The organism is Streptomyces sp. NPDC003011 (genome assembly GCF_053591515.1).
Map to the genome: position 1 here is coordinate 1 of NZ_JBSFTY010000046.1, position 55,836 is coordinate 55,836.

55 protein-coding genes and 1 tRNA gene (1 of these 56 only partly in view) are annotated in these 55,836 nt (G+C 72.3%); 22 read left to right on the forward strand and 34 right to left on the reverse strand.

The window, feature by feature from the left end:
* Positions 1–665 (forward strand): SCO2400 family protein (locus tag ACWD0J_RS23390; protein WP_451497753.1); only part of this gene is annotated, 665 nt, incomplete at its 5' end.
* A 115-nt stretch (positions 666–780) separates the two neighbouring features.
* Here ACWD0J_RS23390 and ACWD0J_RS23395 read toward each other — a convergent pair.
* Entirely contained in the window at positions 781–1,239 is a 459-nt protein-coding gene (locus ACWD0J_RS23395) for a MarR family winged helix-turn-helix transcriptional regulator (RefSeq protein WP_451497754.1), read from the reverse strand.
* 96 nt (positions 1,240–1,335) lie between these two features.
* Between ACWD0J_RS23395 and ACWD0J_RS23400 the strand changes: the two genes are divergently transcribed.
* A complete protein-coding gene (locus tag ACWD0J_RS23400) occupies positions 1,336–2,358 on the forward strand; it encodes an NADP-dependent oxidoreductase (protein WP_451497755.1) in 1,023 nt (340 codons plus the stop codon).
* A gap of 109 nt (positions 2,359–2,467) precedes the next feature.
* Here ACWD0J_RS23400 and ACWD0J_RS23405 read toward each other — a convergent pair whose 3' ends face one another.
* Together ACWD0J_RS23405 and ACWD0J_RS23410 are read right to left on the reverse strand one after the other, a co-directional pair.
* The gene (locus tag ACWD0J_RS23405) at positions 2,468–3,619 is read right to left on the reverse strand and encodes a serine hydrolase domain-containing protein (RefSeq protein ID WP_451497756.1); all 1,152 of its coding nucleotides are present in this window, start codon (positions 3,617–3,619) and stop codon (positions 2,468–2,470) included.
* The gene (locus ACWD0J_RS23410) at positions 3,616–6,198 is read right to left on the reverse strand and encodes a M14 family zinc carboxypeptidase (protein ID WP_451497757.1); all 2,583 of its coding nucleotides are present in this window, start codon (positions 6,196–6,198) and stop codon (positions 3,616–3,618) included. Before ACWD0J_RS23410 ends, ACWD0J_RS23405 begins: the two co-directional genes overlap by 4 nt.
* A 232-nt stretch (positions 6,199–6,430) precedes the next feature.
* On the opposite strand from ACWD0J_RS23410, the gene ACWD0J_RS23415 reads away from it, so the two are divergent.
* Positions 6,431–7,255: an EI24 domain-containing protein gene (locus ACWD0J_RS23415; protein WP_451497758.1), complete on the forward strand. Its 825-nt coding sequence runs from the start codon at positions 6,431–6,433 to the stop codon at positions 7,253–7,255.
* On the opposite strand, the gene ACWD0J_RS23420 is transcribed toward ACWD0J_RS23415, so the two are convergent.
* From ACWD0J_RS23420 to ACWD0J_RS23430, 3 genes are all read right to left on the reverse strand, one after another.
* Positions 7,209–8,450, reverse strand: a complete 1,242-nt coding sequence (locus ACWD0J_RS23420) for a pyroglutamyl peptidase (RefSeq protein WP_451497759.1) — start codon at positions 8,448–8,450, stop codon at positions 7,209–7,211. The genes ACWD0J_RS23415 and ACWD0J_RS23420 overlap by 47 nt on opposite strands.
* A gap of 140 nt (positions 8,451–8,590) precedes the next feature.
* On the reverse strand, positions 8,591–8,815 hold the full coding sequence (locus ACWD0J_RS23425) for a hypothetical protein (RefSeq protein ID WP_451497760.1): 225 nt from the start codon (positions 8,813–8,815) through the stop codon (positions 8,591–8,593).
* Between the two features lie 109 nt (positions 8,816–8,924).
* Complete coding sequence (locus ACWD0J_RS23430) at positions 8,925–9,500, reverse strand: TetR/AcrR family transcriptional regulator (protein ID WP_451497761.1); 576 nt, start codon at positions 9,498–9,500, stop codon at positions 8,925–8,927.
* A 102-nt stretch (positions 9,501–9,602) separates the two neighbouring features.
* On the opposite strand from ACWD0J_RS23430, the gene ACWD0J_RS23435 reads away from it, so the two are divergent.
* Positions 9,603–12,047: a glycoside hydrolase family 3 protein gene (locus tag ACWD0J_RS23435; RefSeq protein ID WP_451497762.1), complete on the forward strand. Its 2,445-nt coding sequence runs from the start codon at positions 9,603–9,605 to the stop codon at positions 12,045–12,047.
* 89 nt (positions 12,048–12,136) lie between these two features.
* On the opposite strand, the gene ACWD0J_RS23440 is transcribed toward ACWD0J_RS23435, so the two are convergent.
* Positions 12,137–13,108 carry an aldose epimerase family protein gene (locus ACWD0J_RS23440; protein ID WP_451497763.1) on the reverse strand — a complete coding sequence of 324 codons (972 nt, stop codon included), beginning with the start codon at positions 13,106–13,108 and terminating at the stop codon, positions 12,137–12,139.
* Between the two features lie 15 nt (positions 13,109–13,123).
* The gene (locus ACWD0J_RS23445) at positions 13,124–14,017 is read right to left on the reverse strand and encodes an SGNH/GDSL hydrolase family protein (protein ID WP_451497764.1); all 894 of its coding nucleotides are present in this window, start codon (positions 14,015–14,017) and stop codon (positions 13,124–13,126) included.
* Between the two features lie 320 nt (positions 14,018–14,337).
* Here ACWD0J_RS23445 and ACWD0J_RS23450 point away from each other — a divergent pair, with 320 nt between their 5' ends.
* Complete coding sequence (locus tag ACWD0J_RS23450; protein ID WP_451497765.1) at positions 14,338–14,832, forward strand: DUF3145 domain-containing protein; 495 nt, start codon at positions 14,338–14,340, stop codon at positions 14,830–14,832.
* 82 nt (positions 14,833–14,914) lie between these two features.
* Here ACWD0J_RS23450 and ACWD0J_RS23455 read toward each other — a convergent pair whose 3' ends face one another.
* The 5 genes from ACWD0J_RS23455 to ACWD0J_RS23475 form a co-directional block, all read right to left on the reverse strand.
* The gene (locus ACWD0J_RS23455; protein WP_451497766.1) at positions 14,915–16,195 is read right to left on the reverse strand and encodes a beta-ketoacyl-[acyl-carrier-protein] synthase family protein; all 1,281 of its coding nucleotides are present in this window, start codon (positions 16,193–16,195) and stop codon (positions 14,915–14,917) included.
* A 102-nt stretch (positions 16,196–16,297) separates the two neighbouring features.
* Positions 16,298–16,552: an acyl carrier protein gene (locus ACWD0J_RS23460; RefSeq protein WP_451497767.1), complete on the reverse strand. Its 255-nt coding sequence runs from the start codon at positions 16,550–16,552 to the stop codon at positions 16,298–16,300.
* A gap of 79 nt (positions 16,553–16,631) precedes the next feature.
* Positions 16,632–17,663 carry a beta-ketoacyl-ACP synthase 3 gene (locus tag ACWD0J_RS23465; RefSeq protein ID WP_451497768.1) on the reverse strand — a complete coding sequence of 344 codons (1,032 nt, stop codon included), beginning with the start codon at positions 17,661–17,663 and terminating at the stop codon, positions 16,632–16,634.
* Positions 17,664–17,679: 16 nt separating this feature from the next.
* The gene (locus ACWD0J_RS23470; RefSeq protein ID WP_451497769.1) at positions 17,680–18,636 is read right to left on the reverse strand and encodes an ACP S-malonyltransferase; all 957 of its coding nucleotides are present in this window, start codon (positions 18,634–18,636) and stop codon (positions 17,680–17,682) included.
* An 89-nt stretch (positions 18,637–18,725) separates the two neighbouring features.
* On the reverse strand, positions 18,726–19,931 hold the full coding sequence (locus ACWD0J_RS23475; protein ID WP_451497770.1) for a PucR family transcriptional regulator: 1,206 nt from the start codon (positions 19,929–19,931) through the stop codon (positions 18,726–18,728).
* A gap of 71 nt (positions 19,932–20,002) precedes the next feature.
* On the opposite strand from ACWD0J_RS23475, the gene ACWD0J_RS23480 reads away from it, so the two are divergent.
* Complete coding sequence (locus ACWD0J_RS23480) at positions 20,003–20,659, forward strand: pirin family protein (protein ID WP_451497771.1); 657 nt, start codon at positions 20,003–20,005, stop codon at positions 20,657–20,659.
* Positions 20,660–20,806: 147 nt separating this feature from the next.
* On the opposite strand, the gene ACWD0J_RS23485 is transcribed toward ACWD0J_RS23480, so the two are convergent.
* Complete coding sequence (locus ACWD0J_RS23485) at positions 20,807–21,628, reverse strand: serine hydrolase domain-containing protein (protein ID WP_451497772.1); 822 nt, start codon at positions 21,626–21,628, stop codon at positions 20,807–20,809.
* A 19-nt stretch (positions 21,629–21,647) separates the two neighbouring features.
* Positions 21,648–22,130: a GNAT family N-acetyltransferase gene (locus ACWD0J_RS23490; RefSeq protein ID WP_451497773.1), complete on the reverse strand. Its 483-nt coding sequence runs from the start codon at positions 22,128–22,130 to the stop codon at positions 21,648–21,650.
* Positions 22,131–22,228: 98 nt separating this feature from the next.
* Between ACWD0J_RS23490 and ACWD0J_RS23495 the strand changes: the two genes are divergently transcribed.
* Together ACWD0J_RS23495 and ACWD0J_RS23500 are read left to right on the forward strand one after the other, a co-directional pair.
* The gene (locus ACWD0J_RS23495) at positions 22,229–22,690 is read left to right on the forward strand and encodes a MerR family transcriptional regulator (RefSeq protein ID WP_451497774.1); all 462 of its coding nucleotides are present in this window, start codon (positions 22,229–22,231) and stop codon (positions 22,688–22,690) included.
* The gene (locus ACWD0J_RS23500; protein ID WP_451497775.1) at positions 22,690–23,715 is read left to right on the forward strand and encodes an aldo/keto reductase; all 1,026 of its coding nucleotides are present in this window, start codon (positions 22,690–22,692) and stop codon (positions 23,713–23,715) included. Before ACWD0J_RS23495 ends, ACWD0J_RS23500 begins: the two co-directional genes overlap by 1 nt.
* Here ACWD0J_RS23500 and ACWD0J_RS23505 read toward each other — a convergent pair whose 3' ends face one another.
* The 3 genes from ACWD0J_RS23505 to ACWD0J_RS23515 form a co-directional block, all read right to left on the reverse strand.
* Positions 23,716–24,579 (reverse strand): DUF4429 domain-containing protein, encoded by an 864-nt coding sequence (locus ACWD0J_RS23505; RefSeq protein WP_451497821.1) that lies wholly within the window; start codon positions 24,577–24,579, stop codon positions 23,716–23,718.
* 57 nt (positions 24,580–24,636) lie between these two features.
* Positions 24,637–25,854: an alpha/beta hydrolase gene (locus tag ACWD0J_RS23510; RefSeq protein ID WP_451497776.1), complete on the reverse strand. Its 1,218-nt coding sequence runs from the start codon at positions 25,852–25,854 to the stop codon at positions 24,637–24,639.
* A 92-nt stretch (positions 25,855–25,946) separates the two neighbouring features.
* Positions 25,947–26,588: a TetR family transcriptional regulator gene (locus ACWD0J_RS23515; RefSeq protein WP_451497777.1), complete on the reverse strand. Its 642-nt coding sequence runs from the start codon at positions 26,586–26,588 to the stop codon at positions 25,947–25,949.
* 113 nt (positions 26,589–26,701) lie between these two features.
* Between ACWD0J_RS23515 and ACWD0J_RS23520 the strand changes: the two genes are divergently transcribed.
* On the forward strand, positions 26,702–28,318 hold the full coding sequence (locus ACWD0J_RS23520; RefSeq protein ID WP_451497778.1) for an MFS transporter: 1,617 nt from the start codon (positions 26,702–26,704) through the stop codon (positions 28,316–28,318).
* 324 nt (positions 28,319–28,642) lie between these two features.
* Positions 28,643–28,954 (forward strand): small hydrophobic protein, encoded by a 312-nt coding sequence (locus ACWD0J_RS23525; RefSeq protein ID WP_451497822.1) that lies wholly within the window; start codon positions 28,643–28,645, stop codon positions 28,952–28,954.
* Between the two features lie 68 nt (positions 28,955–29,022).
* Here the strand turns inward: ACWD0J_RS23525 and ACWD0J_RS23530 are convergent, their stop codons facing one another.
* The gene (locus ACWD0J_RS23530; RefSeq protein WP_451497779.1) at positions 29,023–29,760 is read right to left on the reverse strand and encodes a potassium channel family protein; all 738 of its coding nucleotides are present in this window, start codon (positions 29,758–29,760) and stop codon (positions 29,023–29,025) included.
* Positions 29,761–29,835: 75 nt separating this feature from the next.
* Positions 29,836–32,583 (reverse strand): pyruvate dehydrogenase (acetyl-transferring), homodimeric type, encoded by a 2,748-nt coding sequence (gene aceE, locus ACWD0J_RS23535; RefSeq protein WP_451497780.1) that lies wholly within the window; start codon positions 32,581–32,583, stop codon positions 29,836–29,838.
* Positions 32,584–33,003: 420 nt separating this feature from the next.
* Between aceE and ACWD0J_RS23540 the strand changes: the two genes are divergently transcribed.
* The 6 genes from ACWD0J_RS23540 (at position 33,004) to ACWD0J_RS23565 (ending at position 37,405) form a co-directional block, all read left to right on the forward strand.
* A complete protein-coding gene (locus ACWD0J_RS23540) occupies positions 33,004–33,441 on the forward strand; it encodes a DUF3052 domain-containing protein (RefSeq protein WP_451497781.1) in 438 nt (145 codons plus the stop codon).
* Between the two features lie 110 nt (positions 33,442–33,551).
* On the forward strand, positions 33,552–34,010 hold the full coding sequence (locus tag ACWD0J_RS23545) for a peroxiredoxin (RefSeq protein ID WP_451497782.1): 459 nt from the start codon (positions 33,552–33,554) through the stop codon (positions 34,008–34,010).
* A gap of 113 nt (positions 34,011–34,123) precedes the next feature.
* Positions 34,124–34,699, forward strand: a complete 576-nt coding sequence (locus ACWD0J_RS23550; RefSeq protein WP_286062136.1) for a calcium homeostasis/redox stress adaptation protein — start codon at positions 34,124–34,126, stop codon at positions 34,697–34,699.
* Positions 34,700–34,796: 97 nt separating this feature from the next.
* Positions 34,797–35,372 carry a TerD family protein gene (locus tag ACWD0J_RS23555; protein WP_451497783.1) on the forward strand — a complete coding sequence of 192 codons (576 nt, stop codon included), beginning with the start codon at positions 34,797–34,799 and terminating at the stop codon, positions 35,370–35,372.
* Between the two features lie 49 nt (positions 35,373–35,421).
* Positions 35,422–36,570: a DUF475 domain-containing protein gene (locus tag ACWD0J_RS23560; protein WP_451497784.1), complete on the forward strand. Its 1,149-nt coding sequence runs from the start codon at positions 35,422–35,424 to the stop codon at positions 36,568–36,570.
* Between the two features lie 97 nt (positions 36,571–36,667).
* Complete coding sequence (locus ACWD0J_RS23565; protein ID WP_451497785.1) at positions 36,668–37,405, forward strand: TerD family protein; 738 nt, start codon at positions 36,668–36,670, stop codon at positions 37,403–37,405.
* Between the two features lie 12 nt (positions 37,406–37,417).
* On the opposite strand, the gene ACWD0J_RS23570 is transcribed toward ACWD0J_RS23565, so the two are convergent.
* Positions 37,418–38,284: a TerD family protein gene (locus ACWD0J_RS23570; RefSeq protein ID WP_451497786.1), complete on the reverse strand. Its 867-nt coding sequence runs from the start codon at positions 38,282–38,284 to the stop codon at positions 37,418–37,420.
* A gap of 207 nt (positions 38,285–38,491) precedes the next feature.
* Here ACWD0J_RS23570 and ACWD0J_RS23575 point away from each other — a divergent pair, with 207 nt between their 5' ends.
* The 3 genes from ACWD0J_RS23575 to ACWD0J_RS23585 are packed head-to-tail and all read left to right on the forward strand — an operon-like array spanning position 38,492 to position 43,019.
* Positions 38,492–39,658, forward strand: coding sequence for an HpcH/HpaI aldolase/citrate lyase family protein (locus ACWD0J_RS23575; protein WP_451497787.1), 1,167 nt, complete (start codon positions 38,492–38,494; stop codon positions 39,656–39,658).
* Between the two features lie 41 nt (positions 39,659–39,699).
* Positions 39,700–42,204, forward strand: a complete 2,505-nt coding sequence (locus ACWD0J_RS23580) for a phosphoribosyltransferase (RefSeq protein ID WP_451497788.1) — start codon at positions 39,700–39,702, stop codon at positions 42,202–42,204.
* Positions 42,204–43,019, forward strand: a complete 816-nt coding sequence (locus ACWD0J_RS23585; RefSeq protein WP_451497789.1) for an HAD family hydrolase — start codon at positions 42,204–42,206, stop codon at positions 43,017–43,019. Before ACWD0J_RS23580 ends, ACWD0J_RS23585 begins: the two co-directional genes overlap by 1 nt.
* Positions 43,020–43,112: 93 nt before the next feature.
* On the opposite strand, the gene ACWD0J_RS23590 is transcribed toward ACWD0J_RS23585, so the two are convergent.
* The 4 genes from ACWD0J_RS23590 to ACWD0J_RS23605 all read right to left on the reverse strand — a co-directional run bounded on the left by ACWD0J_RS23590 (position 43,113) and on the right by ACWD0J_RS23605 (position 46,393).
* A complete protein-coding gene (locus tag ACWD0J_RS23590; RefSeq protein WP_451497790.1) occupies positions 43,113–43,793 on the reverse strand; it encodes a DedA family protein in 681 nt (226 codons plus the stop codon).
* Between the two features lie 95 nt (positions 43,794–43,888).
* Entirely contained in the window at positions 43,889–44,122 is a 234-nt protein-coding gene (locus ACWD0J_RS23595) for an FmdB family zinc ribbon protein (protein WP_451497791.1), read from the reverse strand.
* A gap of 43 nt (positions 44,123–44,165) precedes the next feature.
* Entirely contained in the window at positions 44,166–45,548 is a 1,383-nt protein-coding gene (locus ACWD0J_RS23600; protein WP_451497792.1) for a hypothetical protein, read from the reverse strand.
* Between the two features lie 74 nt (positions 45,549–45,622).
* Complete coding sequence (locus tag ACWD0J_RS23605; protein ID WP_451497793.1) at positions 45,623–46,393, reverse strand: DUF4097 family beta strand repeat-containing protein; 771 nt, start codon at positions 46,391–46,393, stop codon at positions 45,623–45,625.
* 229 nt (positions 46,394–46,622) lie between these two features.
* On the opposite strand from ACWD0J_RS23605, the gene ACWD0J_RS23610 reads away from it, so the two are divergent.
* A tRNA-Val gene (locus ACWD0J_RS23610) sits at positions 46,623–46,694 on the forward strand.
* A 48-nt stretch (positions 46,695–46,742) separates the two neighbouring features.
* Here the strand turns inward: ACWD0J_RS23610 and ACWD0J_RS23615 are convergent.
* From ACWD0J_RS23615 to ACWD0J_RS23635, 5 genes are all read right to left on the reverse strand, one after another.
* Positions 46,743–47,096: a hypothetical protein gene (locus ACWD0J_RS23615; RefSeq protein WP_451497794.1), complete on the reverse strand. Its 354-nt coding sequence runs from the start codon at positions 47,094–47,096 to the stop codon at positions 46,743–46,745.
* Between the two features lie 328 nt (positions 47,097–47,424).
* Positions 47,425–48,054 (reverse strand): PAS and ANTAR domain-containing protein, encoded by a 630-nt coding sequence (locus ACWD0J_RS23620; RefSeq protein WP_451497795.1) that lies wholly within the window; start codon positions 48,052–48,054, stop codon positions 47,425–47,427.
* A 340-nt stretch (positions 48,055–48,394) separates the two neighbouring features.
* Positions 48,395–48,565, reverse strand: coding sequence for a hypothetical protein (locus tag ACWD0J_RS23625; RefSeq protein WP_451497796.1), 171 nt, complete (start codon positions 48,563–48,565; stop codon positions 48,395–48,397).
* 53 nt (positions 48,566–48,618) lie between these two features.
* Positions 48,619–49,044, reverse strand: a complete 426-nt coding sequence (locus tag ACWD0J_RS23630; RefSeq protein WP_451497797.1) for an Hsp20/alpha crystallin family protein — start codon at positions 49,042–49,044, stop codon at positions 48,619–48,621.
* A gap of 178 nt (positions 49,045–49,222) precedes the next feature.
* Positions 49,223–50,170, reverse strand: coding sequence for a ketopantoate reductase family protein (locus ACWD0J_RS23635; protein WP_451497798.1), 948 nt, complete (start codon positions 50,168–50,170; stop codon positions 49,223–49,225).
* 111 nt (positions 50,171–50,281) lie between these two features.
* Here ACWD0J_RS23635 and ACWD0J_RS23640 point away from each other — a divergent pair, with 111 nt between their 5' ends.
* Entirely contained in the window at positions 50,282–50,512 is a 231-nt protein-coding gene (locus ACWD0J_RS23640) for a DUF2277 domain-containing protein (protein WP_451497799.1), read from the forward strand.
* A gap of 315 nt (positions 50,513–50,827) precedes the next feature.
* Here the strand turns inward: ACWD0J_RS23640 and ACWD0J_RS23645 are convergent, their stop codons facing one another.
* Positions 50,828–51,439 (reverse strand): DedA family protein, encoded by a 612-nt coding sequence (locus ACWD0J_RS23645; RefSeq protein WP_451497800.1) that lies wholly within the window; start codon positions 51,437–51,439, stop codon positions 50,828–50,830.
* Positions 51,440–51,710: 271 nt separating this feature from the next.
* Between ACWD0J_RS23645 and ACWD0J_RS23650 the strand changes: the two genes are divergently transcribed.
* Complete coding sequence (locus tag ACWD0J_RS23650) at positions 51,711–52,268, forward strand: superoxide dismutase family protein (RefSeq protein ID WP_451497801.1); 558 nt, start codon at positions 51,711–51,713, stop codon at positions 52,266–52,268.
* A 105-nt stretch (positions 52,269–52,373) separates the two neighbouring features.
* Here ACWD0J_RS23650 and ACWD0J_RS23655 read toward each other — a convergent pair whose 3' ends face one another.
* The 3 genes from ACWD0J_RS23655 to ACWD0J_RS23665 all read right to left on the reverse strand — a co-directional run.
* Positions 52,374–52,826, reverse strand: a complete 453-nt coding sequence (locus tag ACWD0J_RS23655; protein ID WP_451497802.1) for a DoxX family protein — start codon at positions 52,824–52,826, stop codon at positions 52,374–52,376.
* An 86-nt stretch (positions 52,827–52,912) separates the two neighbouring features.
* The gene (locus ACWD0J_RS23660) at positions 52,913–54,856 is read right to left on the reverse strand and encodes an FAD/NAD(P)-binding protein (protein WP_451497803.1); all 1,944 of its coding nucleotides are present in this window, start codon (positions 54,854–54,856) and stop codon (positions 52,913–52,915) included.
* 187 nt (positions 54,857–55,043) lie between these two features.
* Positions 55,044–55,836, reverse strand: the end of a protein-coding gene (locus ACWD0J_RS23665) for an alkaline phosphatase D family protein (RefSeq protein ID WP_451497804.1). 845 nt of this gene lie beyond the right edge of the window; the window shows 793 of its 1,638 coding nt (coding positions 846–1,638); its start codon lies off the right edge, out of view; its stop codon occupies positions 55,044–55,046.

Below are 55,836 nucleotides of genomic sequence, written 5' to 3' on the forward strand. Positions count from 1 at the left end.
CGCCGATCGTCTCCGCCTGGGAGTTCCAGACGCTCAGGCCCAGGGTCAGCGGATACCAGGCCGAGGGTGACGCCGGGGAGGGCCCGGACGGCCCTTCGGACCGTGCGGGTCGCCGCGATCGCAAAGCCGCGGCGCACCGGCGCCGCCGCCGCCGGACCCTGCTGATCGCCGCGGGCTTCGTGCTGGCGGCCGGCGGGCTGAGCCTCGCCGAGCTGGGCATGGACGCCCCGGGCTCCGCCCCGCAGCCGGCGTCGGCCGGGGGAGCGTCGGCCGAGGGCGGGGCCTCCTCGGAGGCGGGCGAGGCGGCGGAGCCGCTGAAGGGCCCGGGCACCGGAACGGGAGGGTCGGACCCGTCCTCCCCGGACGCCTCCGCGTCCCCCTCGGCCTCCGAGTCCACGAAAGATGACAAAAAAGACAAGGACGACAAGGACGGCAAGGGAGACAAGGACGGTGAGGGCGGCGACGAGTCCGCCGCGGGCACCCCGTCGGCGACGAACGGCACCGCTCCGGACACCTCCCCCTCCACCCCCGACGGGTCGGCCCCCGCTCAGGCCCCGACCCCCACCGCCGACCCGACCACGGCGGACCCGGACCCGGATCCCGAGCCGGACCCCGAGCCGGAGCCGACACAGACCTGCGACCGCTTCCTGTGGTGGTGCTCGTAATCCGTTCGCTTCCGCTCGTAATCCGTTCGCTTCCGTGAATCAGGAAACGCGCGGCGAGGCGGTCCGGGCCACCCGCTGACCGGTCGGCCGGTGGTGCGGACCGCCCGGTGACCCGTCAGCCGAGGGTGTCCAGAGTCTCGGTGCCGAGCATCCGCCGCAGCAGATCCCGCAGGGCCTCGCGCTCCCGCGGGGACAGCTCGGCGAGCGGCTCCCGCGCGAACCGCAGGCCCTCCCGCAGCTCGCGGGCGACCCGGCGCCCCTCCTCCGTGGCCGCCGCCAGCTTCACCCGCCGGTCCGCCGGAGCCGCCCGCCGCTCCACCAGCCCCCGGGACTCCAGCCGGTCCACTATCCCGGTCACGTTCGACGGCTCGCACTTGAGCCGCTGGGCCAGTTTCCGCATGGGCAGCGGCTCCAGCGACAGCAGGCTGAGCAGCCGCGCCTGCGCCCCGGTCAGCGCGTGCCCGGCCGCGGCCTCCTCGTAGTCCTCGTGGAAACGGGCCACGACGTCACCGATGAGCTCGACGACCTCCATGGTCAGCGCATCAGGACGACGGGTCTTCTCGGGTGTGGCCATGGCATCCAGGGTACCCGTTTACTTGACAGTCTGAAATATTCAGGAGCATGGTTGTTTCAGGTACTGAAGCATTAGCGACGAAAGGCCCCCACCCTCATGTCCGACACCCCCACGCTCCCCTCCGTCAGCCGCGAATGGCGTCTGCTCAGCCGCCCCGTCGGCTGGCCGAAGCCCGAGGACTTCGAGCTGGCCGAGGCGGAGATCCGGCAGCCCGGCCCCGGGCAGGTCCTGGTGCGCAACGAGTACCTCTCGGTCGACCCCTACATGCGCGGCCGGATGAGCGCCGCCAAGTCGTACGTGGCCCCCTTCGAACTGGGCAAGGCCATGCAGGGCGGCGCGGTCGGCGAGGTCGTCGCCTCGAACGCCGAGGGTGTCTTGGCCGGTGACCGCGTGCTGCACTTCGGCGGCTGGCGCGAGTACGCGACCTTCGACGCCCAGCAGGCCGTCAAGGTCGACCCCGAGGCCGCCCCGCTCTCCACGTACCTCGGTGTCCTCGGCATGACCGGCCTCACCGCGTACGCCGGTCTCCTGCGCACCGCCTCCTTCAAGGAGGGCGACGCGGTGTTCGTCTCCGGCGCGGCGGGCGCGGTCGGCGGCCAGGTCGGCCAGATCGCCCGCCTGAAGGGCGCCTCCCGGGTGATCGGCTCGGCCGGCTCGGACGAGAAGGTCAAGCTCCTGGTCGAGGAGTACGGCTTCGACGCGGCCTTCAACTACAAGAGCGGCCCGGTCGCCGAGCAGCTGCGCGAGGCCGCCCCGGACGGGATCGACGTCTACTTCGACAACGTCGGCGGCGACCACCTGGAGGCCGCCATCGGCTCCCTCAACCGGGACGGCCGGATCGCCGTCTGCGGAATGATCTCGGTGTACAACAACACCGAGCCCGCCCCCGGCCCGAAGAACCTGGCCCGCCTCATCCAGACCCGCGGCCGCATCGAGGGCTTCCTGGTCGGCGACCACTACGACCTCCAGCCGCAGTTCGTCCAGGAGGTCGGTCCCTGGGTCGCCTCGGGCGAGCTGAAGTACCGCGAGACGGTCGTCGAGGGCATCGAGAACAACCTGGAGGCGTTCCTCGGCGTCCTGCGCGGCGACAACACCGGGAAGATGATCGTCAAGCTCTGAACCGGCCGGGCGGGTCCGGCAGGCGTGCCGCCGGCCGGCCGCGTTCGTCGCCCACGGCGGAGGCCGCACCCCTGGACGCGGGGTGCGGCCTTTGCCCGTCCGGCCGGCCTCAGCCGGCCAGTGCCGCCGTGTGCGCGGCCCGCACCAGCCGCTCGTTCTCCGGCGCCGCCCCGCCCGGGAAGGCCATCCGCCGGCGTGTGTACCCGTAGGCCAGCCCGCTGCGCGGATCCGCGAACCCCTGCGAGCCGCCCCCGCCGCTGTGCCCGAACGCCCCGGCGCCCAGGAACGGGTACCAGGTGTCCGCCGTCGCCTGGAACCCGAGGCCGTACGACTTGTGCGCCCGGGCCACCAGGTCGTACCCGGCGGAGTGGATCTGCCCGACCTCGGCGACGGTGTCCGGCTTCAGCAGCGGCCCGCGCCCGTCCACCTCGCTGATCGCCGCCGCGTACATCCCGGCGAGCCCGCGCGCGGCGGCGACCCCGCCCGCCGACGCCGGGCCCTTGGCCCGTACCGCACGGGAGTTGGGGTACCCCTCCGGGCTGCCGGGCTCGTCCACCTGCGTGTTGAACGCGATCGAGGCCAGCGTGTGCGGTCCCTTCGCCACGGAGTCGAGCGCGACCTGCTGCGCCGCCGCCGGAACCATCGGCTGCGCCGGGCGGTAGCGGGGCTCCAGCGCCTCGGGCAGCCCGAGGAAGAAGTCCAGCGCGTGCGGGGCGCGGATCCGTTCCTCGTACACCTCCTGGAGCGGGCGGCCGGTGGCACGGCGCACCACCTCACCGGTGAGCGCGCCGATGACCAGGGCGTGGTAGCCGAAGGCGGTGCCGGGCCGCCAGAACGGCCGCTGGTCCGCGAGGCGTTCGGCCATGGCCCGGTCGTCGGCCAGCTCCTGCTCCGAGAACCCGGAGTCGAGCCCGACCACCCCCGCCCGGTGCGCCAGCAGGTCACGCAGCGTCAGCCCGGCCTTGCCCTCCGCCCCGAACTCCGGCCAGTAGTAGGTGACCTTGCGGTCCAGTTCGAGCGTGCCCTCCTGCACGAGCAGCGCGGTCACCAGGTGGGCCGCCCCCTTGGTCGACGAGAACACGCCGTAGAGGGAGCCGGCGTCGACGCCGTCCCCGGCCCACAGGTCGACGACCTTGCGCCCGTGCACATACGCGCACACCTGCCCCTCGTAGTCCGGCCGTTCCCCCGCGACGAACGCGGCGAACTCCTCGCGTACCGCCTCGAAACCGTCCGCGACGGTGCCGTGGATCTCCTGCGTCATCCGCTCTCCTCACCTGTACCGCCACGCGCCTGTGCCACGGTGAACACAGCGCGTGCGACCTGCGCGAACTCCCCCTTCGGATGGTCCCGGAAGAGGGGTTCGGTGCCGAACAGGACGGCCCCGGGGCCGCTGACCACCGAGGCCTGTCCGGCCGCGTCCCCGGGACCGCCGGAGCCGTCCTCCCGGGCCCGCCAGTGCCCGGAGACGAGCGGGTTCCCCCGCGCGTACGACTGCTCCACCCGGACCTGCGGCCCGGGGTCGGTGAACCAGACGGGCGCGTACACGAACCCGTGGCCGGGTGCCCCGGCCGTCACCGGACCGGAATTCACCACCCGCACCACGCCGTTGGCGTCCTCGTTGCCCTCGACGGGCCGGACGGCGAGGGGCCCGGCGGCGGCGTTCAGGGCCGCTCCGGTGGCACCGCGTCCGACGAGACCGTGGCCGACGAGGAAGGCGTCGAGGGCCGAGCGGGCGGCCGGGTTCAGGGCGCCGTGGCTGAGCCCCGCCGACACGAACAGCACGTCCGCCGCCGACCAGTCGAAGCCCGCGTTCAGTACGGCCGTCGACACCGGCGTGACCTCGAAGCCCATCTCCCGCAGTGCGAACAGCTCACCGGGTGTGACGGCGGCGGCCACGCGCAGGCGCCGCAGCTCGGTGACGCCGGTCAGCTTCGTCGCGTCGAAGGCGACGTCGTACCTGCGGGCCAGTGCCGCCGCCTGCGCCCGGGCCGACGCCGGCACGACCGCGCTGCCGTCGGCGGCCTGACGTACCGGAACACCCTGCTGGAGGAGGGAGTTGAGGGCCGCGATCTCCCGCGGGTCGTCCAGCCGCAGCCGCAGGTCGCCGCGCGGGGCGACGTGAGCCACGTCCGCCGCCGCGCCGACCGGCCGCAGCGGCGCGCCCGTCAGACTGCCGGACGTCACCGGCTGCACGGTGGCGCCCCACAGCCGGCCCAGGCTCCAGCCCGAGATGTCGTACATCACCGAGACCTTGCCGCTGATGTCCCGCCCGTCGGCGAGCAGCACGTTCGCGAGTCCCCGCTTGGGCTGACGCATGTCGACGACGTACGAGCCCTTGGCGTACGTCCGTCCGCCGAGCCGGAGGTCGCGGGCGGCGCGGGTGACCCGGACGTCGTGGGCGACGAGGTGGTCGACCAGCCGGGCGGCGGCGGTGGCGGACCGCTGGGCGCCCGCGCCGGCCGGGATCACGTACGCGCGCGGGAAGGCGGCCGTGTAGACGTCCTCCGGCCCGATGCCCGGCACCCCGGGGACGGTCTCCTCGGACACCGGCACCTGCGCCGCGCCCGCCGCCCCGCGCCGGAAGACGTCGATCTGGTCGGCGACCAGTGACGTGCGGTGCGTGCGGACGAAGTCCAGGGTCGCGCGCAGGGCCGCGCCCGCCACGTCCACGTTGATCGCGGACCGGCGGCGCAGTTCGGCCTCCGGGAGGCCGGTGTAGGCCGCGTTGTTCACCGTGAGCGGGATCTCCACGGTGTGCGCGGCGACCGCGCCGTGGAAGGCCGCGTACTGCGGGGTGAAGATGGGCGGCCAGTCGTCCCAGCCCTCCTCCTGGTCCCGGAACGGGATCTGGGCGGGCTCGACGCCGTCCTTCGCGGGCGTGTACCCGAGAGCGTTGACGGCGGACTCCATGCCGAGCGCGTTGGCGTAGGTGTTCTTCAGGAACAGGTCGTACTCGTAGTTCTCGCCGTGCGGGGGAGTGGTGGGCTCGATGAGCGTGCCGTTGACGTAGCCGTGCAGGTCGAGCATGACGGCCGGCTGCTTGTCGATCTGGATCCGCCGCATCGCCCGCACCTCGGGCTGCGAGGCGGTGACGAAGTCCCGGTTCATGTCGAAGCCGTTGGCGTTGGCGCGGGTGCCGGCGATCCGGCCGTCCGGGTTGGCGGTGATGTTGAAGTAGAGGCGGCTGTGCGCGAGGAGGTCCTTCGTCTTCGCGTCGTTCGCGGTGGCGAGTCGCTCGATGAGCTTCAGGGAGGCGTCGGTGCCCTCCCACTCGTTGCCGTGGATGTTGTTGTTGACGAAGACGGGAGCCTTGTAACCCGCCGCGATCTCCCGGCTCTTGGCCGCCGTCGCGGGCGCGTTCCCGATGAGCTCGCGCATCCGCTCCTGGGCGCGGGCCTCGCGGGCGGTCTCCGGGGCGGTCACGGTGACGAGGTAGAGCCGGTGCCCGCCGGCCGAACGGCCCGCGACCTCGACGCTCACCCGGTCGCCGAGCTCCTGGAGCGCGTTCAGCTTCGGGGCGATGGCGTGGTACGGGGTGAGACCGAGCCTGACCGACGTGTCGGCGGGGTTCTCCGGGTCGGGGGTGAGGACCTGTTCGCGCGGATAACCCCGTTCCGGGGCCGTCGGGTCCGCGGCGGCGGGTGGGGCCGGGGCGGCCAGCGCCCGCTCGGCGGCGCTCGCGGGTGCCTGGGCGGCGCGCCGGTCGAGGGCGTCCTCCCGGGTGACGGGCCGGGGGTCGGCGCCGGCCGGGTGGGGGGTGAGCAGGAGCGAGCCCGCCGTGGTGACGGCGAGGGTGGCGATCAGAACGGGTCTCGCAGGAACGGTTCTCTTGGTGCGCACGCGTACCTCCTCCGGGCTTCCTGAGATCGGTACGGCGAGGTGTACCTGTTCGACTCAACCGCAACAAGAGGGAGTTCGCGGCGTGGGTGCCCCGGATGGCGCACCGGCGGGCGGGCGGACGGGGGCGGAACACGGTACGGACCGGGAATGCCGGGCGCACCGCCACCGGCCTCACCGGCCGGCTCCCGGACACCCCGGGGGACCTGCCGCCCGGCCCCGATAGAGTTTCCCCATGCGCGATCTCGGGGCGGGATTCAGGTATCTCCTGGCAGGCCAACGCTGGGTGGCCCGGCACGGCAGGCAGTACGGCTTCGGTCTGCTGCCGGGCCTGATCACCCTCGTCCTCTACGCGGCGGTGCTGGTCGCGCTGGCCCTGTGGGGCGAGGACTCCGTCGCCTGGGCGACCCCGTTCGCCGACGACTGGTCGAGCCCCTGGGCCGGCCTCTTGCGCGGGTTCCTCACCGTGCTGCTGTTCGCCCTCGCGCTGCTGCTGTCCGTCATCACCTTCACCGCGGTCACCCTCCTGATCGGGCAGCCCTTCTACGAGAACCTCTCCGAGAAGGTCGACCGGGACGTCTCCCCCGACGGCACCGCCCCCGAGTCGGGCCTGCCGCTCTGGCGCGAGCTGTGGATCTCGGCCCGCGACAGCCTGCGGATCCTGGTGCGCGCCGTCCTGTGGGGCATCCTGCTCTTCGCGCTCGGGTTCGTCCCGGTCGCCGGGCAGACGGTCGTGCCGGTGGTCGGCTTCTTCGTCACCGGCTTCTTCCTCACCGAGGAGCTCACCGGCGTCGCCCTCCAGCGCCGCCGCGTCGAACTCCGTGACCGCCTCGCCCTCCTGCGCTCCCGCAAAACCCTGATCTGGGGCTTCGGCACCCCGCTCGCGGTGTCCTTCCTGGTGCCGTTCGTCGCGGTGTTCCTGATGCCGGGCGCGGTGGCGGGCGCCACGCTCATGGCACGTGAACTGATGGGCGAGGAGAGCACCGGCGGTCACCAGGGCGGCGACGAGGACGTCACCCTTCCGCCGCCACCGCCAGAATGGCCCGAACCTGCGCGATGATGTCCAGCCGGTTGCGCACGAACCCCGGATCGGTCACCGCCCCGGTCGCCGGATCGGTGTTCCCGGCCCCGAACTCCAGCACCGGCGTGTGCACATGCCCGCCCGGCAGCGAGTCGTGCAGCCCGAGCCGGTCCCGCAACAGGGTGGCCCGGTAGGCGATCTCGTTGGAGAGGTAGTCCCCGCCGCCGCCCTGCCGGGCCGTCGACCCCGGCGTCGGCCCGTCCGGCCGGACGACCGGCGCGGTGCCGCCCGCCGGGATCTCGGTCACCTGCGTGTTGTCGTACACGGGGAACCGCCCGGTGCCGGCGGCCACGATCTTCGCGTACGGCAGGGTCGTCGTCGTCCACTGCGGCTGCGAGGCCGGGTCGGTGACCGGGACGGTCCCGGTCACGCCGACGTTGACGTTGTCCCCGAAACCGCCCCGCCAGGCCCCGTTGGTCCGCTCCACGTCGAAGCGGCCCACGCGCCCCTGGCTCACGGTGGTGAAGAGGTCCACCTTCTTCAGATACGGCCGCAGCGTCCGCTCGACCGTGCGGTCCGTGAAGTCCTGCCAGCGCACCGGGAAGACGACGGTCTCGATCCGCGCCGGCCCGTCCGCGGTCTCGATCACCGTGCCGTCGAGCGCGAGCGCGGTCGCCCCCGAGGGGTTGGAGATCCGGACGTCCCGGTCCAGCGTGAACGGGTCGAACCCGGTGACCAGGATCCGCTTGAGCTTCACACCCCCCGCGTAGCGGACGGTGGTCTGCCCGCGCGAGGTCCGTTCCAACGCGTCGATCAGCGACGCCCGTCGAGCCTCGGACAGGCCGAACTCCGGCTCCCAGGTGCGTAGGTCCCGGGTCATCGCCAGCCGCGCCCAGTACAGCGGCCGGTCGTCGTCCCGGCTCAGGTCCCCGCCGGCCGGCCCGCGCCCCTGCGCCCGCTCCACGGCCCGCCGCCACAGCGCCGACCCCTCCCGCACGACGGCCCGGCGGGCCTCGGGGTAGGAGCCGGCCGAGCCGAGCGTCCGCGCGAACTCCGCCGCCGGGGCGTCGAACCCGGAGCGCCGGAGTATCTCCTGCGGCACGGCCCGGTCCAGCCGCCTCTCCTCGACGGTGGGAGAGAGCGCGGTCCCGGCCGCCGCGGTGGTCGTGGGGGCCGCCAGCCCCGCCAGCAGGGTCAGCCCGAGGATTCCGATCCGAACACGTGGAGAAGCCACAGCAGTTCAGCCCTTCTGTCGCCGTGGGAAGCGGTGCTGCCGAACGGCCGCAGTATCCCGTGACGGAAGTGGTCCACGCCATACGGTGTGACGCCCGCGACAGCCGGGCCGCCCCCTTCCGCGGCGCCCCCACGAACGCCTCACCGGCAGGCGTCAGGGACCGCCCCCGTACCGTCGCCGCGTACACCGCCGGGCCGGGGCGCCCTCGCCGCCACCGGCGGCAGGACCACGTCCGGGCGCACCGCCCCGGCGGCGAGCGCCGGCACCAGGGCCACGCCGAGGTCCGCGGAGCCGTGGCCCTGCTCGGCTGTCCACTCGCCCACGGCGTGCGCGATCCGCGGCCGGGAGCCCGCCCGCACGGCCACGTCCGGCAGCGTGCCCTCGGGGTGCGCGCCGCCGGAGACCCGGCCGGCGTCGGCGAACCGGGCCGAGCCGCACGGGCCCGGCCGCGCAGTGTGGTGCGGTGTGGTGCGCTCAGGCCTCGCCCAGCAGCGCCAGGAAGTCCCGGAACGCGCCCGGCATGTCGACCGACTCCGGGTCCAGCAGCCACTGGTACTGCAGGCCGTCCATCACCGCGACCAGCACGGGAGCGGCACGCTCCGGGGTGAGGCCGTTCGGCAGGCGGTCGCCGTACTCCGTGCGCAGCACCGCCGCCATCGACGCGCGCACCCGCGCGTAGCGTTCGGTGAAGTACTCCCGCGCCGGATGACCCTCCGTCACGCTCTCGCCGAGCAGCGCGGAGAAGGTCTGCACGATCCCGGGGCGCATCGCGTTGTACTCGACGAGCGAGGCCAGCAGGTCGACCCGCCAGGTCCCCGCGGGGACCGCGTCCCACTTGTCCCGTTCCTGGAGGACGGCGACCAGCAGCGCGTCCTTGGTCGGGAAGTGGTGCAGCAGTCCCTGCTGGGTCAGCCCGACCCGTTCCGCGACGGCGGCCAGGCTCGCGGCGCGGTAGCCGCGCTCGGCGATGACCTCCAGGGCCGCCCGGACGATCTCGGCCCGCCGCTCCTGGCTCCTGATCCTGCCGCTCATGGCGTCACCGTACGTCATTCCGGGCAGTCGACCATCACGGCCAGGTAACGAAACCTACCGCTCTACAGGGAACCGTTGCAGGATGGGAGGCACCGCACGGACTCAACGAGGAGGCACCCCATGGCGGGAACCGAGGAAACCAGCGCGGCCGACGCACAGCGCGAGGCCGCCGTCGAGGCCGCCCTGCGCACGCTCGACCTGGACGCCAGGACGAGGCTGCTGGCCGGCCAGGACACCTGGTCCCTGCCCGCCCTGCCGGAGATCGGCCTGGAGTCCCTCGTCATGTCCGACGGCCCGATCGGCGTCCGGGGTGTGCGCTGGACCGCCGACGACCCCTCGATCGCGCTGCCCTCGCCGACCGCGCTGGCCGCCACCTGGGACCCCGCACTCGCCCGCAGGGCAGGCGTACTGCTCGCCCAGGAGGCCCGCCGCAAGGGCGTCCACGTGCTGCTCGCCCCCACGGTCAACCTGCACCGCTCCCCGCTCGGCGGCCGGCACTTCGAGGCGTACAGCGAGGACCCGTACCTGACCGGACGGATCGGCGCGGCCTATGTGACCGGCGTCCAGTCCGGCGGCGTCGGCACCACCGTCAAGCACTTCGTCGCCAACGACGCCGAGACCGACCGCTTCACGGTGAACAACCTGCTCTCCGAACGCGCCCTGCGCGAGCTCTACCTCGCCCCCTTCGAGGCCATCGTCGAGAACGCCCGTCCCTGGGGCATCATGACCGCCTACAACTCGGTCAACGGCACCACGATGACCGAGCACCACCACCTGGTGAACGAGATCCTGCGCGGCGAGTGGGGCTTCGACGGCTGCAACGTCTCCGACTGGACCGCCGCCCGCTCCACCACCGGCGCCATCGAGGGCGGCCTCGACATCGCCATGCCCGGCCCGCGGACCGTGTACGGCGAGGCCCTCGCCCGAGCCGTCCGCGACGGCGAGGTCGCCGAGGCCACGGTCGACGCGGCCGTCCGCAACGTCCTGCGGCTCGCCGCCCGCGTCGGTGTCCTGGCCGGCGCCGAGCCGGTGGTGACCGACCTGCCTGCCCCGGTCGACGGCGAGGCGCTGGCCCGCGAACTCGCCCGCCGCTCCTTCGTCCTCGTCCGCAACGAGGGCGACGCCCTGCCCCTGAGGCCGCACGCCACGGTCGCCCTCACCGGAGCCGCCGCCCGCGACGCCCGGGTCCTCGGCGGCGGCTCCGCCACCGTCTTCCCCGCCCGGACCGTCTCCCCGCTCGACGGCCTCACCGCCGCCCTCCCCGACGGCGCCCTCGGCTACACCGTCGGCGCCGACCCGAACACCGAACTCTCCGTCGCCGACCAGGGCTTCGAGCTGCGCGCCGTCTGCCGGGACGCCGGCGGGACCGTCCTCGGGACCCGCTCCGTGCCGGGCGGCCAGATCCAGTGGATGGGCGACGACCTGCCCGAGGGCGTCACCCACGCCGCCCTGCACACCGTCGAACTCACCGGCACCTTCACCCCGCGCGAGTCCGGCGCCCACACCTTCGGCATCAAGGGACTAGGCGGCTTCACCCTGCGCGTCGACGGCACGACGTACTACGACGACGTCCAGCGCCCCGTCAAGGACGACCCCTTCCAGGCGTTCTTCGGCGCCCCCGTGCCCCACGCCCAGGTCGAACTGAGCGCGGGCGAACCGGTGGAGGTGTCCCTGACGTACGTCGTCCCCGTCGCCGAGGGCCACCCCATGAAGGTCATCGGCTTCTCCCTCGCCCACCAGGACCCGCAGCGCGACCCCGACGACCTGATCGCCGAGGCGGTCGCCGCCGCCCGCGCCGCCGACACGGCCGTCGTCGTGGTCGCCACCACCGAACGCGTGGAGTCGGAAGGCTTCGACCGCACCGGCCTGACCCTCCCGGGCCGTCAGGACGACCTGGTCCGCGCGGTCGCCGCCGCCAACCCGAACACCGTCGTGGTCGTCAACTCCGGCTCACCGGTGGAACTCCCCTGGCGCGACGAGGTCGCCGCGGTCCTGCTCACCTGGTTCCCCGGCCAGGAGGGCGGCGCGGCCCTCGCCGACGTCCTCACCGGCGCCCACGAGCCCGGCGGCCGACTGCCCACCACCTGGGGCGCCCTGGCCGACGCCCCGGTCACCCAGGTCGTCCCCGGGAACGGCGAACTGCCCTACTCCGAAGGCGTCTTCATCGGCCACCACGCCTGGGAACGGCACGGCCGCACCCCCGCCTACCCCTTCGGCCACGGCCTCGGCTACACCGACTGGACCTACGAGTCCGCCGAGGCGCGCGGGACGACCGTCACCGTCCGCGTCCGCAACTCCGGTACCCGCACCGGCCGCGAGGTCGTCCAGGTCTACCTGGCCCCCGCCGAGCCCGACGCCGAACGCCCCGCCCGCCGGCTGGCCGGCTTCGCGGGAGTGACGGCCGCCCCCGGCGAAACCGTGGAGGCCACCGTCGAACTCCCGCGCCGGGCCTTCGAGATCTGGGACGAGACGACGGGATCCTGGTCGTTCGTGAAGGGTTCGTACGAGATCCAGGCGGGACGCTCGATCACGGACCGCCGGCTCACCGCGATGATTACCGTCTGATCCGGGACACGTGTCCCCATGGGCAGCCCCGGCCCGGGACCTGACCCCCGGGCCGGGGCTCGTGGCGTGAGAGGCCGCCCCTGACCGCGTCAGCGGGCCGAGAAGCCGTACACCGTCTGCGACCGGAACACCTCACCCGGCCGCAGCACGGTGCCCGGGAACTCCGGCCGGTTCGGGGAGTCGGGGAAGTGCTGTGTCTCCAGCGCGATGCCGTCACCGGGCGCGAAGGGCCCGTCCAGGTGGTCCGCCGTGTACAGCTGGAGCCCGGGCTCGGTGGTCGCCACGGTCAGCACGCGGCCGGAGGCGGGGTCGTACAGCTCGGCCACCTCCACGGGGGTCTCCGTCACCCCCTTGTCGAGGACGAGGTTGTGGTCGTACCCGGAGCCCGCCTTGCGTGCCTGACGGAAGTCGAAGCGGGTGCCCGCCACCTCCTCCTGGACTCCGGTCGGGATCAGGTCCGCGTCGACCGGGGTGTACCGGGAGGCGGCGATCCGCAGCTCGTGCCCGCCCGCGTTGCCGGACCCGCCCAGGTTGAAGTAGCTGTGGTTGGTCAGGTTCACCACGGTCGGCGCGTCCGTGACCGCCTCGTACGCGATCCGCAGCGCCCCGGACTCCTCCAGCGTGTACGTCGCCGTGACCTCCAGCCGCCCCGGGAAGCCCTCCTCGCCGTCAGCGGCGACCCGGCTCAGCCGCACCCCGTGCTCCACCGGCTCCCCGTCCCACACCCGCTTGTCGAAGCCCGCCTCGCCGCCGTGCAGCGAGTTCGGCGGGTTGTTGCGGGCGAGCGTGTACGTCCGGCCGTCCAGGGTGAAACGGCCGCCCGCGATCCGGTTCGCGTACCGCCCGATCAGCGCGCCGAGGTACGGCTGCGGGTGCGCCAGATAGCCGTCCAGGCCGGCGAACCCCAGCACCACGTTCCCCGCGCGCCCGTCCCGGTCCGGGACCTCCGCCGTCTGCACGATCCCGCCGTACGACAGGATCCGCACGCGGACCCCCGCCCGCTCCAGGGTCCAGCGGTGGACCGGGGTACCGTCGGAAAGTGTGGCGAAGAGTTCGTTCATGTGCGGAACCTTAGGTCACGCCTTCTTGCCCGTGACCGCGCGATAGGCGATCTCAGCCAGCCGCGCCTGCCCGTTCACGCTCGGGTGGAACCAGTCCCACCGGCTCAACTGGTCGGTGCCGAAGCGGTACGCGTACACCGCGCCCCCGTCGAAACGGCAGTGGCGGTCCTTGGCGCACACCTCCTCCAGCACCCGGTTGTAGTCCGCCACCCGCTCGTCCACGGTGTTGCGCCGCTCGGTCGCCGCCGCGTCCAGCGCGTCCGCGTCGCCCAGCATCGAGGGGCACAGGCCCAGCTTCCACACCTGCTTGCCCACCGGGTTCGTCCGGCCCTCGGACCACAGCCGCTTCAGGTTCGGCACGCTCGCCACGTACACCTGCGCCGTGGGGGCCGCCTTGCGCAGCGCGCTCATCGCGTCCCGGAAGCCGGCGCGGAAGTCGGCCACCGAGGTCATCGCCGCGGTGCTGGCCCGGCAGGCGTCGTTCGCCCCCACCATCACCGCCACCAGCCCCGGCTTGCGGCCGGCGGCCCGGACCATCTGACCCGGCAGGTCCGCCATCCGCGCCCCGGTCACGGAGTAGTTCCAGCTCCGCTCGGCCGCCTTCGCCCGGCCCAGCAGCCGGACCGCGAGACTGTCGACCTCGGCGCTGCTGCCGGTCGCCCAGGACACCTCCGGACAGTCCGTCAGCACCGCGCACGCGTCGAAGCCGCGGGTGATGGAGTCGCCCACCGCCGCGACCGAGGCCGGGCTGCTGTCCCAGGCCGGTGACGGGGACGGCTTCGCCTTCCGGGCGCCGGTGCCGGTCGGCCCCGGCGCGTCGCCGCCGACGGCGTCACAGCCGGTGACGGCCAGGACGGCCGCCGCCAGGACGGCGAGAACGGCACGCGAGCGGTGGCTTGGCTTCCGCATCCGGTGGGGATCCCCTCGGTCGTCGGTGAGGTGTCGTCGTGTGCTGCGTCGTCGGGTGAGGTGTCGTCGGGTGATGGCATGAAAGGCGAAAAGGCCGTCCGTCCATAACAACGCGCGGGAGTTCCCGGCCGGCCGCCACACAACGGTTCGCACCCGTACTAGCGTCCTGCCGGGTGAATGGCGGGCGTTTCGGAGCACCGGGACCGACGGTACGTCACACTCCTTGCGCCGCCGCACGGTAGCCTCGCCATCAACGTGGCTGCCCTGCCACCGCCGCCATGCCAGCCTGCAAGACTGTCCCGCTCTGCCCGGAGGTCCCGGTGACGACACGTGGAGTTCTGTACGTGCACTCCGCGCCGCGCGCGCTGTGCCCGCACGTCGAGTGGGCCGTCGCCGGGGTGCTGGGCACACGCGTCAACCTCGACTGGATCCGGCAGCCCGCCGCGCCCGGAACCTGGCGCTCGGAGTTCTCCTGGCAGGGCGAGGCCGGCACGGCGTCCAAGCTGGCGTCGGCCCTCAGAGGCTGGCACCTCCTGCGCTTCGAGGTCACCGCCGAGCCCTGCGCCACCGCCGAGGGCGAGCGCTACAGCTGCACTCCCGACCTCGGCATCTACCACGCCGTCACCGGCATCCACGGCGACATCCTGATCCCGGAGGACCGGCTGCGGGCGGCTCTGGTCCGCTCCCAGCGCGGCGAGACCGACCTGGAAGCCGAACTGGCCAAGCTCCTGGGCAAGCCCTGGGACGACGAGTTGGAGCCGTTCAGATACGCGGGCGAGGGCGCTCCGGTCCGCTGGCTGCACCAGGTGGTGTGAGGCTTTCAGAGGCGCGCACCGCGAACGTACGGTGGCCCGAACCCCACCCGGGGTTCGGGCCACACGCCGTTGACGGCACGCATCACACGGTACGGAACGCCAGGACCACGTTGTGCCCGCCGAACCCGAACGAGTCGTTCAGGGCGGCGATCCGGCCCTCGACGGGAAGCTTGCGAGCCTCACCGCGGACGATGTCCGCGTTGGCCTCGGCCTCGGGGTCGAGGTTCTCGACGTTGATGGTCGGCGGGGCGACCCGGTGGTACAGCGCGAGGACCGTCGCGACGGTCTCGACACCGCCCGCGCCGCCCAGCAGGTGACCGGTCATCGACTTCGTCGCCGAGACCGCCATGTGGTCCGCGTCGTCGCCGAAGACCTTGCGCAGCGCCTTCAGCTCGGCCACGTCACCGGCCGGCGTCGACGTCGCGTGCGCGTTGACGTGCACGATCTCCGCCGGGTCCAGATCGGTGCGGTCCAGCAGGTTCTGCAGGGCGTGCGAGATGCCCCGCCCCTCCGGCTCCGGCTGCACGATGTCGTGGCTGTCGGCGGAGATGCCCTGCCCGACCGCCTCGGCGTACACCCGCGCCCCGCGCTTGGCGGCGTGCTCGGCGGACTCCAGGACGATCACGCCGGCGCCCTCGCCGAGGACGAAGCCGTCGCGGGCGGTGTCGTAGGGACGCGAGGCGCCCTCGGGGTCGTCGTTGTTCTTGGACATCGCCATCATGTTGCCGAACGCGGCGATGGGCAGCGGGTGGATCGCCGCCTCCGTACCGCCGGCGACGACGATGTCGGCGCGGCCCGTACGGATCATCTCGATGGCGTAGCCGATGGCCTCGGCGCCCGACGCGCACGCGGAGACCGGCGTGTGCACGCCCGCACGGGCGCCCACGAGCAGGCCCACGTTGGCGGAGGGGCTGTTCGGCATCAGCATGGGGACGGTGTGCGGGGAGACGCGGCGGACGCCCTTCTCCTTCAGCACGTCGTACTGGTCGAGCAGGGTCGTCACGCCACCGATGCCGGAGGCGATGACGGTGCCGAGCCGGTCGGCGTCGACGGACCCCTCGGACCCGTCCTCACCGGCCTTGCCGGTGAAACCGGCGTCGGCCCACGCCTCCTGGGCGGCGATCAGCGCGAACTGCGCCGAACGGTCCAGGCGGCGGGCCTGCGGGCGTGGGATGACCTCGGTCGGCTCCACGGCGATCTGCGCGGCGATGCGGACCGCCTGCTCGGCGGCCCACTCCTGCTGGAGGACCTTGACACCGGACTTGCCGGCGACCAGACCCTCCCAGGTGGAGGCCGCGTCGCCACCCAGCGGTGTGGTTGCGCCGATACCGGTGACGACCACGGTGCGATTGGTCGGGCTCACGGGAATTCTTTCTCCAACGGATTCGAGGAGGACTACCCCCGCCCAGGCGGGGAGAACGGCGCCACCGCCGGGTGGCGGGGCCAGGCTCCGGGACCTGGAGGATCAGCCCTGGTGGTTGAGGATGTAGTCGGTCGCGTCGCCGACGGTCTTGAGGTTCTTGACGTCCTCGTCGGGGATCTTGACGTCGAAGCGCTCCTCGGCGGCGACGACGACCTCGACCATGGACAGCGAGTCGACGTCCAGGTCGTCGGTGAAGGACTTGTCCAGCTGGACGTCCTCGACCGGGATGCCGGCGATCTCGTTGACGATGTCGGCGAGACCGGCGACGATCTCTTCCTTAGTGGCGGTGGCGGCCATGTCGGGCGCTCCTTCTTAGATATCCAGAGGGTGTGTGGCGTTGGCTTCCGCACCGGACCGATGATCCGGCACGGAGTGCCTAGGGGAGGGTAACGACAGTGGCGGCGTAGACGAGACCCGCCCCGAATCCGATGACGAGCGCGGTGTCGCCGCTCTTCGCCTCGCCGGTCGCCAGAAGCCGCTCCATAGCGAGCGGAATCGAGGCGGCCGAGGTGTTGCCGGTGGTGCGTACGTCACGGGCGACCGTGACGGACTTCGGCAGTTTGAGAGTCTTCACCATCGAGTCGATGATGCGCTCGTTGGCCTGGTGCGGAATGAAGACGTCCAGGTCGCTGGAGCTGATCCCGGCCGCGTCCAGTGCCTGCTGGGCGACCTTCGCCATCTCGAACACGGCCCAGCGGAAGACCGCCTGGCCCTCCTGCGTGATCGCGGGGAACTTGACGTTGCCCTCGCTGTCGAGCGGGAGCCTGGTGACGTCGCCGACGTGGAATTCGTTCCACGGCACCGTCTGCTTGATCGTCTCGGACTTGTCGCCTTCCGAACCCCACACGGTCGGACCGATGTGCGGCTCCTGCGAGGGGCCCACGACGACCGCGCCCGCGCCGTCACCGAACAGGAAGGCCGTGGCCCGGTCCTCCAGGTCGGTCAGGTCGGACAGCCGCTCGACGCCGATGACGAGCACGTACTCCGCCGAACCCTCGACGATCATGCCCTTGGCGAGCGTGAGGCCGTAACCGAAGCCGGCACAGCCCGCCGAGATGTCGAAGGCGGCGGCCTTGTCCGTGCCGAGCTTGTCGGCGATCTCGGTGGCGACGGCCGGGGTCTGCTTGAAGTGCGAGACGGTCGAGACGATCACGCAGCCGATCTGCTCGGCGGAGATCCCGGCGTCGGCGATCGCCTTGCCGGACGCCTCGATCGACATCGCGGCGACGGTCTCCTCGTCGTTGGCCCAGTGCCGCGTCTCGATGCCGGAGCGCGAGCGGATCCACTCGTCGGACGAGTCGATCTTCTCGAGGATCACCTCGTTCGGCACGACCCGGGTGGGGCGGTAGCCGCCCACACCGAGGATGCGCGCGTACGGGGCGCCCCTGCTGGGCTTGATCTTCGACATGCTCTCGGGCTCCTTCTCAGGCACCCGCCGCGTCAGCGGCGGGTGTGGTCATCTCGGCGATGAGCTCGCGAGCCGCGTCGAGGTCGTCGGGGGTCTTCAGAGCCAGGGTCTTCACACCCGGCAGCGCGCGCTTGGCGAGACCGGTCAGCGTGCCGCCCGGGCACACCTCGATCAGGGCGGTGACGCCGAGTTCCTTGAAGGTCTCCATGCACAGGTCCCAGCGGACCGGGTTGGCGACCTGGCCGACCAGCCGCGTGAGGATCTCGGCGCCGGTGGCGACGGTCCGCCCGTCCCTGTTGGAGACGTAGGGGAGCGTGGGGTCGGCGGGGGTGAGATCCTCGGCGGCCTTCGCCAGCGCGTCGACCGCGGAGGCCATGTGATGGGTGTGGAAGGCGCCGGCCACCTTCAGCGGGACGACCTTGCGGACGCCCTCGGGCTTGTCCTCGCTCAGCGCGGCGAGCTGCTCCAGCGTGCCCGCGGCCACGATCTGGCCGGCGCCGTTGACGTTCGCCGGGGTCAGGCCCAGCTTCTCCAGGTGCGCGACGCTCACCTCGGGGTCGCCGCCGAGCAGCGCCGACATGCCGGTCGCGGTGACGGCGGCCGCCTCGGCCATGGCCACGCCACGGGCGCGGACGAGCCGGACGGTCTCCTCGTCGGAGAGCACCCCGGCGAGTCCGGCGGCGGTCAGCTCGCCGACGCTGTGCCCGGCGATGGCGCCGACCTTGCCGGGCAGCTGTGCCGGGTCGTCGAAGAGCGCGTACGCCGAGGCCAGTCCGGCCGCCACCAGCAGCGGCTGCGCCACCGCGGTGTCGCGGATCTCGTCCGCGTCGCCCTCGGTGCCGTAACGGATCAGGTCCAGCCGCACGGCGTCGGACCACGCCTCGATGGCGCCGCGGACGCCGGGGAGTTCGAGCCAGGGAGACAGGAAGCCGGGCGTCTGGGCGCCTTGGCCGGGAGCGACGAGTACGAGCACTCTCACACTCTCTCTTGTGGACGGCCACGACCGCCCGTGGGGACAGGGACGAAGAACAGGAGGGGGTTTTGTGGACCCCCGACAAAAACCTAGGTCTGGAGATCGCCGTCGGCCAGACGCCCCAGGATGAGCGCTATGCGCAACGTGAACGCCGAACGCACGTCCGACGGCGACCAGCCGGTGACGTCAGTCACACGTCGGAGCCGGTAGCGCACGGTGTTCGGGTGGACGAAGAGCATCCGGGCGGCGCCTTCGAGACTGCTCGCCTGTTCGAGATAGACGGACAGGGTCTCCAGGAGCGCCGACCCGGCTTCCTCCAGCGGTCTGTAGATCTCCTCCACCAACTGCTCGCGTGCGCCGGGGTCACCGGCCATCGCGCGCTCCGGGAGCAGATCGTCCGCCAGCACCGGCCGCGGGGCGTCCTGCCAGGCGGAACACGCCTTCAGCCCGGCGGCGGCGGCCTGCGCGGACCGGGTCGCGGCCAGCAGGTCGGGCACGACGGGCCCCGCGACGACCGGCCCCGCCGCATACGGCCCGATCAGCGACTTGGCCACGGCGAGGGGGTTGTCGCTGCCGCCCGCGATGACGACCAGCCGGGTGCCGAGCACCCCGGTGAGGACCTGGAGCTTGGCGTGCCGGGCGGCCCGCCGGATGGCCTCGACGGTCAGCTCGCTGTCACCGTCGGGCGCCTTGCCCAACACCACGCACACATGCTCGGGGGAGTTCCAGCCGAGGGCGGCGGCCCGGGAGACGGCCCCCTCGTCGGCCTCGCCGCTCAGCACCGCGTTCACCACGAGCGACTCCAGCCGCGCGTCCCAGGCGCCGCGTGCCTCGGCGGCCTGGGCGTACACCTGGGCGGTGGCGAAGGCGATCTCGCGGGCGTACACCAGCAGGGCCTCGCGCAGCACGTTCTCGTCCCCGGGGGCCGCGACCTCGTCGATCGCGGACTCCATGACCTCGATCGTGGTGCGCACCATCTCGACGGTCTGCCGCAGGGTGATGGCCCTGGTCAGCTCGCGCGGCGCGGTCCCGAAGACGTCCGTGGAGATGGCCTGGGGCGCGTCCGGGCGCCGGAACCACTCGGTGAAGGCGGCGATACCGGCCTGGGCCACCAGCCCGATCCAGGAACGGTTCTCCGGCGGCATGGCCCGGTACCACGGCAGCGTCTCGTCCATGCGCGCGATGGCCTGCGCGGCGAGACTCCCGGACGACTTCTCCAGCCGCTTCAGGGTCGCGGTGTGCGAGTGGACGTCGGGCGCTGCGGCCTCGCGCGGGTGGGTGTGGGGTTCGGGCACGGGGACAAGACTGCCTCATCCGGACGGAAGTGTGCGCCGCCGGGTACCGGGTCAGGTCTACGGTGGTGACCGTGATGGACGTACGGCGGGCCGCGGAGCGCTTCCCCGGGGGAGACCCCGCGGTCGGCATCGAGTCGTGGCACGCCTTCTCCTTCGGCCCGCACTACGACCCCGGCAACCTCCGCTTCGGGGCGCTGATCGCCTGCAACGAGGAGCGGCTCGCCCCCGGCGCCGGCTTCGACGAGCACCCGCACAGCCACACCGAGATCGTCACGTGGGTGGCCGAGGGCGAGCTGACCCACCGCGACTCGGTGGGCCACGAGACGGTCGTACGCCCCGGCGACGTCCAGCGCCTGAGCTCCGCGGCGGGCGTCCGGCACGTCGAACGCAACGACGGCCCGGCCCCCCTGACCTTCGTCCAGATGTGGCTGGCGCCCCTGCGCCCCGGCGGCGACCCCTCCTACGAGATCGTCCCCGGCATCTCCGACGCCACCCCGTACGCCGTCCCGGCGGCGGGCGCGATGCTGCACGTACGCCGCCTCACGACGGGGGAGCGCACGGCGGTGCCGGACGCGGCGTACGCGTACGTCCATGTCGTACGCGGCGACGTGTCCCTCGACGGCGAGGAGTTGACCCCGGGCGACGCGGCACGCATCACGGACGCGAAGGATCTGGAGGCGGTGGGGCTGACGGCAGCGGAGCTGCTGATCTGGGAGCTGCCCGGCTGACCGGCGTGGGGCCCCGCCCCCAGCCGCCGTACCTGTGCCCAAGGCCGGGGGGTTTCAGGGGGCGGAGCCCCCTGGGGACGGGACGGGACGGGAGACGGGAAGGGGCGGCGGGGGCGAAAGAAGCCAGACCCGCACCCCGGCAGGACCTCAGCCCCGCACCTCCGCCAGCACCGCGTCCGTGAACGCCGGCCACACCTCGGCCGCCCACGGCCCGAACGCACGGTCCGTCAGCGCCACGCACGCCACCCCCGCGTCCGGATCGATCCACAGGAACGTACCGGACTGCCCGAAGTGCCCGAACGTCCGCGGCGAGGACGAAGCCCCTGTCCAGTGCGGGGACTTGGAGTCCCGGATCTCGAAGCCGAGCCCCCAGTCGTTGGGGTTCTGGTGCCCGTACCCCGGCAGCACGCCCTTCGTCCCCGGGTACTGGACCGTCATCGCGCCGGCGACCGTGCGCGGGTCGAGCAGCCGGGGCGCCTGGACCTCCGCCGCGAACCGCGCGAGGTCGTCCACGGTGGACACGCCGTCCTTGGCCGCAGAGCCCTCCAGAGTGGTGGACGTCATGCCCAGCGGCTCCAGCACCGCCTGCCGCAGATACTCGCCGAACGGGATCTCCGCCGCCTTGGCGATGTGGTCCCCGAGCTGCTCGAACCCGGCGTTGGAGTACAGCCGCCGCTCCCCGGGCGGGGCCGTCACCCGGTGCTCGTCGAAGGCCAGCCCCGAGGTGTGCGCGAGCAGGTGCCGCACCGTGGCCCCGGGCGGCCCGGCCGGCTCGTCGAGTTCGATCGCCCCCTCCTCGTACGCGACGAGGGCGGCGTAGGCCGCGAGCGGCTTGGTGACCGAGGCCAGCGGGAAGCGCCGCCCGGCCGGGCCGTGGGTTCCGAGCGGGGTTCCGTCCGCCCGGACGACGGCCGCCGCGGCGGTGGGAACCGGCCAGTTCTCGATCAACGCAAGACTCCGCAAGGACATGCCGACGAGCCTAAGCCGCTCAGAACGTCAGCCGCATCGAGGGGTCCGGCTTGCGCACGAAGCCCAGGGACGCGTAGAGCGGTTCGGCCGCGGCGGACGCGTTCAGGTCCACCTGCGCGACGCCCCGTTCGCGGAACCACCGCAGCAGCTCCTCCACGCACGCGCGCGCGTGTCCCCGGCGCCGGGCGTCCGGGTCGGTGGCCACGCTGAAGACGTGGCCCACCCGTCCGTGCGGGTTGCCGGCCCGTCCGATGCGGTACTCCTCCGTGCCGGCCGCCAGTGCCGCCAGGGCCCCCGGCCGCTCCGGACGGTCCACGACGAACGCCGCGAAGTCCCCCTCCGGTTCGGCGAGCCGGGCGCGCAGGACGGGCAGGGAGCCGGTGTGCCAGCTCGTGGACGCGGCGCCCGCGTCCGCGCCGGCGAACACCGAGTCGATCATCACCTGACGCAGCCGGAGCACTTCCTCCGCGTCCTCGGCCGTGGCCCGACGTACCTCACTCATGTCCCGCACGCTAGCCAGCAGGCCGGTGTCGCGTCCTGCCGATTTCTTAACCGGTTCCGCTTGCTTGGAGTGCACTCCAAGGCCATAGCGTTGAGGCCATGACGGTGACGGAGACCCCGGGTACCAGGACCGACAGCTGCGCAACCCCGCCGCATGCCCGCAGGCGTCCGGAGGGCCGGGACAGCTACACGATCAGCGAGGTCGTCGCGATCACCGGCCTCACCGCGCACACGCTGCGCTGGTACGAGCGCATCGGCCTGATGCCGCACATAGACCGCTCGCACACCGGCCAGCGCCGGTACAGCAACCGCGACCTCGACTGGCTCGACCTGGTCGGCAAGCTGCGGCTGACCGGCATGCCGGTCGCGGACATGGTGCGGTACGCCGAGCTGGTGCGCGAGGGCGACCACACGTACGGCGACCGCTTCGAGCTGCTGAAGGCGACCCGCGAGGACGTCCTCGCCCGGATCGCGGAACTTCAGGACACGCTCGCGGTCCTCGACCGGAAGATCGGTTTCTACGCGGACGCCGGGCGTGCCCTGGCGTCGGAGAGGTCCTGATGACCAACGGCAAGGACGGCAGGATCCCCGCGGTACGGCTCGGCGACGGCGGCCCCGAGGTGGGCGTGCAGGGCCTCGGCTGCATGGGGATGAGCTTCGCGTACGGCCCCACGGACGCCGACGAGGCCCGGGCCACCCTGGAACGGGCCCTGGAACTCGGCGTGACCCTGTACGACACGGCGGACGCGTACGGCGCGGGGGAGAACGAGCGGTTCCTCGCCCCGTTCTTCACGGCGCACCGCGACGACGTCGTGATCGCCACCAAGTTCGCCCTGGCGATCCCGCCGGACGACCCGGCCCGGCGGATCATCCGCAACGACCCGCCCTACATCCGCCAGGCCGTCGAGGCGAGCCTGACCCGCCTGGACGTCGACGTCATCGACCTCTACTACATGCACCGGCGCGATGTGAACGTGCCGATCGAGGAGACCGTCGGCGTCATGGCCGAGCTGGTGCGCGAGGGCAAGGTCAAGCACTTGGGGCTGAGCGAGGTCACGGCGGCGGAGCTGCGGGCCGCGCAGGCCGTCCACCCGATCGCCGCGGTGCAGTCGGAGTGGTCGCTGTTCAGCCGGGACATCGAGGCGCAGGTGGTGCCGGCGGCCCGCGAACTGGGCGTGGCCCTGGTGCCGTACTCCCCGCTGGGCCGGGGCTTCCTCACGGGTTCCTTCGCCAACGCCGACACGGACCTGACCTCCGACGACTTCCGCCGCCGGCAGCCCCGCTTCACCGGCGAGAACGCCGCCTCGAACGTGGCCCTGCTGGAGCCGGTCCGCGCGGTGGCCGAGGCCCACGGCGTCTCGCTCGGGCAGGTGGCACTGGCCTGGGTGCAGCGGCGGGCGGCGGTGCACGGCCTCCCGGTGGTCCCGATCCCGGGCACGCGCAGGGTCGCCCGGATCGAGGAGAACACGGCAGCGACGGGCATCGAGCTGACGGAGGAGCAACTGGCCCTCCTGGAGCCGATCGCGGCACAGGTGGCGGGCGACCGCTACGCGGACATGGCGTTCACGTCGGCCGGACGCGAGTAGCTAGAGCTCCGCCAGCAGCTGAGCCTTCTTCACGGAGAACTCCTCGTCCGTCACCAGGCCCGCCTGGTGCAGCTCCCCGAGGTGACGGATGCGATCGGCGATGTCGGCGGGGTCCCGGCGGGAGCCGGCCGCGGGTACGGCCGCGACCGGCCCCCGCTCCCGCAGGGCCGACAGGACCGCCGCGGCGAACGGCAGCGACTCGTGCACGGGTCCGTACCCCAGCCCGAAGACCACGGCCGCCGGATCCTGGTCGGCCTGCGCCGACGGCTCGCCCGCGTCCCGCCGCAGCAGCCGCAGATGCCCCTCGAACAGCTCCGGCGACCGCCACTGCACCCCGCTCAACTCGGCGACCTGGAAACTCTGGTCCCCGGCCTTCCACTTCGCCGACGACGCCCCCGTCCAGAACCAGCGGAAGTGCACGGTCCGCCCGTCGAAGGACGCCTTCCCGTCGTACGCCTTGAACTGCAGCGGCACCTCGGGCGCCGGCACCAGGAACCTCTCGGCCGGCCCGTCGTCCGCAGCGGTCAGCCGCGCCCGCAGCTCGTCGGCGTAGTACTCGGCGAGTGTCTCGCGCTCCAGCGGCAGCACCAGCCGGTACGGATCGCAGCCTTCCTTCAGCTGTCCCGCGGCCGCCTCCATCAGCGGGTCGGCGCCGGGGCGCGGTGCGGCGCGCAGGACGACCGTGCCGCGCCGGCCGGGGGTGAGCGTCACCCCGCAGAGCGCCTCCAGGGGGACCCGCCGTTCTCCCAGAGCCTGGAACAGCTTGGGCGTGCGAATACCCCGTTCGTAGCGGATGAGCACGGAGTCGGACTCGAACTCCCAGGCGGCATGAAACCCGGCCAGTACGTCACCCATGCGGCTCATCGTATGCGGCATGAGGTCCTTCGTCCCCTCCCCGCGCAGACCGCGGTTCCTGCGGCGCTACGCGCGTCCGGCCGTCGTGGTACCGGAGAAACCCGTCCGGCAGGCTTGCGTACCGCCCGCGCAGTGCACCGCGCGGTACGCGCCGACACCGATCTCCGCGAAGTTCAGCAGGCTCTGGGTGCCCGGGACGAAATAGCCGCTGTGCCCGTCCGCGCCCCGCGAGGACAGCACGCGGGCGCCGAACGCGGAGGACATCGGGTCGGCACCGTGGCCGAACCAGCCGACCTCCAGGTACGGCACGTCCTGGATCCAGTCGTCGGTGTCCCGCATCGCCCACACGCGCGCGGAGGTGCGCAGGTGGGCGGCGCTCGCGACACGCATCCCGGGGCTGCCCGCCACCGCGATGTCGGCCACCCGGCCCGGCAGCGTGCGCGCGGCCAGGCCGCACACCACGGAGCCGTAGCTGTGGCAGAAGAGGGAGACCGGGGAGTCGCCGGGCAGGCCGCGCACCAGCGCGTTCAGCCGGACCGCGCCCTCCGCCGCGCGCATCGCGGTGGCGGAGTCGATGCCGAGCCCGGCGGGCGCCGTGTAGTCGGCCCAGGCGATGACGGCCGTACGCGTCGCCGGGCTCGCCGCGCGCTCGGCCCGGTGGAGGGCCTCGGCCATACCGGCCGGCGCGGCGTATCTGCGGCTGGTGCGCTGGAAGGTCAGCAGGTCGGTGTCGACGCCGGGAACGACGACGGAGACCCGCTGGGCCGTGCTGAGGTCCCCGAACACCTCGGCGACCCGGCCCGTGCCGCCGGGGTCGAAGGCCAGGATGTGGCGGCCCTCGGCCATCAGCGCCTCGTAGCGGTGCATACGCCGGCCCGCCTCCCGCTGCCCGTCCGGCGAGAGCCGCGTGTCCCGCATGCGTTTTTGCTCCTCCTCGCCGGCCTGGCCGAGCGCGATCCGGTTGGCGCGGTAGCGCAGCTCGGCGGGGGCGCCGTTCATGTTGCCGACCGCGAGCGGGTAGCGCCGGGCGAGGCCGGCGCGCTCCTGGACGGTGAGCGCGGCGAAGAAGCGGGCGAGGCGCTGCGGCGCGGTGTCCGGGTCGGGCAGGGCCCGTCCGTGGAGGCGGCCGTGCTCCCACTCCGAGAGCGAGGCCTTGAGTGCGGAGGTGCTCCCCTGGCTGCGCAGCGCGGTCCAGCCGGTGGTCGCCAGCATTACGAACACGACGGCCAACGCGAGCAGCGCGCGCCAGACGTTCATCTGCGGGGAGGTGTCGAAGGAAGTCACTGAAAGGACACACTAGGAGAACGAACGGGTCTCGCGTGCATCAAGTGGCGTGAATCACGTTTGAGCAAAAGGTAGACAACTGGGGCAGAAGGTCAGCTTGTTCGCCAGTTCCCCGTCAGTGCCGGTCCCACCTGCGTCAGGTAACGCTCCGTCAGTTCCCGGATCGCCGCCAGGCTGAAGTCCTCGCCGGTGCTCCACTGCCGTCCCGTCACCCGCATCACACCGCTGAAGACGGCCACCGCCAGCCGCGGGCGCGGGTCCGCGTCCACGTCGAGGCCCTCCCGCGCGGCGAGCACGCGCGCGATCTCCTCCTCCGCCTCGTCGGAGCGGCGCAGATAGGCGGCGAGCAGCACGGGGGTCGACTCGATCAGCCGGTACATGCGCAGATGGACCTCGACCGGGACGACGGCCTCCACGAGCTCGTTGAGGGTGTCCCATCCCTCCAGCACGGCCTGGCGCAGCGCCTCCATCGGGGCCTCGTGCGGCGGGCGCTCGCGCACCGACTCGACGAAGTGCGCCACGGTCCTGTCCTGGAGGGCGAGGGCGGCCTCCTCCTTGCCGGCGAAGTAGCGGAAGAAGGTGCGCTGCGAGACCTCGACCGCCTCGGCGATGTCGTCGACGGTGGTGCCCTCGTAGCCCCGGCTGATGAACAGTTCGAGGGCGGCCCGCAGCAGCGCGTCCCGGGTGCGCTGCTTCTTGAGCTCGCGCAGGCCCGGCCGTGATGCCGTGTCCATGGGTCTCTCCTTCGCACCGTCCGACCAGTTCAGGCTAGGGGCAAGTGTCGTGACAGTTACCGACTTGTGAATCAGTTTGTCAATTGTCAGCGGCTGTCATTAGCCTCGAACGCATGACTAGTCAGACCACCATCGACAAGACGGGGCCGGGGGACGGGGCGCCGTCCTCCTCGTCGGGCGCGCCGTCGTCCGGACTGCGCGGCCACCCCTGGTTCACGCTCATCACTGTCGCGGTCGGGGTCATGATGGTGGCCCTCGACGGCACCATCGTGGCGATAGCCAACCCCGCCATCCAGAAGGACCTGAACGCCAGCTTCGCCGACGTCCAGTGGATCACCAACGGCTACTTCCTCGCCCTCGCGGTCTGCCTGATCACCGCGGGCAAGCTCGGTGACCGCTTCGGCCACCGGCAGACGTTCCTGATCGGCGTGGTCGGCTTCGCCGCCGCCTCCGGGGCCATCGGCCTGTCCAGCAGCATCGCGCTGGTCATCGTCTTCCGCGTCCTGCAGGGCCTGTTCGGCGCCCTGCTAATGCCGGCCGCGCTCGGCCTGCTGCGCGCGACCTTCCCCGCCGAGAAGCTCAACATGGCCATCGGCATCTGGGGCATGGTGATCGGCGCCTCGACCGCGGGCGGCCCGATCCTCGGCGGTGTCCTGGTCGAGCACGTCAACTGGCAGTCGGTGTTCTTCATCAACGTGCCGGTCGGTCTCCTCGCCGTGGCCCTCGGCGTGTGGATCCTGCTCGACCACCGTGCCGAGAACGCCCCGCGCTCCTTCGACGTGCTGGGCATCGCCCTGCTGTCGGCCGCGATGTTCTGCCTGGTGTGGGCCCTGATCAAGGCTCCCGAGTGGGGCTGGGGCGACGGCCGCACGTGGACGTTCGTCGTGGTGTCCGTCGTCGGCTTCGCCCTCTTCGCCTTCTGGGAGACGAAGGTCAAGGAGCCGCTGATCCCGCTGGCGCTGTTCCGCTCGGTCCCGCTGTCCGCGGGTGTCGTGCTGATGGTCCTGATGGCCATCGCCTTCATGGGCGGCCTGTTCTTCGTGACGTTCTACCTCCAGAACGTGCACGGTATGAGCCCGATCGACGCCGGTCTGCACCTGCTCCCGCTCACCGGGATGATGATCGTCGGCTCCCCGCTCGCCGGCGCGATGATCACCAAGTTCGGCCCGCGGGTCCCGCTGGCCGGCGGCATGGCGGCCGTCGCGCTCGCCATGGCCGGCATGTCCACGCTGGACGCGGGCACCGGCAGCGGCCTGATGTCCCTCTGGTTCGCCCTGCTGGGCCTCGGCCTGGCGCCCGTCATGGTCGGCGCCACCGAGGTCATCGTCGGCAACGCCCCGATGGAGCTCTCCGGTGTCGCCGGCGGCCTCCAGCAGGCCGCGATGCAGATCGGCGGCAGCCTCGGTACGGCCGTCCTCGGCGCGGTGATGGCGTCCAAGGTCGACAGCGACCTCGCGGGCAACTGGAAGGACGCGGGCCTCCCGCCGCTCACCCCGGCCCAGCTGGACCAGGCCGCGGAGGCGGTCCAGGTCGGCGTGGCACCGGTCGCCCCGAACACGCCGGAGGCCGTCGCCGCCAAGATCGGTGACGTCGCGCACGACACCTTCGTCTCCGGCATGAGCCTGGCGTCCCTGGTCGCCGCCGGTGTCGCCGTGGTCGCCGTCCTGGTCGCGCTGCTCACCAAGCGCGGCGAGAACGCGGAGACGGGCGCGGGGGTCGGGCACATCTGACCCGGGGCGCGCCGGGCCCGCGGAACTCCCGGAGGAATGGGCCGAGTTCCCCTATCAGGGTGACAACGCTAAAGATTCCTCGCACCCGGTACGCGCCACACGTCACAGTGGGTCAAGCCCTCCGGTACGGCAAGTTCCCCCGGCACGTTCGGGGATCTCGTACGACGAGGGCGACGGCGCTGCGGCGCGCTGCCGGAGGGGGGCGGCGCGCCGCAAGGCCGGAAAGCGAGCGGGAAAAGCCGGGGGATGACCGGCCGAACCCGGGGTACCCGCATCAACGAACCCGAGAACGAACCCCAACTGATGCGGGGGTTCTGGGAGTTGATGATGGCGAGCTACCGAAGCGGAACGCGCGGACACCCTCGCTCACGTGGCCGGACGTGGTCACGGACCGGGCCGGATCGTGCGACGCTCGCACTCATCGGAGCCATCTGCGCGATCGCCGGTTTCTTCGTGCTGGGGATCATCCTCGGCCCGGTCGCGATCGTCTGTGGCCGGCTCGCCATGGGCCGCAGCCGGGCGGGCGGCAGCCGCTCGGTCCCGGCCCTGGTCGCCCTCGTCCTGGGCGCCATCGACACGCTCCTGGCAGTCATCGCACTCGCCGGAGCGGCCACCCCGGGGTACGGCGTGTTCTGACCCGGGGCGAGTGAGGGAAGGGCCCCCGGTGGGACGACCGGGGGCCCGCCTTCATGTCCCGGCCGGGGTCACGGTCCGGGCGACCGCTCCCGCAGTGCCGCGACCTCCGTCCGCAGCGCCCGCACCTCGTCGGCCAGCAGCCGGATCGCCTCGGTCTGCCGGCGCTCCTCCACGTCGTCCTTCTCGAAGCGGGAGACGAACCACGCGGCGATGTTCGCGGTCACCACACCCAGCAGCGCGATCCCGGACAGCATCAGCCCCACCGCGATCACCCGCCCCAGTCCGGTGGTCGGCGCGTGGTCCCCGTACCCCACGGTCGTCATGGTGGTGAACGACCACCACACCGCGTCACCCAGTGTCCGGATGTTCCCGTCCGCCGACTCCCGCTCCACCGACAGCACGGCCAGCGACCCGAACATCAGCAGCCCGACCACCGCCCCCGCGACATACGTCGTCAGCCGGATCTGCGAGGCCATCCGTGCCCGCCGCTGCACCAGCAGCAGCGTCGACACCAGCCGCAGCAGCCGCAGCGGCTGGATCAGCGGCAGCAGCACCGCGGCCAGGTCCAGCCAGTGCGTCCGCACGAACCGCGCGCGGTCGTCCGCGAGGACCAGCCGCACCAGATAGTCGACGGCGAACGTCCCCCACACCCCCCACTCGACCGCCGTGCACACGACCGTCAGCGACCGGCTCACCGGACTGACCACGATGGGCACGGCGTAGGCGACGGCGAACAGCACCGAGAGCGCCAGCAGGGGCCGCTGGGTGCGCCGTTCCCAGCGCACCTGCGCCGATGGTTCTTTCATGACCGCATCGTAAAGAAACCGTAAGGGCGGCGGGGCCGCCGGCCCCACCGCCCTCGGTCGTGCCTGCCGGAGGCGCTACGCGTCGCCGCCCGCGGCCCCCGGATCGGCCGCCGAGACGTCGAGCAGCTGGTAGCGGTCGATGGCCTGCTTCAGCACCGACCGGTCGACCTTGCCCTCCCTGGCCAGTTCGGTGAGCACGCCCACCACGATCGACTGCGCGTCGATGTGGAAGAACCGCCGGGCCGCGCCGCGCGTGTCCGCGAAGCCGAAGCCGTCGGCACCCAGCGACTGGTACGTGCCCGGCACCCACCGCGCGATCTGGTCCGGAACCGACCGCATCCAGTCGGAGACGGCCACGAACGGACCCTGAGCACCGGTCAGCTTGCGCGTCACGTACGGCACCCGCTGCTCCTCCTCGGGGTGCAGCAGATTGTGCTCCTCGCACGCCACGGCCTCGCGCCGCAGCTCGTTCCAGGAGGTCGCCGACCAGACGTCGGCCTTCACGTTCCACTCCTCGGCGAGGATCTTCTGCGCCTCGACCGCCCACGGGACCGCCACACCGGACGCCATGATCTGCGCCGGGATCGACCCCGAGGTGCCCTCGCTGAACCGGTGGATGCCCTTGACGATGCCCTCGGCGTCCACGTTCGCGGGCTCGGCCGGGTGCTGGATCGGCTCGTTGTAGACGGTGAGGTAGTAGAAGACGTCCTCGCCGTGCGGGTGCTCCTCGGAGCCGCCGTACATCCGGCGCAGCCCGTCCTGCACGATGTGCGCGATCTCGAAGCCGTAGGCCGGGTCGTACGCCACACAGCCCGGGTTGGTCGACGCGAGCAGCTGCGAGTGGCCGTCCGCGTGCTGGAGACCCTCACCGGTCAGGGTCGTGCGGCCGGCGGTCGCGCCCAGGACGAAACCGCGCGCCAGCTGGTCCGACATCTGCCAGAACTGGTCGCCGGTGCGCTGGAAACCGAACATCGAGTAGAAGACGTACACCGGGATGAGCGGCTCGCCGTGCGTGGCGTACGCCGAACCCGCGGCGATCAGCGAGGCCGTGCAGCCCGCCTCGGAGATGCCGTCGTGCAGCATCTGCCCGGTCGGCGACTCCTTGTACGCGAGCAGCAGGTCCCGGTCCACGGCCTCGTACTGCTGGCCGAGTGGGTTGTAGATCTTCGCACTCGGGAAGAAGGAGTCCATGCCGAACGTGCGGTACTCGTCCGGCGCGATCAGCACGAACCGCTTGCCGATCTCCTTGTCCCGCATGAGGTCCTTGAGGAGCCGTACGAACGCCATGGTCGTGGCGATGGACTGCTGGCCGGAGCCCTTCTTCACGGCCGCGTACGTCTTGTCCTCGGGCAGGGCGAGCGGCTTGGAGCGCACCACACGCGTCGGGACGTAGCCGCCGAGCGAGTTGCGGCGGTCGTGCATGTACTGGATCTCTTCCGAGTCGCGGCCCGGGTGGTAGTACGGCGGCAGGCCGCCCTCCAGCTCCTTGTCGGAGATGGGCAGGTGCAGCCGGTCGCGGAAGCCCTTGAGGTCGTCGACCGTCAGCTTCTTCATCTGGTGCGTGGCGTTGCGGCCCTCGAAGTTGGGACCCAGCGTCCAGCCCTTGATGGTCTTGGCGAGGATCACCGTCGGCTGGCCCTTGTGCTCGACGGCCGCCTTGTACGCGGCGAAGATCTTCCGGTGGTCGTGGCCGCCGCGGCCCAGGTGCAGGATCTGGTCGTCGGTCATGTTCTCGACCATCGCGCGCAGCCGGTGGTCGTCGCCGAAGAAGTGGTCGCGGATGTACGCGCCGGTCTCGGTGGCGTACGTCTGGAACTGGCCGTCCGGCGTGGTGTTCATCTTGTTGACCAGCACGCCGTCGCGGTCCTGCGCCAGCAGCGGGTCCCAGGTGCGGTCCCACACCAGCTTGATCACGTTCCAGCCGGCGCCCCGGAAGACCGACTCCAGCTCCTGGATGATCTTGCCGTTGCCGCGCACCGGGCCGTCGAGCCGCTGGAGGTTGCAGTTGACGACGAAGGTGAGGTTGTCCAGGCCCTCGCGGGCGGCGATGGACAGCTGGCCCAGCGACTCCGGCTCGTCCATCTCGCCGTCGCCGAGGAACGCCCACACCTGCGACTTCGAGGTGTCGGCGATCCCGCGCGCGTGCATGTAGCGGTTCATCCGCGCCTGGTAGATCGCGCCGATCGGGCCGAGCCCCATGGACACGGTCGGGAACTCCCAGAAGTCCGGCATCAGCCGCGGGTGCGGGTAGCTCGACAGGCCGTACGGCGCCCTCGACTTCTCCTGCCGGAAGGCGTCCAGGTTCCGCTCGTTCAGCCGGTCCAGCAGGTACGCGCGCGCGTAGATGCCCGGAGAGGCGTGGCCCTGGAAGAAGACCTGGTCGCCGCCGTCGCCCTCGTCCTTGCCGCGGAAGAAGTGGTTGAAGCCGACGTCGTAGAGCGAGGCGGAGGAGGCGAAGGTGGCGATGTGACCGCCGACCCCGATGCCGGGCCGCTGGGCCCTGGACACCATGACCGCGGCGTTCCACCGGGTCGCGTTCAGGATCCTGCGCTCGATCTCCTCGTTGCCGGGGAAGAACGGCTCGCTCTTGGTGGGGATGGTGTTGACGTAGTCCGTGCTGCGCATCTCGGGCACGGCCACGCGCTTCTCGCGGGCACGCTCGATCAGCCGCAGCATCAGATAGCGGGCCCGCTCCCGGCCGCGCTCGTCGACGGCGGCGTCCAGGGAGTCGAGCCACTCCTGGGTTTCCTCGGGGTCGAAGTCAGGAACCTGACTCGGAAGGCCGCCAATGATGATCGGGTTGCGATCGGATCCGGAAGCCACGCTGTTCCTTACCTGTCAGAGGGCTGCTTTTCCCTGTGTTCTGGAGGTTATCGGTCTACCTGCACCGTTCCCCATCGTGTACCTCGGGAGGGCAAACGTCACCTCTACTGTGAGGTAACCGGGTCCTGGTCCAGCACCGGGTCCAGGGTTTGTCCCCGGGGAAGGTTCCCAAACGCACAAACGGGGCACAAAGGTGTGGGCTGCGTCACCCCCGGGTCGGGACGGTGTGCCGTAGGTTGCGGCGACACGGCCGGGAACGTCACCGTTTCGGCGGTCTGAACGGCCGGGTACTTGCGCGATCCGTCCCGCCCGTGTGGACTACGGCCAATGCTGCGCGCACGCGCGTGGCTGAGACTCCCCCCAAGGCCCTGAAGGGGCCAGGGGGGACCCCCATTCGAAAACATGATCAGGAGGCAACCCGTGAGCGCGACCGCGGACCACGCGGAGGAGCGGACGAACCCTGCCGTCAGGCTGGGGTTCCAGCCCGAGCAGGTGGTCCAGGAGATCGGCTACGACGACGACGTAGACCAGGAACTCCGCGAGGCCATTGAGGAAGTCATCGGCAGCGACCTTGTGGATGAGGACTACGACGATGTAGCCGATGCCGTGGTGCTGTGGTTCCGCGACGAGGACGGCGACCTGACGGATGTGCTGGTGGATGCCACCACGTACATCGAGGAGGGCGGCTCGATTCTGCTGCTGACGCCGAAGACCGGCCGGGACGGCTACGTGGAGCCGAGCGACATCTCCGAAGCCGCGACGACGGCCGGGCTCTCCGCGTCGAAGAGCGTCAGCGTCGGCAAGGACTGGAGCGGCAGCCGGCTGGTGACGCCGAAGGCCGCGAAGTCCAAGAAGTAACCCTTGAACGCCGGACGGGCTGGCACCGCCAGCCCGTCCGATGCCGTCCGGTGAGCGCTGCGTAGGGTGGATGCCACCCGAACGGCCTCACCGAAGGGAACATCCAGGAGATGGCGATCCAGGTCGGCGACAAGGCTCCCGACTTCGAGCTGAAGGACAACCACGGCGCCACCGTGCGGCTGTCGGACTTCCGCGGCAGCGAGAACGTCGTCCTTCTCTTCTACCCCTTCGCCTTCACCGGCGTGTGCACCGGCGAGCTGTGCGAGCTGCGTGACAACCTCCCGAGGTTCGCGGACCGCGACACCCAGCTGCTCGCCGTGTCGAACGACTCGATCCACACCCTGCGCGTCTTCGCCGAGCAGGAGGGCCTCGACTACCCCCTGCTGAGCGACTTCTGGCCGCACGGCGAGGTCTCCCGCGCCTACGGCGTCTTCGCCGAGGACAAGGGCTGCGCGGTGCGCGGCACCTTCGTCATCGACAAGGAGGGCCTGGTCCGCTGGACCGTCGTCAACGCCCTGCCCCACGCGCGTGACCTGAACGAGTACGTCCAGGCGCTCGACACCCTGTGATTGTTCGGGTCCAGGGACTGCGGGGTACGGGAACCCGTCACTAGGATCGACTCGTTGATCCGACATCGAACGCACGGCGGGGCTCCCCGCCCCTGGACACCAATGGAGGACTCGTGGGAGTCAGCCTCAGCAAGGGCGGCAACGTATCGCTGACCAAGGAGGCCCCGGGCCTGACCGCGGTCATCGTCGGTCTGGGGTGGGACATCCGCACCACCACCGGCACCGACTTCGACCTGGACGCCAGCGCGCTGCTGCTGAACTCGTCCGGCAAGGTCGCCAGTGACGCGCACTTCATCTTCTTCAACAACCTCAAGAGCCCGGACGGCTCGGTCGAGCACACCGGTGACAACCTCACCGGTGAGGGCGAGGGCGACGACGAGCAGATCAAGATCGACCTCGCCGGTGTCCCGGCCGACGTCGAGAAGATCGTCTTCCCGGTCTCGATCTACGACGCCGAGAACCGCCAGCAGTCCTTCGGCCAGGTGCGCAACGCGTTCATCCGCGTCGTGAACCAGGCCGGCGGCGCCGAGATCGCCCGGTACGACCTGTCCGAGGACGCCTCCACCGAGACCGCCATGGTCTTCGGCGAGCTCTACCGGCACGGCGCCGAGTGGAAGTTCCGCGCCATCGGCCAGGGCTACGCCTCGGGCCTGCGCGGCATCGCCCAGGACTTCGGGGTCAACGTCTGAGCGGTCCCGGTCCACTGTCCGGCGTCGCACGGTTTGGGTGCGGCGCCGGACGCGCAGGACAACCAGAGAAGCACCGTCTCGGGGAGGGACCAGCAACATGGGCGTCACGCTTGCCAAGGGAGGCAACGTCTCCCTGTCCAAGGCCGCACCCGACCTCGCCAAGGTGATGATCGGGCTCGGCTGGGACGCGCGCTCCACCACCGGAGCCGACTTCGACCTCGACGCCAGCGCGCTGATGTGCGCCGGCGGGCGGGTGCTGGGGGACGAGTGGTTCGTCTTCTACAACCAGCTCAAGAGCCCGGACGGCTCGGTCGAGCACACCGGTGACAACCTCACCGGTGAGGGCGAGGGCGACGACGAGTCGGTCCTGATCGACCTCTCCGCGGTGCCGCCCCGGTGCGACAAGATCGTCTTTCCGGTCTCCATCCACCTGGCCGACGAGCGTGGCCAGACGTTCGGCCAGGTCAGCAATGCCTTCATCCGTGTGGTCAACCAGGCCGACGGCCAGGAACTCGCACGCTACGACCTCAGCGAGGACGCCTCCACCGAGACCGCGATGATCTTCGGTGAGGTCTATCGCCACCAGGGCGAATGGAAGTTCAGGGCCGTGGGACAGGGGTACGCGTCGGGACTGCGGGGCATCGCTCTAGACTTCGGAGTCAATGTTTCGTAAAGCCGAGTACGGCGCGGTAAAGACCCGTACTTACAGGATTGGGTAGCCAGTGGTTCTGAAAACCTTCGGCTGGTCGTTCGCGGTCACCGCGCTCGGCCTCGTCGCGGCGGTCTTCTACGGGGGGTGGGCCGCCTTCGGTATCGTGGCGATCCTCTCCATCCTCGAGATCTCGCTGTCCTTCGACAACGCAGTGGTCAACGCCGGCATCCTGAAGAAGATGAGTGCCTTCTGGCAGAAGATCTTCCTCACCATCGGCATTCTCATCGCCGTCTTCGGCATGCGGCTGGTCTTCCCGGTCGTCATCGTCGCCGTCAGCGCGTCGATGGGCCCGATCGAGGCCGTCGACCTCGCCCTCACCGACAAGGACCGCTACGAGCAGCTGGTGACCGACGCGCACCCGTCGATCGCCGCCTTCGGTGGCATGTTCCTCCTCATGATCTTCCTCGACTTCGTCTTCGAGGACCGGGACATCAAGTGGCTGGGCTGGCTGGAGCGGCCGCTCGCCAAGCTCGGCAAGGTCGACATGCTGTCGGTCTGCATCGCCCTGGTCGTGCTGCTCATCTCCGCGATGACCTTCGCGACCCACGCCCACCAGCACGGCGGGACGCACGTCGACAAGGCGGAGACGGTTCTCCTCTCCGGCATCGGCGGCCTGATCACCTACATGATCGTGGGCGGTCTCTCCAGCTACTTCGAGGACAAGCTCGAAGAGGAGGAGGAGCGCGAGCACGAGCAGGAGGAAGAGGCCGCCCGCGCCGGCAAGCCGCGCTCGGCGGTCGTCGTGGCCGGCAAGGCCGCGTTCTTCATGTTCCTCTACCTGGAGGTCCTGGACGCGTCGTTCTCCTTCGACGGCGTGATCGGCGCGTTCGCCGTCACCAACGACATCGTCCTGATGGCGCTCGGCCTCGGCATCGGCGCCATGTACGTCCGGTCGCTCACGGTCTACCTGGTCCGCCAGGGCACCCTGGACGACTACGTGTACCTGGAGCACGGCGCGCACTACGCGATCGGCGCGCTCGCCATGATCCTCCTGGTCACCATCCAGTACCAGATCAACGAGTTCATCACCGGCCTGACCGGTGTCATCCTGATCGGCTGGTCCTTCTGGTCCTCCGTGCGCCGCAACAAGGCCCTGGCGGCGGCCGAGGGAAAAGCGTCGGGCTCGGACGAGAAGACTGAGGTGTCGTCCGGGGTGTGATCACCTTCTGAGTGCGGAACGCTCTGTGCGGGGCGGTGTCGAGGACGACTCCTCGGTGCCGCCCCGCAGGCCTGTGACATGAGACGTGGGGGCGGGAATGGGTTTCTTCGACGGGATCCGGCGCGGGCGCGAGGCGGAGTTCGACTCCGGCAACGCCGCCAGCAACGCCATCGAGCTGACCAAACGGCACAGCCAGGTCTCCCTGACCAAGCAGGGCGCGGCCACCGGACATCTGCGCGTCAACCTGGCCTGGCGGATGCGGACGTCCGACTTCGGCGGCTCCCAGCGGGAGAGCCTGCTGCGCCACCCCTTCCGGGCGCTCAAGCCGCCGGAGGTCCTCGGGCACAGCCAGAGCATGGTCAACGTCGACCTCGACCTGGGCTGCCTCTACGAGCTCCAGGACGGCACCAAGGGGGTCGTCCAGCCGCTCGGCGGCTTCCTCGGGGACGTCAACGGGGCGCCGTACGTGAAGCTCAGCGGCGACGACCGGTTCGGGTCGGCGTCCGGCGAGACGATGTACGTCAACCTCGACCACCGCGAGTCCATCAAGCGGCTGCTGGTCTTCGTGTACATCTACGACCAGACGCCGGCGTTCGACCGTACGCACGCGATCGTGACGCTGTATCCCAGCAACGGGCCGCGGATCGAGATAGGCCTCGACGAACGGCATCCCCAGGCCCGGTCGTGCGCGGTGGTGATGATCGAGAACGTGAAGGGGGAGATGATGGTGCGGCGCGAGGTGAAGTTCGTGTACGGGTTCCAGGCGGAGCTGGACCGGTTGTACGGGTGGGGACTGCAGTGGGGGCGGGGGTACAAGGCCAAGGCCGAGCGGTGAGAGCTGCCTCCCTCACCGCCCGATGAACTGTGGCCCTTGCGGCGGCAGGCGGAACTCCGGGCCCGGGGCCGTGGTGGCCGCCTGCGGGTAGCCGTACGCCGGCTGGCTCGTCGGGTGCGGATAGCCGTAGGCCGGCTGGGCCACGGCGGCGGCCGCGGGCTGCTGGGGATAGCCGTAGGCCGGCTGGGCGGGGACGCCCGCCGGCTGTTCCGGGGGCAGGGGCTGGGAGGAGATGTCGGACGCCTGCTGGGTCGGGGCGGACGGCTGGGGCGGGAGCGGGACCACCGCGGTCGCCGCGATCTCCGGCGCCGCCTCCCGTTCGTCCTGCGCCCCCTCCGACTCGTCCACCGAGATGCCGTAGTCGGTCGCCAGGCCCTGCAGCCCGTTGGTGTAGCCCTCGCCCAGGGCACGGAACTTCCAGCCCTCGCCGCGCCGGTACAGCTCGCCGCAGATCAGCGCGGTCTCCCGGCCCGTCTCCGGCTTGATGTCGAAGTGGGCCAGCGGCTCGCCGTCGGGGACGGCGGCGTCGTACAGCAGGATCCGCAGGCCCTGCACGCGGTCGAAGGTGACGTCCTCCGCCGAGGCGACCAGCAGGATCTGGCTGACGTCGGCCTCGACCCCGGACAGGTCTGTCTGGATCGTGTCGGTGGGGCCCTCGACGACGCGCTTCTTGCCGAGCAGCCAGACCTTCCCGGAAGGATGCCGGGGCTGGTTGTAGAAGACGAAGTCCTCGTCGGATCGCACACGACCGTCCGGACCGAGGAGCAGCGCCGAGGCGTCGACGACCGGCACCCCCTGCCCGGGCGACCAGCGCAGCACGGCGCGTACCGTGGTGGCTTCGAGCGGGATGTTCGACCCCTTCAGCATCGCGTGCGTCATGCGGTCATCCTGCCTTCTCGGTCCTGGTCACGACAATGCGGGGTACTCGCATTGTCGGAGGTGTCGTAACCCCGTGGAAGCGGGTGTGTTCGCCCGCGTTACCAGAAATTCATGCCTCACGGGAACCCGTGACATGAGTCTCTACGTACTATTACCGGCCACTGTGAACCGCTCACAGAGGCTGCTCGACCACCACGGGGGAGATCTATGCGTCATTTCGGGCACATCGCCCCTGAGGTGCGGCAGCGTCTCTTCCATCAAGAGCCCTGCACGTTCACCGCGGACTCCCCGGCCCGGCTGCTCGCCGCGGCCCTGGGAGCGACGCTCTACAGCCCGGCCACCCGGCCCAGACTCGCCGACGACATCGTCAAGCAGACCGGGCACGGCGTGGTCTCGATGGTGCTGTGCCTGGAGGACTCCATCGGCGACGACGACGTCGCGGACGCCGAGGAGAACCTCGTCAGGCAGTTCACCGACCTGGCCGGACGGGGCGTGGCGGACCTTCCGCTGCTGTTCGTCCGGGTGCGGGCCCCGGAGCAGATCCCCGACCTCGTACGGCGTCTCGGACCGGCCGCCCGGCTGCTGTCCGGGTTCGTGATGCCGAAGTTCACCGAGGAGCGCGGCATCCCCTTCCTGGAGGCCCTGGAGACCGCCGAGGCCGAGAGCGGGCGGCGCCTGTTCGCCATGCCGGTGCTGGAGTCGCCCGAGCTGCTGTACCGCGAGTCGCGGGCGGAGACCCTGGAGGGCATCTCCCGCGCGGTCGACAAGTACCGCGAGCGGGTGCTGGCGCTGCGCCTGGGCGTGACCGACTTCTGCTCCTCGTACGGCCTGCGCAGGGCCCCCGACATGACCGCGTGGGACGTGCAGATCGTCGCCTCCGTGATCTCGGACGTGGTGAACATGCTGGGCCGGGCCGACGGCACCGGGTTCACGGTGACCGGGCCGGTGTGGGAGTACTTCCGCGTCCAGGAGCGCATGTTCAAGCCGCAGCTGCGCCGCAGTCCCTTCCTGGAGGGCCAGGCGGAGGAGCTGCGCGAGGCGCTCATCGAGCACTCCATGGACGGGCTGCTGCGCGAGATCACCCTCGACCAGGCCAACGGGCTGCTCGGCAAGACCTGCATCCACCCCTCGCATGTGCTGCCGGTCCACGCGCTGTCCGTGGTCAGCCACGAGGAGTTCAGTGACGCCCAGGACATCCTGCGGCCGGAACAGGGCGGCGGCGGGGTGCTCAGGTCGGCGTACACGAACAAGATGAACGAAGTGAAGCCGCATCGCGCCTGGGCCGAGCGGACCATGCTCCGCGCCGAGGTGTTCGGCGTGGCGAACGAGGACATCGGCTTCGTGGAGCTGCTCGCCGCCGGTATCCCGGCCTGAACCGGCTGCTCCACCTCAACCGGCTTCTATTCAAGGGACGTATGAACAACGCAGTGAACGACGGGGTCTGGTCCGGCAGCTGGGTCGCCGAGCGACTCGGTGTCGAACTCGTGGGCGACGACGAGCTGACCGGCCTGCTGGGGCTGGCGCTGCGCCGCAACCCCAAGCGGGCCCATCTGCTCGTCTCCCACGTGCTGGGCAAGCACGTACCGCAGGCGCCGTCCGTCGTGTACGGCCACGGCTTCTCCCTCGGCCGGCGCGTGCGCGCCCTGCTCGGCGCCGAGGAGGCGGGCCGGGCGGTCGTCCTCGGGTACGCGGAGACCGCCACCGGCCTCGGCCACTGTGTCGCCGACGGCCTGGGCCAGGCCCCCTATCTGCACTCCACCCGCCGCCCGGTCCTCGGGGTGGCCACGGCCGGCGGCTTCGAGGAGTCCCACTCGCACGCCACCTCCCACCTGCTCCTTCCCGAGGACCCCACGCTGCTGGTCGGCGACGGGCCGCTGGTGCTCGTCGACGACGAGTTCTCCACCGGGAACACGATCCTCAACACCATCCGTGACCTGCATGAACGCTATCCGCGGCGACGGTATGTGGTGGTCGCCCTGGTCGACATGCGCTCGGCTGCGGACGCCGGACGGCTGGACGCGTTCGCACGCGAGATCGGCGCCCGGGTGGACCTGGTCGCGGCGGCCTCCGGGACGGTACGGCTCCCGGAGGGCGTGCTGGAGAAGGGGCAGGAACTGGTCGCGCTCCACGAAGCGGCAGCCGGGGCCGGGGCCGGTGCCGGCGCCGCCAGCGGCTCCGGGCGGACCGCCGCCGGGGCGGAGCCGTACGGCCGTGTCGCCCGGGTCGACCTGTGCTGGCCGCGCGGTCTTCCCGACGGCGGACGGCACGGCTTCACCCCCCGGCATCGCACCCGCCTGGAGCACGCCCTGCCCGCCATGGCCGCGCGGCTCGCCGAGGCGATACCCGACGACGCCCGGCGCGTCCTCGTCCTCGGCTTCGAGGAACTGATGTACGCGCCGCTCAGGCTGGCCCGTGAACTGGAGCAGGTCACGGACGCCGAGGTGCGGTACTCCACCACCACCCGCTCTCCCGTCCTCGCGGTCGACGACCCCGGGTACGCGATCCGCAGCCGCATCGTCTTCCCCGCCCACGACGACCCGGCCGACGGCCCCGGCGAGCGCTACGCCTACAACGTCGCGGGCGCCGGCTTCGACACCGTCGTCGCCGTCGTCGACTCCGCCGCCGACACGCCCGCCCTGCACGCGCCGGACGGCCTGCTGGCCCGGCTCGCCGCGCACACCCCGCAGGTCGTCCTCGCGGTCGTCCCGTCCTACACCCCCGAGCCGCTGTACGTCGCCGTTCCCCCTGGAGAAAGATCCGCCATGCTGCCCGAGCCACTCCGCGGCCCCGCCTTCTCCTCGTACGCGCCCGAGGAGGTCGGCTGGCTGCTCCAGGACCTCTCGGACGTGACGCTGGAGGCGCCGACCGAGGAGCGCGAGGAGGCCATCCAGAGCGGCGGCGCGCACTACGCCGAGTCGCTGCCGGTGGAGTACCAGCCCAGCGAGCGCTACCAGGAGCTGTTCCACACGGCGCTCGAGGAGTCGGCCGCGCGACTGGCGCGGGCGGTGGGCGCGGTCACCGAGATCGTGCTGGCCGAGCGCTCGCCGCGGCCCGTCCTGGTGTCGCTGGCCCGCGCCGGCACCCCGATCGGTGTCCTGATGCGCCGCTGGGCCCAGTTCCGGCACGGCCTGGACCTGCCGCACTACGCCGTGTCCATCGTGCGCGGCCGGGGCATCGACGCCAACGCGCTGCGCTGGCTGGCCGCCCACCACGACCCCGCCGACGTCGTCTTCGTCGACGGCTGGACCGGCAAGGGCGCCATCACCCGCGAACTCGCCGACGCCGTCCGGGAGTTCGAGGCCTCCGACGGCATCACCGGCTTCGACCCGGAGATCGCGGTGCTCGCCGATCCCGGCTCGTGCGTGCGGACGTACGGCACCCGGGAGGACTTCCTCATCCCCTCCGCCTGCCTCAACTCGACGGTGTCCGGCCTGATCTCGCGCACCGTCCTGCGCGCGGACCTGGTCGGCCCGGACGACTTCCACGGCGCGAAGTTCTACCGCGAACTCGCCGGCGCCGATGTGTCGGTGGCCTTCCTCGACGCGGTCGCCGCCCGCTTCCCCGAGGTCGTCGACGCCGTCGACACGCAGGCCAAGGATCTGCTGTCCGGTGACCGCGCCCCCACCTGGAAGGGCTGGGCGGCCGTCGAGCGGATCAGCGAGGACTACGGCATCCACGACGTGAACCTCGTCAAGCCCGGGGTCGGCGAGACCACCCGGGTGCTGCTGCGCCGGGTGCCGTGGAAGATCCTGGCCCGGACCGGCGCCGGCGCCGACCTGGACCACGTCCGTCTGCTGGCCGGACAGCGAGGTGTCCCGGTGGAAGAGGTCGCCGAACTCCCGTACACCTGCGTGGGGTTGATCCACCCGAAGTACACGCGGGGCGCGACGGGAGCCGACGGCAGGGCGGTGACGGTCTGATGCCGGTACTGGTGGCGAGCGACCTCGACCGTACGCTCATCTACTCCGCCGCGGCTCTCGCGCTGACCATGCCGGACGCGCGGGCGCCCCGGCTGCTGTGCATCGAGGTGCACGAGAGCAGGCCGCTGTCGTATCTGACGGAGACGGCCGCCGGACTGCTCGGGGAGCTCGGGGAGGCGGCGGTCTTCGTGCCGACGACGACCCGCACCCGCAAGCAGTACCAGCGCATCAGCCTGCCGGGCCCGCCGCCGAAGTACGCGATCTGCGCCAACGGCGGGCACCTCCTGGTGGACGGCGAGTCCGACCCCGACTGGTACGCGCGGGTGACGGCCCGGCTGGCCGACGAGTGCGCGTCGCTGGACGAGGTGCGCGAGCACCTGACGGCGACGGCCGACCCGCTGTGGGTACGCAAGCACCGGATCGCCGAGGACCTCTTCGCCTATCTGGTCGTCGAACGCGAACTCCTGCCCGAGGACTGGGTCAAGGAACTCGGGGTCTGGGCGGAGAACCGCGGCTGGACGGTCTCCCTCCAGGGCCGCAAGATCTACGCCGTCCCCAAGCCGCTCACCAAGAGCGCGGCCATGCGCGAGGTGGCCCGCCGTACCGGCGCCGAGCTCACCCTCGCCGCCGGCGACTCCCTCCTCGACGCCGACCTCCTCCTCGCCGCGGACCAGGGCTGGCGCCCGGGCCACGGGGAGCTGGCGGAGGCCGGCTGGACGGCCCCGTCGATCAGCGCGCTGCCCGAGCGGGGCGTGCTGGCGGGGGAGCGGATCCTGCGGGAGTTCCTGCGGGTGGTGCGGGACGGGGCGGCCTGACGGAGCCGGGCGGGTGATCGGCGGGTGATCGGCGGGTGCGGCCCGCCGGCGTCCTCCGGCCGCGTGGCCGCGCCCCCAGGGCCGGCAACGCGGCTACGGGCGCTGGTGCGCTTCCCGCTCCTGCCCGCGGCGGCCCGACCCCGGCCGCCGCCGCAGCCGTGTGCCGACGAACGCCAGCACCGCCACAGCGGCCAGCGCGAGCACCACCTTCGAGTACGCGGAGACGATCGTCGTGACCTCGGTCCAGTTGTCGCCCAGGGCGTAACCGGCGAGCACGAACGCGGTGTTCCAGATCGCACTGCCCAGCGTGGTCAGGGCCACGAACACCGGCAGGCGCATGCGCTCGACGCCGGCCGGCACCGATATCAGACTGCGGAAGACCGGGATCATCCGGCCGAAGAACACCGCCTTGGTGCCGTGCCGCAGGAACCACGCCTCCGTCTTCTCGATGTCCGCGACCTTCACCAGCGGCAGCCGGGCCGCCATCGCCACCGTGCGGTCACGGCCGAGCAGGGCGCCGACCCCGTACAGCGCGAGCGCGCCGATCACCGACCCCGCCGTCGTCCACAGCAGGACGGCGAGCAGGCCCACGCGCCCGCTGCTCGCCGCGAATCCCGCGAGCGGCAGGATCACCTCGCTGGGCAGGGGAGGGAACAGGTTCTCCAGGGCGATGGCGATACCGGCGCCGGGCGCGCCCAGCGTGTCCATGAGGTCGTTGACCCACTGCGGGCCCGCACCCGCGCCCGTGACCGTCTGCGCTGCGATGGCTGTCATGCCGGTCACGGTAGGAAACCGTTGCTGAAGGCACGCTGAGGAGGACCGCGTGATCCGCTGCGGTCCTCCTCAGCCCACGAAAGACTCGGGTGCTGTCAGCCGCAGCAGCCCCCGCCGCAGCAGCCGCCGCCTGCGCCGCCCGCACCGGGTGCCGGGGCCTGGGCCTGGGCGGAGGCGGAGGCCGAACCGCCGACGGCCACCGTGGACAGCAGCTTCACCGTGTCGTCGTGGCCGGTGGGGCAGGCGGCGGGGGCGGCGGACTCCGCCATCGGGCGGCTCAGTTCGAAGGTGTCTCCGCAGGTCCGGCAGCGGTACTCGTAGCGAGGCATGAGCACAGGTTAACCGGCGCCCGCCGAACGGCGTAGGCGCGTGTCAGTGTCCCGCCCCCCGCTCCTCCCGGATCTGGTTCACGACCCGGGTGACCGACTGCCGTACCGCTTCCGTCTCCGTCAGGAAGTGCCAGTAGTCGGGGTGACGGCCCTCCAGGGTGGCGACCGCCCGGTCCAGGCGGGCGACCGCGTCGTCCAGGGGGCGGGCGTGACGGGGGTCGGGGGTGTGACGGCCCGCCATGGCGAGACGCTGGGCGTCCCGGATGGCGAAGCGGGTGCGGTCGATCTCCTGCTGGGGGTCCTTCTGCACGGCGTTCAGGCGGCGCAGCCGGTCGCCGGCGGCGGAGACGGACTCGTCGGTCGTGTTCAGCAGGGCGCGGACCGTCGACAGCAGGGCGGTCGCGTCCGGCCAGCGCTGCTCGTCGCGGGCGGCGCGGGCCTCCCGCAGTTTCAGCCCGGCCTGCGCCACGTTCTGCTCGGCCTGCTCCGGGATGTGCTGGAGGTCCTGCCAGCAGGCGACGGTGAAGCGCCGGCGCAGTTCGCTCAGGATCGGCTCGACCTGGTCGGCGCGGGTCGTGAGGGCCTCGGCGCGGGTGCGCAGGGAGACCAGCCGGTGGTCGATCTCGGCGGCCCGCTCGGGCAGCCGCTCGGCCTCCACCCGCACCGCCTCGGCCGTCCGTGCCACCCGCTCGGCGCGCTCCAGGGTCTGCGGGACGCCGTGCTGCCCGGCGCCCTGGTTCAGCTTGGTCAGCTCCGGGCCGAGGGCGGCGAGACGGGCGGCGAGGTCGTCCGCCTTCAGCCCCGAACCCCGTACGGCGTCCAGGGCGTTGGACGCGGCCAGCAGTCCCTGCCGGGCCCGCTCGACGGCGGGGGCGAGCCGGGCCAGCTGGGTCTCGGCCTTGCCGAGCAGCGGCCCGAGACCGCCGGTGAACCGGTCCAGTTCCCGCCTGACCTGCTCCAGCTCGTCCTTGGCCCGGGTGAGCGCGGTGTGCGCCTGGGTGGCGGCCGAGGTCTCCAGGTCGTCCCGGTCGAGGTCGTAGGCGTCGACCGCCTGGATGTACTGGCGGCTGGCCTCGTCGATGCGCCGGCCGATCGCCTCGAAGTCGGCGACCGCGCGCCGGGCGGCCGGGGAGTCGTCGACGGCGGTGATGGTCTCGATCGAGATCCGCAGATCGCGCTGGGCGGTGTCGAGGTCGTAGAAGGCCGCCGCGGCGGCGTCCTTCGCGGCCTGTGCCTCGGCCCGCTGGTTCTCCGCGCGCCCGCCGAACCAGCGGCGGGTGCCGCCGCCGGCGAAGGCGACGGGCAGCGCGAGCGCGGCGACGAGCGGCAGCCCGATCAGGGTGAGCGCGTCGCGGAGCGCGGTCCGCCCGGGACGGGGTGCGCGTGGCACCAACGGCGAGTACGACTGCGATGGTGTCGCCGTCACATCCCTCTCCCGTGCTGTCATCCGTCCTGCCCCGTGTCATTCTCCCACCGGTTGAGGACGAACACACGGGCCGGTCAGTTCGCGGTTCGGACCGTGACGTTGCCGTCGCCGGTCCGGGTGGACACCACATGGGAGCTGGAGTCGTCCCGGGGTACGGACACGTCCACACCGCCGTCGCCGGTCTCGGCCGTCACGCGGTACGTGCCGCGGGGCAGCACCATCGTGACGGAGCCGTCCCCGGTGCGGGAGTCCACCCGGTCCGGTACGGCGCCGAGTTCGAGGTGGACCGAGCCGTCGCCGCTGCGGGCGCTGATGCGCCGTGAGGAGACGTCCGCGTGCAGGGATCCGTCCCCGGTGCGCAGGTCCAGCGGCCCGGAGGTGTCGGTGACGCGGACGGAACCGTCTCCCGTACGGATGCTCAGCGGGTCCTCGAAGCCCCGCGCGCGGACACTGCCGTCGCCGTCCTCGACCTTCACGGCGATCCCGCGCGGCACCTCGATACGGTGCCTGGCCGCGCAGTCGGCCACCACGCCCGAGCACGTCATCCGCAGCTTCAGCCGGTCGTCCTTCATGGACCAGCTCACCTCGGGATCCCTGCCCACGGCGACCGTGCCCTGGAACCACCGGGTGACCTCGACCGTGCCCGCCCGGTGGGTGTCCGCGGCGACGATCTCCAGTGCCGAGTCGTCGGAGTCGATGGTGAGGGTGCGTCCCTGGAAGGCGAAGGACCGGTGATCGGGGTCCTTGTCGTCCGCGGCGGAGGCACCACAGGCGGCGACTCCCGCCATGAGGACCGCGGCCACACCGGCTGCGGCGGCGGTACGGGCGGCGACGGAACGGGTCATGACGATCTCCCCCTGGTACGGCCGGCGAAGACCGGCGGACGCTCTCCGCGCCCGCTCCTCCCCTTCGCTTCGTCCTTCGACCGTACGGATCCGGCGCAGTCCGCGGGATCCTGCGTACTCCCGGGTCCCGGGTGGGGATAACCCCCGTACAGGGCGGTCGTACGCGGGCCGCCCCGGGCAGGGGTTTGCGGGGCAGTGCCCCGGGCAAGGTAGGCTGTCGACTCGTCTCGGGTGCGTAGCTCAGGGGTAGAGCGCCTGCCTTACAAGCAGGATGTCGGCGGTTCGAAACCGTCCGCGCCCACACCGGAAGAAGACCCCGGCCGATCATGGCCGGGGTCTTCTCGTCGCTTCAGGTCTTCGCTCCCTCCGGCATCTCCGGAGCCTCGTGCGCGTGCTTCAGCTTCATCCGGGCGTCCACGCGCTCCGCCCCCGCGACCTCGGCCCAGAAGCGGTGACCGCTGACGAAGACCGCGAGTTCGTGCTCGCGCCGGCGGAGCTTCTCCACCTCGGCCTGTTCGTCGGCCGTCCAGCCGGGGGAGGCGGGGCGTTCCACCTTGCGCCAGCCGTTGTCGTCACTGAAACCGTCCAGCGGCTCGACCGACCAGGGAAGCCGTTTGAGCAGGGCCGACAGCTCGGCCCGGACCTGATGCAGCTCCTCCTGACCGGCGAGGAGGTCACTCGGAAAGTCATAGGTCTTAGCCACGACCCAATGGTACGCCTGTTCGATTTAGGGGCGCGAGTTGCTTCGGGGGCGAGTTGCCCGGACATCGCGGGGGCCTCGGGCGCCGGGTCGCTCCCGAAGGCGACCGGTGGCGCTCCCGATGGCGAGGTGTCGCTCCCGGTGGTGACCGGCGTCGCCCCGATGGTGGCTACGCCGGCCGCGGGGCAGCCGACCACGCGCGCGCCGGCCACGGGAGCGCGCACTCGCCGGGGCGCCCCGGGACACCCCGGGAGTGCTGGTCCGCCGGGCTGTTTCCCCAACCGGCGGCCTGCCACCCCAGTACCCCGGCGGATCGAGGGGTACGCGGATCTCAGCCTGGGTCGGGCGGGTACAGCGCCCGGGACACCCGCCGGTGCAGATCGTGCTGCGGATCACCGGGTGCCGTCGGGGCGGCCGCGCGTACCGTCCGGGCCAGCGTGCGGAGTTTGACGTTGGTGTATTGGGAGTGGCGGCGCAGGATCCGCAGCGCCACGTCGGCGTCGACGCCGTACATCGCCATCAGCACGCCCCGGGCCACATCCACGTCCTCCTGCGACGTGCGGGCCCGGGCGATGTCGTCGGCGGCGACTCGGAGCGCGGCGCCCGTCACCGCCTGCGTCAGGTCGACGAGGAAGCCGCGCAGGACCACCACGCCGTCGTCGTCGCTTCGTCCGTCGCCGACCAGCATCACCTGGTGTTCGGCGCCGCCCTTGTCCTGGACGCGCAGGAGGCAGGTGAAGGGCCGGCCGGTGTCCTTTCCCTGCTCCAGGGCCTGGTCGAGCAGTGAGTGGTCCTCCGGATGGACATGGGCACGCAGCAGTCCCCCTGAGGGCGGCACGGTGTCGGCCTCGTGGCCGAGCAGCCGGAACAGGTCGTCCGACCACCACCAGGTGTCCTCCGGGATCCGGAAGAGGAAGACCCCGGTCAGCTCGCTCACTTGTTCGTCCAGTGCCTCGGCCACTGTCGTCCCCTCCTGCTGTGGCGGCGGAACGGGGTGCACCGCCCTCGGGCGGTGGGTCCCGGCTCCTCGCGCGGTGACGGCCCGCGTCAGGCCCGTCCCGCGGCATCGCCTGCCGCGAGGTGAGGATCCGGCGCTCGCGGACCCCCGGTTGCTGCGGCCCGGCCCTCCCGCGGAGGTGCCGCACCGCCGTGCCCAGGGGGCCGCGTCAACATGCCGACGACCCTAGCGCCCCCTCCGCTCGTCCACTCCCGCCGCGAGGGCACCGCACGGCCGGCCGGCCGGAAGCCCGATGGAGGCTCGCGCCTCACGGGCCGGGCCGGCCGGACCGCACCGGTGCCTCTCAGCGGCGTACGGGGCCGCTCATCGCCGCGCGCAGGCGCTGGTAGCGGTCGAGATCCTGCCAGGTGTCGTGATCGGGCGGGCCCTGGCTGCCACGTCCGGCGCTCCAGGCCCACACGCTCGCGGTGATGCCGGTGCACAGCGGGATGAGCAGCCACAGCAGGGCGCTCACGGTCGAACTCCTCTCGTTGTCGGTGACCTGCCTGTGCGGGGACCGGGCGGCCGTCAGGCCGTGAGCTGCCTGCGCCCGCCGCCCGTGATGGCGATCTTGCGGGGTTTGGCGTGCGCGGCGAGCGGGATGCGCAGGGTGAGGACGCCGTTGTCGTAGCGGGCGTCGGCGGCGTCGGTGTCGAGGGCGTCCGAGAGGGCCAGCCGGCGGGTGAAGCGGCCGGTGAGGCGCTCGGTGAGCACCGGCTGGGCGCCCTCGGGGACGGGCGAGGGGCGGTGCGCGGTGAGGGTCAGCATGCCGCGTTCGACGGTCAGGTCGAGGCCGGCGGGGTCCATGCCGGGCAGGTCGAACTGTACGTAGAGAGCCTCGTCGTCGCGCCAGGCGTCCGCCGGGATGGGGGCGTCGGCCGAGGCGGGGGCGGCGTGTGCGAGCTGGTGCGTGAGGCGGTCGAGATCACCGAGGGCACCGGTGCGCGCGAGCATGGTCCTCCTTCTCCCTTCACTCCATGGACGTCGGGGCGTTCAGAGCGCCCCGACGGACAGGTGCCGCTTCTTCATATAGCTCCCCGCAGGGACATTGACAAGTCACGGCTGTGTGAAGTTGACAGTATGCGGCTCAAGTCGAGGGGAGGGAAGGCAAGGGAAGGCGGCTCGGTGGCGCTCAGTTCCCGGCATTCCCGGTGCTCCCGGTGCTCCCGGCGTTCCGCAGTTCCTCGACCACGCGGGCCGTCACCGGCGCCGGTACGCCGTGTCGCTGGGCCGCGCGCAGCAATGCTCCGCCGATCGCATCCAGTTCGAGCGGGCGGCCCGCCTCCGCGTCCCGTTGCATCGACGACCTGGTGGCGGGCGGGAAGGCGTCGTAGCGGGCCAGGGCCTGGGCCGGGTCCGCGGGGCCGCCGGACGCGGAGCTGACCGCGGCGGTCTCCTCGACCAGGGCGGTCAGCTCCCCGCGGTGACGGGTACGGATCTCGCCGAGAGGCAGTCCGTGACGGGTCGTGAGGAGGGCGAAGGGGGCCAGGAACGACATCTTCGCCCACAGGGCCGCCGTCTCGTCGGCCAGGACCCGGGTGACCGGACCGGCGGCGGTGAGGGCGGCGGCCAGAGCGTCCAGACGCTCGCGCGGGACGCCGTCGCCCGCGAGGTCCACCTCGGCGAACGGGCTGGTGTGCTCGATCACGCCCGGCGCCACGCGGGTCGACTCGACGCGGATGACAGCGGGGGCGACGCGGTCCGGACGGTAGCGGGCGCGCAGCGCCGCCGGGTGCTCGACGCCGTTCAGGAGCGGTACGAGAAGGCCGTCGCCCACAGACGCCGGCGGGACGCGGTCCAGGGCGGCGTCCAGGGAGGTGTGCTTGACCGCGACCAGGCAGGCGTCGACCGGTTCGCGCAGGACGGTGTCCGCCTCGACGCGGGCCGTGACGTCGCCGAAGCGGGTGCTGCGGAGCCGGATGCCGGCCGTCCGCAGGGTGTCGGCGGTCCCCTCGCCGGCCACGCAGATCACGCGGTGCCCGGCCCTGGCCAGGAGCGCGGCGATCAGTCCGCCGGTGCCGCCGGGGCCCAGCACGGCCACGGTGAGTGCGCGGGGCGTCGTTTCCTCGTACGTCGTCATGCTGCGGGTTCCTCCCGTCGGTCGGCCCCGGGATGGTGGCCGCCTGGGGAGGATCTTCGCAGGCCGGGGGTTCCGGGGACACGGGCCGGTCCGAGGGGCGAGACTGGAGGTATGTGCCGCAGTATCAAGACGCTCCGTCCGCCCGTGTTGCCCGAGGAGGCGACGGAGGACGAGATCCGGGCCGCTGCCTTGCAGTACGTGCGGAAGGTGTCCGGGTTCCGGGCGCCGGCCGCGCACAACCAGGAGGTGTTCGACCGTGCCGTCGAGGTGATCGCCGAGGCCACGGCCGAGTTGCTGGCCGGGCTGGAGGTGCGGGGGGTGGCGGGACGCCGGGCCGGGTAGGGCGGGTCGCCGGCCGGCGGCCCGTTGGGGTGACGCGGGCTGGTGGCCGGGCGTCGGGCGGGGTGCGCCGCGCGCCCGTGCGCGAGCCGGGGTCGGATACGTGCCCGGTGTCGGTGTCGGTGTCGGTGCGGGTGCCGGTGCCGGGGGATGGTCTCGCTCACCGGCGCGGGCCGGGTGCCGCCGCGCCCACGGCGGACAGGGCTGGCCGCGGCACGGGCGGACGTGACCGTGACGGGACCCGCGACCGGAGGGGCACACTCGCCCGCGGTCAGGCGGACGGGGCAGGGCCGGCCGCCCGCCGCGGGCCTGTGGGCCCTACGCCGGCCGGCGGTGCATGACGTAGCCCGCTGCCGCCCCCGCTCCGAAGAGGGCGAGGATCGACACGCCCGCCGCCAGCCAGGTGGCGCCCAGCCAGTGGGCGCCGAAGTAGCCGAGGGCGACGCTGTAGGCGGCCCAGGAGAGACCGGCCAGGGCGGACCAGGGGAGGAAGTCGCGGGCACGGCGGTGGGCCGCGCCGGCGCCCAGGGAGACGACCGAGCGGCCGGCCGGGGCGAAGCGGGCCAGGACGACCAGGGCACCGCCGCCGTGGGCCAGGGCCGCGCCGAGACGTTCCTGCGCGACGGTCAGCCGGCGGGAGCGGGCGATCGCGCGGTCCAGGCGTTCACCGCCGCGCCAGGCGAGCCGGTACGCCACCAGGTCGCCGAGCACGGACGCGGTGGTCGCGCACAGGACGAGCACCAGGATGTCGGGCACCTCGTCCGGTACCCGGCCCGTCGCCGCGCCGGAGCCCGCGGCCGCCGCGGTGGCGGCCGTGATGACCAGGACACCGCTCGGCAGCACCGGCAGGAACACGTCCAGCAGCACCGACATCGCCACCATGGCGTAGATCCATGGGCTGCCGGTCAACGCCCCCACGCTCTCGAACACCGCGACTCCCCGTTCCCCCCGTGGCCGGTCCGTGCGTCGCTGCCGCGGGTGTCGCGGGGGTGCGGCGGGGGCGGCCCATAACAGCCATACAGCGTACGCGTGGGGTGTGACAGCGCCTTCACCGGGGGATCGGGTGATCGACACGGCGTGTTCACCCGGCTGCCGCGTTCCGGGGGCGGTCCGGGCGGGTGTCCCGTAGCACGGAGTGGGGCGACTCCCCCCGACGCGGGACGTCCCGCCCATCCCCGGAACGTAAGGATCGGTACAGATCATGCTGGCAGGAATATCCATGGGTGCCGCCGCCGTCGCCGCGGCCCTGCTCGCGGGCGGCGCCGGCGGTGGCCAGGACCCGGGCGGCTACTGGATGAGGACGGACGCGCGGTTCGCGCCGGCCGCCGCCGCCTCCGCGGCCTCGAAGGCGGTGACGTACGACCGGAAACTGGTCCCCGCCGCCGCGTGGATCGAGGTGGGCCAGCGGACGGCACCCGACGGCGCGACCACCGTCGACCTGCGGGTCACGGGCGCGCGGGCGCACCACCACTACGGCGTCCACGTGCACCGCAAACCCTGTGGCGCCGACCCGGCCGCCGCGGGCGGCCACTACCAGCACAAGGCGTCCGCCCATCCCGAGCACGTCAACTCCGACAACGAGGTCTGGCTCGACTTCACCGCCGACGCGCACGGCGAGGGCCGGGCGAAGGCCCGGCACGACTGGGGCTTCCGGCGGGGCGAGGCGTCCTCCGTGGTGATCCACGACCAGCCGGGTGGTGCGGGGAAGCGGGCCGCCTGCTTCACCGTGCCCTTCGGCTGGGTCACCGGCACCGGGTGACGAGCGGCGGTGCCCGCCGGCCGCAGGCGGCGGCCGGGTGACAGACCTGGGCGCCCGCCCCGCGTGAGCGGCGGGGACGGGCGCCCAGGTCCGTGGCGTCGTGGCTCAGGCCGCGATCGGCGTCTGTCGCGCGGCCGGCTTGTCCGCCGCGGCCGAGCGCCTGGCGATCAGCTGGTCGAGGCCGAGGGCACCGGAGCCGGTGAAGACCAGCAGCAGGAAGGCCCAGCAGAACATCGCCGCGCCCTCGCCGCTGTTCTCCATCGGCCACAGGCCGTTGGGCTGGTGGACCTTGAAGTACGCGTAGGCCATCGCGCCCGAGCAGAGGAACGCGGCGGCCCGCGTACCCAGGCCGATCAGCACGAGGGAGCCGCCGACCAACTCGATGACGGCCGCGAACCAGTTGGGCCAGGCGCCGGTCTCGACGGTGCCGCCGTCGCCGCCGGCTCCGCCGAGGACGCCGAAGAGCGACGCGGCGCCGTGGCAGGCGAAGAGCAGGCCGACGACGATGCGGAACAGACCGAGGACGTACGGCTGGGCGCTGTTGAGGCGTCCGGTCATGGTGGGGGGTGCTCCTTCGGTGGGCCGGTCGGTCGGGGAGACCGGTCGGGGGACGGTACCGAGCGGACCCACCACGTTAGGTGCACCTAATCAATGCTTGCAAGTTCAACATTTGGCCATCGCTTTGCCTCCTGTTCCCCCTCCGTTTCACCCGCCACCGCACGTAGGACGGATCTGGCCACCGCGTCGGCGTCCGAAAGCGTGACCGAATCCACCCCCGGCCGGGCGCCCGCCGCGGTCACCCAGTGCACGCCCTCGGTGGGCACACCGAAGGCGAACCGCCTTGGGTGAGCGCGTCCCTGACGGTCGATCAGGCGGTACGGCCGCCGTGTCACGTCCAGTCCCCCGGTCTCGTAACCGTCCACGGTGTGCGGCCGGCACTGCCCGGTCTTCAGCAGCCGGGCGAGCAGCTCGTCGGCGGTCCGCCGCAGGTCCGGTTCCGGCAGCCGCGCCTCTACGAGCGTCGTCACCCGCACGGCGGAGCCCGGCACGTCGGGGGAGTGCGCCACCCACGCCCCGTCCTCCTCGCGGACCTCCAGGCGCGGACCGAGCACCTCCACCACGCCCGCCGCCACCAGCGCGGCCAGCTCCTCGACGCGCCGCCGGGGCGGCCCGATGGACAGGAAGGCGTTCAGCGGGGTGTACCAGCGGTCCAGGTGGTCCCGTCGCGAGGCGCCCGCTATTCCGCCGTGGTCGACGATCTGCCGCAGCTCGTTGCGCAGGTCCCGCAGGACGTCCTGGGCGGCCTTCAGCGGGCCGGCGACATTGCCGAGGGCGGCCTGGGCGGCGTCCTCGCGGAGGTGTCCGAGCAGCCACTGACGCCAGGCGCCGGGGTGCGGGAAGTCACGTCCCGCGTACGGGCGGGAGATGCGGTCCCAGGACCAGCGGTCGGCCCGCGCCACGCCGAACTCGTCGAGGAGACCGGCCTCTTCGGCGCTGCCGTGCGCGGTGGCGAGGAAACGGTCCCGGAAGGCGCGGGGCCCGAACTCCCGGGCCCCGAACGCCACGGCTCCGCCGGGGGCGCCGAACTCGCGCTCTCCCACCAGGATCTCGTAGTAGACCGTCTCCACCTCCTTCGCCACCAGGGGCCATATCTCCGCGAGGAAGTCCGGGGCCTCGCCGGAGTCGGCGCGCTTGCGGAAGCGGGCGATCACCTCGTCGGTGAGGACCCGCGGGAGGTGACGTCCGTAGGGGCCCTTCGCGTTGTCGCCGCGCGCCTGGTACGGGACGCCGCGCCGCGAACCGGCGTACAGCCGCGGCTCGCGGCCGGAGGGGAGGTACCGCAGTCCCCGGCCGTCGGGGACGAACCGGCCGCCGCGGCCGGTCGTCAACAGGGCGGTGTGGTCGAAGAAGTTGAGCCCCAGGCCGCGCAGCAGCACCGGCTCGCCGGGGGGTACGGCGGACAGGTCGACGTCGGCCGGGTTGGCGGGCGGGACGTGGCGCAGGCCGTGGCGTTCGGCGTACGCGGTCTGCCGTCGTGCCGCCGTGTCCGCGACGACCGGCAGATGGCCCTGGGCGAGGACGACGGCGGACAGGCCGGACAGGACGCGGCCGTCGTCGAGAGTGAGGCACTGGCGGCCGTCGGGGGCGTCGTCCAGGCGTACGGCGCGGGCCGGGTGCGTCTCGACGCGCAGACCGGGCGGTGCCTCGCGCACCGCCCGCGCGAACACCCACTCCAGGTAACGGCCGTACTGGGCGCGGGTCGGGTACCCGTCCGGGTCCAGCGCGCCGTCCGCCCACTCGTGCAGGCTGGGGCCCGGCCGGACCGGGCCCGAGCAGTCCACGCTGTCGTCGGTGAACAGGGTCACCTGCGAGGCCACGGTGTTCATCAGCAGCTCGGCGGACTGCGCGGTGCGCCAGACGCGGCCGGGGCCGGGCGGCGCCGGGTCGACGACGTGGACCGTCAGCCGGGTGCCGGGCGCGAGGAGTTCCGGTGCGGAGGCGCAGAGGCGTTCCAGGACGCTGGTGCCGCGCGGGCCGGCGCCGACCAGGGCGACGGAGAGGGGCAGGTCCGTGGTCGGTGCGGGCAAGGGTGGTACTCCCGGGCGTGTGGGGCGCGAGGTGGGGCTCGTTCGCGGTGGCGGTGCGGCTGGAAGCGGACGGTCCGCCTCATCATGCCGTCGGCGGCAGCGGGAGCCGACCCCCGGGGGCCCGGACTGTGGGACGCGTCACGAGCATCACGGGTCACGGGCGCAACAAACGGGCGCAACGACCGCATTACGGGGTGAGTTCGGACTCCGTCACCGTGATCAGCCGGGGGCTGTCGTCCCCCTCGGCCCGTGCCACCTCCAGCCGCAGCCGGGCCGAACGGCCGCGCAGGGCCAGTGTCATGAGCTGGTTGCCGAACCAGGGGCCGCCCGTCTTGCGCCAGGTCACCGGCGGCCGGCCGCAGCCGCCGTGCCAGGCGAAACTGCGGCCGAGGGCCCGGGCCACCGCGCTCCAGCCGAACCGGAAGCCGAGCTTTATCGACAGCGGGATGGAGTTGTGGACGGGGGAGCAGGTCAGCTGGAGGACCCGGGCGTCCGGCGACCCGGAGGGCCACGCCGCCTCGGCCACGTACGCGTGGTGCACGTCCCCGGACAGCACGAGCACGGTCGCCGGCGCGTCCGCGCCCGTGCCGACCTCGGCGATCAGCTCCGCCAGCGCGTCGAAGGAGGAGGGGAAGGCCGCCCAGTGCTCCAGGTCGGCCCCCCGCCGCAGCTTCTCCCCGAAGCGGGCCCAGCGGGCGCCCTTGTCGCCCCGGCACAGCGTCGCGTTCCACGCCTCGGCGTCGTGCACCAGGTGCGGCAGCAGCCAGGGCAGCGAGGTGCCGATGAGCAGGTGGTCGTACGACTCCGGCGCCTCCAGCGCCTGCTCGCGCAGCCATCGCGCCTCGCCCGGGTCGAGCATCGAGCGGTTCTGCTCGTCCAGGACGCGGGCCGCCCGGGAGTCCACCATCAGCAGCCGCACCCGGCCGAAGTCGCGCCGGTAGCTCCAGCGCACCGAGGTCCCGTCGGCGTCGGCCTCGGCG

Bases quoted from the DNA above. Each gene is read 5' to 3' on its own strand.
- ACWD0J_RS23655 (WP_451497802.1), bottom strand. From the start codon at position 52,826: ATGACCGGACGCCTCAACAGCGCCCAGCCGTACGTCCTCGGTCTGTTC.
- ACWD0J_RS23495 (WP_451497774.1), top strand. From the start codon at position 22,229: ATGACGGTGACGGAGACCCCGGGTACCAGGACCGACAGCTGCGCAACC.
- ACWD0J_RS23415 (WP_451497758.1), top strand. From the start codon at position 6,431: ATGCGCGATCTCGGGGCGGGATTCAGGTATCTCCTGGCAGGCCAACGC.
- ACWD0J_RS23525 (WP_451497822.1), top strand. From the start codon at position 28,643: ATGATGGCGAGCTACCGAAGCGGAACGCGCGGACACCCTCGCTCACGT.
- ACWD0J_RS23445 (WP_451497764.1), bottom strand. From the start codon at position 14,017: ATGCGGAAGCCAAGCCACCGCTCGCGTGCCGTTCTCGCCGTCCTGGCG.
- ACWD0J_RS23595 (WP_451497791.1), bottom strand. From the start codon at position 44,122: ATGCCTCGCTACGAGTACCGCTGCCGGACCTGCGGAGACACCTTCGAA.
- ACWD0J_RS23635 (WP_451497798.1), bottom strand. From the start codon at position 50,170: ATGACGACGTACGAGGAAACGACGCCCCGCGCACTCACCGTGGCCGTG.
- ACWD0J_RS23395 (WP_451497754.1), bottom strand. From the start codon at position 1,239: ATGGCCACACCCGAGAAGACCCGTCGTCCTGATGCGCTGACCATGGAG.
- ACWD0J_RS23545 (WP_451497782.1), top strand. From the start codon at position 33,552: ATGGCGATCCAGGTCGGCGACAAGGCTCCCGACTTCGAGCTGAAGGAC.
- ACWD0J_RS23460 (WP_451497767.1), bottom strand. From the start codon at position 16,552: ATGGCCGCCACCGCCACTAAGGAAGAGATCGTCGCCGGTCTCGCCGAC.
- ACWD0J_RS23590 (WP_451497790.1), bottom strand. From the start codon at position 43,793: ATGACAGCCATCGCAGCGCAGACGGTCACGGGCGCGGGTGCGGGCCCG.
- ACWD0J_RS23530 (WP_451497779.1), bottom strand. From the start codon at position 29,760: ATGAAAGAACCATCGGCGCAGGTGCGCTGGGAACGGCGCACCCAGCGG.
- ACWD0J_RS23520 (WP_451497778.1), top strand. From the start codon at position 26,702: ATGACTAGTCAGACCACCATCGACAAGACGGGGCCGGGGGACGGGGCG.
- ACWD0J_RS23565 (WP_451497785.1), top strand. From the start codon at position 36,668: ATGGGTTTCTTCGACGGGATCCGGCGCGGGCGCGAGGCGGAGTTCGAC.
- ACWD0J_RS23490 (WP_451497773.1), bottom strand. From the start codon at position 22,130: ATGAGTGAGGTACGTCGGGCCACGGCCGAGGACGCGGAGGAAGTGCTC.
- ACWD0J_RS23430 (WP_451497761.1), bottom strand. From the start codon at position 9,500: ATGACGTACGGTGACGCCATGAGCGGCAGGATCAGGAGCCAGGAGCGG.
- ACWD0J_RS23575 (WP_451497787.1), top strand. From the start codon at position 38,492: ATGCGTCATTTCGGGCACATCGCCCCTGAGGTGCGGCAGCGTCTCTTC.
- ACWD0J_RS23650 (WP_451497801.1), top strand. From the start codon at position 51,711: ATGCTGGCAGGAATATCCATGGGTGCCGCCGCCGTCGCCGCGGCCCTG.
- ACWD0J_RS23630 (WP_451497797.1), bottom strand. From the start codon at position 49,044: ATGCTCGCGCGCACCGGTGCCCTCGGTGATCTCGACCGCCTCACGCAC.
- ACWD0J_RS23505 (WP_451497821.1), bottom strand. From the start codon at position 24,579: ATGAGCCGCATGGGTGACGTACTGGCCGGGTTTCATGCCGCCTGGGAG.
- ACWD0J_RS23640 (WP_451497799.1), top strand. From the start codon at position 50,282: ATGTGCCGCAGTATCAAGACGCTCCGTCCGCCCGTGTTGCCCGAGGAG.
- ACWD0J_RS23570 (WP_451497786.1), bottom strand. From the start codon at position 38,284: ATGACGCACGCGATGCTGAAGGGGTCGAACATCCCGCTCGAAGCCACC.
- ACWD0J_RS23435 (WP_451497762.1), top strand. From the start codon at position 9,603: ATGGCGGGAACCGAGGAAACCAGCGCGGCCGACGCACAGCGCGAGGCC.
- ACWD0J_RS23555 (WP_451497783.1), top strand. From the start codon at position 34,797: ATGGGCGTCACGCTTGCCAAGGGAGGCAACGTCTCCCTGTCCAAGGCC.
- ACWD0J_RS23500 (WP_451497775.1), top strand. From the start codon at position 22,690: ATGACCAACGGCAAGGACGGCAGGATCCCCGCGGTACGGCTCGGCGAC.
- ACWD0J_RS23605 (WP_451497793.1), bottom strand. From the start codon at position 46,393: ATGACCCGTTCCGTCGCCGCCCGTACCGCCGCCGCAGCCGGTGTGGCC.
- ACWD0J_RS23440 (WP_451497763.1), bottom strand. From the start codon at position 13,108: ATGAACGAACTCTTCGCCACACTTTCCGACGGTACCCCGGTCCACCGC.
- ACWD0J_RS23585 (WP_451497789.1), top strand. From the start codon at position 42,204: ATGCCGGTACTGGTGGCGAGCGACCTCGACCGTACGCTCATCTACTCC.
- ACWD0J_RS23485 (WP_451497772.1), bottom strand. From the start codon at position 21,628: ATGTCCTTGCGGAGTCTTGCGTTGATCGAGAACTGGCCGGTTCCCACC.
- ACWD0J_RS23465 (WP_451497768.1), bottom strand. From the start codon at position 17,663: ATGTCGAAGATCAAGCCCAGCAGGGGCGCCCCGTACGCGCGCATCCTC.
- ACWD0J_RS23405 (WP_451497756.1), bottom strand. From the start codon at position 3,619: ATGACGCAGGAGATCCACGGCACCGTCGCGGACGGTTTCGAGGCGGTA.
- ACWD0J_RS23580 (WP_451497788.1), top strand. From the start codon at position 39,700: ATGAACAACGCAGTGAACGACGGGGTCTGGTCCGGCAGCTGGGTCGCC.
- ACWD0J_RS23515 (WP_451497777.1), bottom strand. From the start codon at position 26,588: ATGGACACGGCATCACGGCCGGGCCTGCGCGAGCTCAAGAAGCAGCGC.
- ACWD0J_RS23400 (WP_451497755.1), top strand. From the start codon at position 1,336: ATGTCCGACACCCCCACGCTCCCCTCCGTCAGCCGCGAATGGCGTCTG.